The organism is Polaribacter sp. IC073 (assembly GCF_007997075.1).
Taxonomy (GTDB): domain Bacteria; phylum Bacteroidota; class Bacteroidia; order Flavobacteriales; family Flavobacteriaceae; genus Polaribacter.
This window is the reverse complement of record NZ_VORS01000001.1, coordinates 346,029-403,181: the sequence shown is the minus strand read 5'-3', so window position 1 is coordinate 403,181 and position 57,153 is coordinate 346,029. Positions and strand designations below refer to the sequence as shown.

Below are 57,153 nucleotides of genomic sequence, written 5' to 3'. Positions count from 1 at the left end.
ATTAGAAAAAGCGATAAAAAACGGTGTAACAATTTTACAAGATTCAGTAATAAATGTAGATTTCGAAAATGATATTTTTTCGGTTGAAACGAAGGAAAATCAAAATTTTACAACCAAAGTAACCATTGGTGCTTTTGGAAAACGTTCTTTATTAGATGTGAAAATGGAACGGAATTTTATCCAAAAAAAATCACCTTATTTAGGTGTTAAAATCCATGTAAAAGGAAATTTTCCAGATGATTTAGTGGCGCTTCATAATTTTAAAGGGGGTTATTGTGGAGTTTCTAAAGTAGAAAATAATGCGATTAATTTGTGTTATATCACTAGTTTTTCATCCTTTAAGAAGTATAAAAACATTAACGATTTTCAAGAGCAAGTTGTTTTTAAGAATCAATTTTTAAAAGAAATATTCAAGAACTCCGAAGCAGTTTTTGAAAAGCCTTTAACGATTAGTCAGATTTCTTTTGAAACAAAAAAACCAGTAGAAAACCATATTTTAATGTGTGGAGATTCTGCGGGAATGATTCATCCACTTTGTGGAAACGGAATGAGTATGGCAATTCAATCTGCACAAATAGCATCTAAACTCATTCTAAATTACTTGAATGGTGAAATCGCATCTAGAAACGAGTTTGAAAAGCAATATCTTAGGCAGTGGAATAAAAAGTTTAGTTTGCGTTTAAAAGCGGGACATTTTATTGCAATGTTATTTCGAAAAGATAGAATTGCATCGATTTTACTTCAAATTTTAAAGAAACTGCCTTTTTTATTACCCATAATTATCAAACAAACCCACGGTAAACCAATGAAAATTTAATGGACTTCTTCATCAGTACAAAAAATAGAACAGACAAAGAAGAACTAATGGACGATTTTTCTATTGGTGGCGATTTATTGCGAGATACGTTAGATAAATTAGAAAATATCAATCGTTATTTAGGCGGAAATTTAGTAACTTTAAATTCGCTGAAAAAAGTATTAAAAAACCACCCAAAAGAACAGGAATTTACCATTGTAGATATTGGTTGTGGTCATGGAGATATTTTACGAGATGTTGCTAAATTCGGAAGAAAAAATGGTTATAGATTCAAGCTGATTGGCATGGATGCAAACCCAACAGCCATTGAATATGCAAACGAATTATCAACTGAATTCCCTGAATTAAGCTTTAAAACAGAAGATATTTTTTTTAATGAATTTAAAAACCGCCAGTTTGATGTTGTTTTAGCAACCTTATTCTTGCATCATTTTAAAGAAGAACAATTAGTATCTTTTCTAGGAAACACCTTAAAACAAACAAAAATAGCAATTGTAGTAAATGATTTACATCGACATAAATTGGCGTATTATTTATTTATGTTGTTGTCTCTTTTTATTAAAAATAAAATGATTATTGAAGACGGATTAACGTCTGTTTTAAGAGGGTTCAAAAGAAATGATTTAGAAAGGATCTCTCAAAAATTAAACGTAAAACCACAAATAACTTGGAAATGGGCATTTCGTTTTCAATGGATTATAGAGCGTAAAAAAGTCAAAGGTTTTAAAGTTGAAAATTAGGGTAACAAACATCACAAGTATCTGTGAAACACGTGTCAAAAAAGATATTTAAAAAAATCTCCGAGAACCTCTGTGTAAAAGCTCTGTGAATCTCTATGTAACAATAAATTATGAAAGTAAAAATAACATCGGTTGCAAAACAACTTCCAAAATATCACAGAGAAACAAAAGATATTATTCCGTTTGTAAAATTGTGGATGCAAGACCAAGACGAAAGATTTCAAAGAAAAGTTACCAAACTTTTTGAAGGAGCAGGAGTAGACAAACGCTATTCTATCATGGATCCATCAGCAGTTTTTGTGGCAACTTCTTTCGAGGAGAAGAATGAAATTTATGCAAGAGAAGTTGTAAAACTAGCAGAACAATCTTTACAAAAATCATTAGATAAAGCAAGTTTAAAACCCACAGATATCGATTATATAATTACGGTAAGCTGTACCGGAATTATGATTCCGTCTATGGATGCTTATTTGATTAATTCGCTGCAAATGAAACAAGATATTGTGCGTTTACCAGTTACAGAAATGGGCTGTGCAGCAGGAGTTTCTGGTATTATTTATGCAAAGAATTTCTTGAAGGCAAATCCGAATAAAAGAGCAGTCGTAATTGCCGTTGAAGCACCAACAGCAACGTTTCAGCTAGAAGATTATTCGATGACAAATATTGTAAGTGCTGCTATTTTTGGTGATGGTGCTTCTGCAGTAATTTTGTCTTCTTATGAAGAAGACAAAGGGCCAGAAATTATAGATGAAGCCATGTATCATTTTTATGATGCGACTTCTATGATGGGTTTTAAATTGGTGAATACAGGTTTACAAATGATTTTAGACAAGGAAGTTCCACAAAAAATATCGGATCATTTTCCGGCAATTGTACATCCGTTTTTAGAACGAAATAATTTGACGATTGATGATGTAGACCACTTAATTTTTCATCCTGGAGGAAAGAAAATTGTACAAACGGTAGAAGATTTATTCGGCGTTTTAGGCAAAAATATAGACGATACAAAAGAAGTTTTACGTTTGTATGGTAATATGTCTAGCGCCACTGTTTTGTATGTTTTAGAGCGATTTATGGATAGAAATCCCGCAAAAGGAGAACGCGGTTTAATGTTAAGTTTTGGTCCTGGTTTTTCTGCACAACGAATTTTGTTGGAGTGGTAATTAATATAGACTTCACAGGTTTTTAAAACCTGTGAGGTCTGCTAAAGAAAACAATATGAAATATGAAGTTTTAGAAGAAGACTTTTTTTACCATATTTATAACTGTGGAAACAATAAAGAGAATATTTTTATTGAAGAGCAGAATTATGCTTATTTTCTTCTATTAGTAAAAAAACACCTTTCTAAAACTTCAGAGGTTTTGACGTATTTTTTATTGAAAAATCACTTTTACTTGTTAATAAAGACAAAAGAAGAGGTTACTTCAAAAGAAATATCTCAATCATTTTCAAATTTATTTAATTCTTATTCGAAAAGGATTAATAAAAAATACGGAAGGAGTGGAAGTTTATTTAAAGACCGATTTTCTAGAATCAAGTTAGATAGTGAAGAATATTTAAGAAAGTTGATTTTATATATTCATTTAAACCCAATACATCATCCGTTTGTAGATGATTTTAGAGTTTACGAACATTCATCTTATAATTCGATGTTATCAAATAAACCAACGCGGTTATTGCGAGAATATGTTTTAAACCTTTTTGAAGACAAACAAAATTTTATCGATTCTTATAAAATCAAGGAAATAACTATTTTAGAATCCTTAGCTTTAGAGTAATAAAGAAGCCCTCACAGGTTTTTTAAACTTGTGAGGGCTGTTAAATGTAATAAATGAACCAAATAGAAATCATAAAAAACCTTCCTTATACACATCCATTTTTGTTTGTTGATGAATTGACAGAAATTTCAGAAAATGGAGTGACAGGAAATTATACCTTTAAAGAAAATGCCTTTTTTTATGAAGGCCATTTTAAAGGAAACCCGATTACGCCAGGCGTTATTTTAACGGAAACAATGGCACAAATTGGTGTTGTTTGTTTGGGGATTTATTTATTAAAAGACGAAATTACATCAACAGAAAATAAACCACAAATTGCGTTAACTTCTAATAATATTGATTTCTACTTACCGGTTTTACCAAATGAAAAAGTAACGGTAATTTCAGAGAAAGAATATTTTAGATTTAATAAACTAAAATGTAAAGTAAAAATGCTAAATTCTAAAAATGAATTGGTTTGCAGAGGAACTATTTCTGGAATGATAAAACGTTAATTTTAATAGACCTCACAGGTTTTTAAAACCTGTGAGGTCTAAAATCAATAAAGAAATGAATTCAGCACAAGTAAAAAATAGAGTCGTAATTACTGGTTTAGGAGTTGTTGCACCAAATGGCGTTGGTTTACCAGCATTTACAGATGCTATAAAAGCTGGAACTTCAGGAATTACTTTTCATCAAAATTTAAAAGACAAAGGTTTTTCTTGCTGTATTGGTGGAATTCCGAATGTTTCCGAAGAAAAAAAGGCAGCATACCTAACACCTTTACAATTACGTGGCTTTAATAGTACGTCGATTTTATACGGTTGTATGGCAGGAATTGATGCTTGGAAAGATGCTGGTTTTTCTGTAGATGAAAATTCTAAATTAGACTATGCTTCTGGTTTAATTTTTGGAACAGGGACCTCTGGAATTGAAAAGTTTAGAGAAGCAATTTATAAAATTGACGATCAAAATGTAAGACGTTTAGGAAGTACTTCTGTGGTGCAAACTATGGCAAGCGGAATTTCGGCTTATTTAGGTGGAATTCTAGGTTTAGGAAATCAAGTAACCACAAATTCATCTGCTTGTACAACAGGTACAGAAGCCTTGTTATTAGGTTTTGAACGTATTAAAAATGGAAAAGCAACACGAATGTTGGTTGGGAGTTCTAGCGACAGTAGTTTGTATACTTGGGGCGGATTTGATGCCATGAGAGTAATGTCTTATAAGCACAATGAAACGCCAGAAAAAGGATCGAGACCCATGAGTGAAACTGCATCTGGGTTTGTTCCTGGAAGTGGTGCAGGAGCCTTGGTCTTAGAATCTTTAGAAAGTGCTTTAGAGAGAAATGCAACAATTTATGCAGAGGTTTTAGGAGGGAATATAAATTCTGGCGGACAAAGAAATGGAGGAACGTTAACTGCGCCAAATGCAGAAGCGGTTCAGAAATGTATTACGGACGCACTTTTAGATGCTGGTATTTCTGCAGAAGAAATTGATGTAATAAACGGCCATTTAACAGCAACCTCTAAAGACAGTTTAGAAATAGAAAATTGGACCAAAGCATTGCAAAGAAAAGGGACTGATTTTCCGTATATTAACTCTTTAAAATCGATGGTTGGGCATTGTTTGGCTGCTTCTGGTGCGATTGAATCTGTGGCTTCTGTTATACAAATTAAAGAACAATTTGTGTTTCCGAATATTAATTGTGAAGATGTACATTCAGAAATTACAGCATTAATTTCTTTGGATAAAATTCCGATAAAAATGATGGAGAAAAACATTACTATTTTAGCAAAAGCAAGTTTTGGTTTTGGTGATGTTAATGCGTGTGTTATCTTTAAAAAGTATAAATTTTAGCTAATTTAAGTTAAAGACAGACCTCACAGGTTTTTAAAACCAGTGAGGTCTAAAACAATAAATAAAAAATGACGAAAGAAGAAATTATATCAAAGTTAACAAGCATTGTAAAACCCTATGTACAAAATGAAGAGGGTTTTAAAAACTTAAATGAAAAAACAGATTTTATCAACGATTTAGAAATAAATTCTGCAAATTTAGTAGATATTATTTTAGATGTAGAAGACGAATTTAAAATAGAAATAGACAACGATTCTATGGAGAAAATGCTTTCTGTAAAAGCAACTGTTGCCGTAATTCAATCTAAAATGAATGCATAATATTGGCAATGACATTGTTGATTTAAACCTAGCAGAAACCGAAAGTAATTGGCAGCGAAAAGGTTTCTTAGAAAAGCAATTTACAAAAAAAGAGCAACAAGAAATTTGTGAGGCTGATACTTCATTTTTAACAGTTTGGTTGTTTTGGAGTATGAAAGAAGCAGCTTATAAATGCTATACTCAAAAAGTAAAAAAACGTTTTTTTGCACCTTTGAAATTTGAATGCCGCTTAATTTCTAATAATGAAGGAGTTGTGCTTTATGAAGGAAATAAATACCATACAATTACAAGCTTCAACTCATTTTATATTCATACAATTGCTAAAGAAACGGATGATGAAATAAATTTTTTTTTAAATATTGATTCTTCAGAAACAATACATAGTGATTTTAAAAAGCAATTAGCAGTTCAAACAGGAATTTTATCCGAAGAAATAGAAAAAAGGAAATCGGTTATTGGTGCTCCGCTTTTTTATCATCAACAAAAATTATTAACCAAATCTTGCTCAATTTCTCATCATGGAAATTATGGCGCATTTGTATTTATTTTAAATAATGAATCTTAAAAAAGAACTATATAAATTTTGCGAAGAATTTGTAAACAAGCGTTTGCAAACGGTTGAGGAGGTAATTTTGTCTAATCAGAAAGCATTGCAGTCTGAAACGAAGAGTTCTGCTGGTGATAAGCACGAAACAGGGCGCGCTATGTTGCAGTTAGAAATGGAAAAAGCGAGTCAGCAATTAGAGGGAATTACACAAATGAAAGAAACTCTAGCGAAAGTTAATATTTTAAAATCCGCTGAAAATATATGCTTAGGAAGTGTAGTTTTTACAGAAAAAGTAAATTATTTTTTAAGCATTTCTGCAGGACAACTAGTAATTGCAGACACTACTTATTATGCTGTTTCGGTTTCTTCACCAATTGGTAAGTTGTTGCTAGGAAAGAAAATAAATGATGAATTTATTTTTAACAAGAAAAAAATCATGATAACAGAAATAAATTAAAAGTTGTATTTTAGAGGTCTAAATATTTAATAATAGAACGATTAAGGTCACGTGAAAAATAATTATCTAAAAACTCATAATTTCCATAAGCTTCAAAAAGCCAATTTTGATATTGTGAATTTTCAAGATTTAGTAAAATTTGAGAATGAAGATAGCCTTAGAAAAAACCACAAGGTTAATTTTTACGCATTAATGTTTATAACAAAAAATAATGGTAAACACTCCATCGATTTTACAGATTATGAGTATTGCAAAGGAACTATTCTTGCTATTAGAAAAGATCAAATGCATCGGTTTTATTTAAATAGTGAGACAGAAGGTTTTTTGTTGTGTTTTAAAGAAGAATTTTTAAATAGTTATTTGAATGAATTAGAAGTAGCTAATGCCATACAGATGTTTAATGAGTTGCTTGTATCTCCAAAAACACAATTAGAAAATAATGATTTTAGTGGTGTTTTTCAATTAGTAAAAGGGATAGAAAAAGAGGTGTTACTTATAAATGATATTTATTCTTTTAAACTGATACGAAGTTTATTACATCTTTTAATTACATTAATTTTCAGAATAAAATCTAAAGAATATAACAACAATCAACAAAGTAAATATTTAAAAGAGTTTATAAAGTTTCAAAATATTTTAGAAGAAGACTACTCTAAAACCAAAAAAGTGTATGACTACGCTAATAAGTTGGGTTTTTCAGCAAAAAAGCTAAATACTGTTGTTAAGTTTATTGCAAATAAATCTGCTAAAGAGTTTATAGATGATACTGTTATTATTAAAGTGAAAAGATTGCTTTTACAATATGACCTTTCTATAAAAGAGATTGCTTTTAAAGTAGGTTTTAAAGAGCCAACCAACTTATTTAAATACTTTAAAAAGCATACTAAATTTACCCCAGAACAATTTAGAAAACAATTTATAAACTAAACGGCATTGTTTCTATATTTCCCCTTTTTACAGTCAAAAGGCAAATTATTACCTTTTGTCTCCTGTAATTTCAGTTTATATTTGCTAACAGATCTCTTTTGAGGTCAAAAATTATTTCCCCCAACTTTTCATAGGATTTAACAATTCAATTAAAAAATGAAAAAGTTTATAATTTAATCATCTTAATTATTTAATTAAGATGATTTTTTTTGATTTCAATCATAACTTTAGTTCCCGCTTTTAAATCTGAAGAATGATTTAAAAATACCACTTGATTTTCAAATTTAGCCTCAACTAACCAATAAGCACCTTTAAAATATGAATTGGAGACTGTTGCTTGTAAATTAGAGCTTTCAACAATTTTTATTTGATTCGGATATAATAGTACGGTTTTGTCGTTAAAAACAACCTCATTTACATCGTCAAACAAAGCTGCTACGTATTTTTCTTCCGGATTGTTATAAATCTTTTTTGGTGAATCTGTTATTAAGATCTTATTGTTGCGAATAATTAGTAGTTTATCTGCAAAAGAAAGGGCGTCATTCTTGTCATGTGTAGCCACAATACATGCAATGTTTTTTTCTTTTAAATAAGCAAAAAGCTTTCTTCTTAGAGAGTTTTTTTTGAAGTTGTCTATTTGCCCGAAAGGTTCATCTAGTAACAATAATTCGGGTTCATTTGCCAAAGCTCTGGCAATTGCCACCCGTTGTTTTTGTCCGCCACTTAGGTTTTTTACTTTTGTTTTTTCAAAAGCTTTCATTTCTATAACTTCTAATAATTCTTGCGTTCGTTTTTCACTTTCTTCTGGATAAAACCGAGACAAAAATTTCTTAATATTTTCTGAAACAGAAATATAAGGCATCAAATCGAAATCTTGTGCAACATATTTAAAGAAATCCATCCCCGGAACTAGATGGTGTTCTGGTCCTAAAACCTGATTTTCTTTCCAAAATATTTCTCCTTTTTTTAAATCTAATAAGCCGTAAATTGCTTTTAAAAGTGTCGATTTTCCACAACCACTTTCGCCCATAATACATAAATGTTCGCCTTCTTTTAAGGTGAAATTAAAATTACTTAAAACAATTTTTCTTTTAGAATACCCAAATGAAATTTTATTTACTTTTAACATATTGTAAAAATAAGGATTAATGATTTAAAAAGTTATCAATACAATTTTTTTCCTACGTCTCTTTTTATAAAGCAGGTGAGATTTCACCTAGCGCCCAGTTTTGTTTTTCTTCTTTAGGAAAAATCACATAAAGCTAATTAATTGCTCAATTTTTATTTCCTGACTTTGAACCTTTTCCTATGGTTGAAGTTTCCCATTTGTGTGGTTTTATTCCTATTGTGTTTACGCAGCGTTTTGTCTTTTCTAGACTGGCAGCGTTAGCGATTGAAACGACATCCTTTTTGCTTTTTCTGCAAAAAGATATAGTGTAAAGCGCGACCCTTTAGGGAACGCCCAAATAAAAAAAAACCGACACTTTCGCATCGGTTTTAATTTTAATATATAATTTTCACAAAGAGCATCCTACAAAAAAGGTCTGCGACCTTACCAGATTCTTACTCTATCTTCTGGTTTTAAATACATTTTATCACCTTCTTTAACATTGAACGCTTTATAGAAAGCATCTACGTTTTTAAGAGGCATATATGCTCTGTACATACCAGGAGCGTGTGTGTTTGTCATGATTAAGTTTTTAAGAGCTTCGTCTCTCATTTTTGTTCTCCAGATGGTTCCCCAAGAAAGGAAGAAACGTTGTTCTGGTGTGTAACCGTCTATTTTTTCTGGTCTATCACTTTTCTTTAAGAAGATTTGTAAACCTTCGTAAGCTGCTTGTACACCACCTAAATCTCCAATGTTTTCTCCTAAAGTATATTCACCATTTAAATGCATAGAATCTATGGCAATAATGTCTGAATATTGTTTTACTAATTGTTTACCAATTACTGCAAATTTCTCTGAATCTGTGTCTGTCCACCAGTTTTTAAGGTTTCCATCGCCATCGAAACGAGCGCCAGAATCATCAAAACTATGAGAAATTTCATGACCAATAACAGCTCCAATACCACCATAATTTACAGCTTCATCTGCTTTATAATCATAAAAAGGAGGTTGTAAGATTGCTGCTGGAAAAACGATTTCATTATTTACAGGATTAAAGTAAGCGTTTACAGTTTGCGGAGACATTCCCCATTCTGTTCTGTCTACTTTCTTTCCTAATTTTGCCATGTTTTTGTTGTAGTTCCATTTTGTAACGTTAATTGCGTTTTCAAAATAAGAACCACCATTATCTAACCCTTTTACTTGTAATTCAGAATAATCTTTCCAAACATCTGGATATGCAATTTTAACAGTCAATTTATGTAACTTTTCTAATGCTTTTTCTTTAGTTTCTTCGCTCATCCATTCTAAACCAGCAATTCTTACTTCGAAACCTAACATTACATTGTCTATCATTTCTTTTGCCTTTGCTTTTGCTTCTGGCGGAAATTTCTCATCTACATATAACTTCCCTAAAGCTTCACCAACAGCACCATTTAAGCTTCCTAAAGCACGTTCGTCTCTTGCACGTTGTTTTTTAGCACCACGCATTTCTTTGCTATAAAACTCCCAATTTGCAGTTTCTAAATCTGTAGATAAAGAACCTAAAGAATTGTTGATAGTGTTCCAACGTAATAATAATTTTATATCGTCTACAGAACGTTTTGTAAAAACTTCACTCATGGCTTTAAAATAACCAGGATCTGTTACAATAACTTTGTCTAAATCTGTAACACCAATACCGTCTAAATGTGCTTTCCAATCTATTGCAGGCGCTAATGCTGTTAATTCTGCTATAGACATTGGGTTGTACATTTTACGAGTATCTCTACGCTCTTCTTTGGTCATCATTGGTGCTGCTAAACTAGTTTCAAAAGCAACAATGGTAGCTGCATTTTTCTTAGCTGTAACTTCATCGTCTCCAAATTCTTGAAACATTTTAGCAACAAATTCTTGATATTTAGCTAATTTATCTGCAACTTTTGCGTCTACGTAGTAATCTCTAGACAAACCTAAAGACCCACCACTCATATAGCCGGCATATTCACTACTGTTTTTTAAGTCATTGTAAACACCAAAACCGTAAAAACCACCACCGCCATAAGGCGCCATGTTTGTAATGTAGTTTTCTACATCTTTTTTAGTTTTAATTTCATCTATTTTTGCTAAAAACGGCATCACAGGTGCTTTACCTTGTTGGTTTCTAGCAACAGTATCCATTATTGTTTGATAATAGTTTACAGCTTTTTCTTGATCTGAATCTATTTCATTTCCTTGTGCGTCTTTTACCTTCGGAAAATCTTTTTGTTCTATTGCATTGTTTAAAATAGCTAAAACGTCTGCATCTGTTTTCTTACGCAGCTCGTTAAAACCACCCCAAGACGTTTGATCATCAGGAATTGCTGTACTATCAATCCAAGTACCGTTTACGTGTCTAAAAAAATCTTCTGATGGTGCTACAGAAGTGTCCATATTTTCAATGATAATTCCTGCAGATTTCTCTTCGGATTTTTCTTCTTTACAAGAAACAAAAGCAAACGATGCAATTGCAGTTGTAAACAAAACTCTTTTTATTGTTTTCATGAGTTAATTATTAGATTGTTTGAATGATTAGTAGGTTTGTATACTTTTATGTTACACTTTTTAACAGTAAGATTTTATTTCACCTTTATGGAGTTTAGCAGTATATTAAATATACATTTCAAAGATAAGTAAATTTCTAATTGCTAGGTTTTTATATTTTTATAGAAATTTATTAGGAACTATTTAAACAACTAAAGAATAGACCTTTTTAAAAACAGTAGTTTTGTAGTTACAAAACAATACATGAAGGATTATATAATTATTGGTGCTGGTCAATCTGGTTTAGCAATTGCGTATTATTTAAATAAACAAAATGCAAATTATTTAATAGTTGATGCCAATTCTGAAGTTGGTGCGCCTTGGTTAAAAAGGTGGGATTCTTTAAAATTATTTACACCTTCGGAATTTAACAGTCTACCAGGTTTAGAATTTCCGTATAAGAAAGGACATTATGCGAATAAATATGAAGTTGCAGGGTATTTAAAAGGATACGTTTCTAATTTTAAGATTCCGGTTGAGTTTAATCATAAAATTACTTCGTTAAAGAAAGAGAATGGTGTTTTTAAATTAGAAAGCAACCTTAAAACTTTTGAAGCAAAAAATGTAATTGTTGCAACGGGTCCGTTTCATAAACCTTTTACACCTAGTTGTAACACAAAAATATCGGAAGACATATTACAAATTCATAGTGAGCATTATAAAAGTCCAAATCAACTAAAAGAAGGCGCAACATTGGTTGTTGGCGCTGGAGATTCTGGTGTGCAGATTTTAAATGAAATTTCAAAGATGAATACACCTGTTTATTTTTCAGGAAATACAGACATTGTATCACTTCCGCAGGAAATATTAGGAAAAACATTGTGGTGGTGGTTTAGCAAAGTAGGTTTTTTAACAGCCCATAAATATTCTTGGATCGGTAAAAAACTAAGTAAAACCGGTCAGCCAGTTATTGGTACAGATGTAAAAACATTGTTTAAAAAACAAAATGTTACGTGTGTGGGTAGAACATTAGATGCAAATGAAAAAACCATCACATTTGAAAAACAAAAAGTAAACGATATTAAGAATATTGTTTGGGCAACCGGTTTTAAACCAAATTTTAATTGGATTGATGGCATTGAGTTAGATGAAAATCACTATCCTAAAAATTACAGAGGTGTAAGTAAAACGATTGACGGATTGTACTTTTTAGGACTTCCGTGGTTGTACACAAGAGGTTCTGCCACTTTAGGAGGTGTTAAGAATGATGCAGAATATTTAAATGAATATCTTATAAACAAAGTTTCTAAATAAGAAGCTTTCTTTTAATAGAAACCAAACTATATAAAAAAAGACAGCTATAATTAGCTGTCTTTTTTTTGTTCTTTAAGAAGTAAAAACTAAGGCTTTATTTTAGCGGATTTGGCAATTCCTGAAACCCCATATTAAATAACGTAAAACCAAAAATGTCTGCATATTGTTCAATGGTTTTTGCAACTGGAGTTCCGGCACCATGACCAGCATTGGTTTCTATTCTTATTAAAACAGGACTTTCTCCTGCTTGTTTTTCTTGCAATTCTGCAGCAAATTTAAAACTATGTGCAGGTACAACCCGATCATCATGATCTCCGGTAGTTATTAAAGTTGCCGGATAATTCACGCCTTTTTTTACATTATGAACAGGTGAATATCCTTTTAAATAAGTAAACATTTTTTTGTTGTCATCTGCCGTTCCGTAATCATACGCCCAACCAGCACCCGCTGTAAAAGTATGATAACGCAACATGTCTAAAACGCCAACTGCCGGTAGCACTACTTTAGCTAACTCGGGTCTTTGCGTCATTGTTGCCCCTACTAATAAACCTCCGTTAGAGCCTCCACGAATTGCTAAAAACGCTGAAGAAGTATATTTTTCTGCAATTAAATATTCTGCAGCAGCAATAAAATCATCAAAAACATTTTGCTTTTTTAATTGCGTTCCTGCATCGTGCCATTTTTTACCAAGTTCGCCACCACCACGTAAATTAGGAACCGCATACACACCGCCTTGTTCCATCCAAATTGCATTAAAAATACTAAAAGCTGGCGTTAAACTTACATTGAAACCTCCATAACCATATAAAATAGTAGGATTTTTCCCATTTAATTCTATGTCTTTTCTGTGCGTAATAAGCATCGGAATTTTTGTATCATCTTTCGATGCATAAAAAACCTGTGTACTTGTATAGTTTTCTGAATTAAAATCAATTGCCGATTTTCTGTATAAAATATAATTCCCGTCTTTTGGTGAAAACTTGTAGATTACACCAGGTGTGTTGTAATTTGTAAAAGAAAAATAAAGTTCTTCTAACTCCGTTTTCCCCCCGAAACCACTAACTGCGCCAATTCCTGGTAAATTTACTTCTCGAATAAGGTTTCCATCAAAATCATATTGTAAAACTTTAGAAACCGCATTTACCATATAATTTGCAAAGAAATAACCAGCGCCAGTAGTAGGTTGCAATACATTTTCTGTTTCCGGAATAAAATCTACCCAATTTTCTTGCATCGGATTTTCTGCATCAACCGTTACAATTTTCTGATTTGGTGCATTCAAATTCGTCTGTAGGTATAGTTTACTTCCTCTGTTATCTAGTACTTGTGTATCGCTATTTGTAGTTGTAATAATTGATTTTAATTCGCTGTTTTCTTCGGATAAATTTTTGATAAATAACTTGTTTCCAGAAGTAGAAACAGCCGCTGAAATAATTAAATAAGTATTGTCTTCTGTTAAATAACCACCAACATACCTGTGTTTTTCAGCAGCTTTATTACCAAAAATAACGAGATCTTCTTTTTGTGAAGTCCCTAATTTGTGATAATATAATTTATGATGATCTGTTTTTGCAGACAATTCACTTCCGGTAGGTTTGGTATAACTAGAATAATAAAAACCTTCGTTTTTGTACCAAGAAATTCCAGAGAACTTTACATCAACAAGTGCATCTTCTTTAATGTTTTTACTTTCTACATCTAAAATGATAATTTTTCGCCAATCAGAACCACCTTCAGAAATCGAATAGGCCGCTGTTTTTCCGTCTTTAGAAAAACTCAAACCTCCTAAAGAAGTTGTGCCATCTTCTGAAAACGTATTCGGATCTAAAAAAACTTCTTCAGTGGCATTTTCTCCTTTTTTTCGATAGATAACAGCCTGATTTTGCAAACCGTTATTTTTAGAAAAATAAGTGTAATCTCCTTCTTTAAACGGAGACCCTTCTTTTTCATAATTCCATATTTTTGTTAACCTCTCTTTTAACTGATTTCTGTACGGAATTTTACGCAAGTAATCGAAAGTAACTTCATTTTCTGCTTTTACCCAAGCCTCTGTCTCTGTACTGCGATCATCTTCTAGCCATCTATAATTATCTGTTACTTTTATACCAAAGTGCTCTTCGATTACTGGTTTCTTAGTCGTTGTTGGGTATTTCAAATTTTTATTTTTTTGTTGATTGTATGCTCATCAAAATTAAATGTTAGCAATTACATTTAAGATGTTTTAACAATTTTTAACTTTTAGAATTTGTGAACACTGTCATTTTGTAATATTTTGTAGTTTTTTACGACTAACATTGAAGTGAAACAACGTATAATTATCTCAATTTTGTTGAGAAAAATAGACTATTATGACAGAAAATTTAACAAAAGAAGCATTTTTAGAGAAAGTATTTAATTTTGAAGAAAATAAAGAATGGAAATTTGAAGGGAAAAGACCCGTATTAATCGATTTTTATGCAGATTGGTGTGGCCCATGTAAAGCATTGGCACCTGTTTTAGAGCAGCTTTCAGAAGAATACGAAGGAAAAATTGATATCTATAAAGTAGATACCGAAGCAGAACAAGAATTGGCTGCTGCATTTGGTATTAGAAGTATACCATCTATGTTATTTTGCCCTGCAGAAGGAGAACCACAAATGGCAAATGGCGCTCTACCAAAAGGAGATTTAGAGAAAATAATAGCAGATGTTTTAAAGGTAGAAAAGTAAAATATTTAGTTTCATTGCGAGAAGTTTCTGGTAAAAACAGAAAACGACGAAGCAATCTTTTTTTGGAAAAGTAAAAACTTTTTAAAATATAGCAATCCTGAGAATTTAATGTTTTCAGGATTTTTTTATTTTCAACACTTATACATAAGATTCTAATGTATAAGAAAATTATGTATATTTGATTTTTATAGAAGTCATTGCGAGGAAGTATGACGAAGCAATCTATTTTTTAATTATAAGATTGCTTCGTTCCTCGGAATGACAGACTTACAAATAAACAATTACACGATTATACATCCAAAAATGGGAAATCAGAAATTATACAAAGGTTCTTTACAAACCATCATTTTAAAGTTATTAGCAAGTAACGATAAGATGTACGGGTATGAAATTACGCAAAAAGTAAAAGAACTCACCAAAGGCGAATTAAAAATTACAGAAGGTGCTTTGTACCCTGCATTGCACAAATTAGAAGCCGATGGTTTGTTAGATGTTGAGGTTGCAAAAGTGGGAAACCGTCTACGGAAATATTATAAATTAACCGAAAGTGGTGCTAGAGAAACAGCGAATAAGTTAGAAGAGATGCAAGAGTTTTTAAGAACGATGCAGCATTTGGTAAATCCTAAATTTAGTTTGGAGTAAGATGGAAAAGAAATACGAAATAATAGAAAAGCAGTTGGTTTTTCTAAATGGTTTTTTATTACGAAAATATCCAAGTATTTCTGATGAAACTAGAATTGAACTAACAGATCATTTAATTTTAGATTTTGAAGCTACTACAGAAAACGGAAATTTATCTCAGTATTTATCTAATGAACTAGGGTTTATTAGAAAGTTTGTCTTTAATGGAGTTCGTAAAGTAAAGAAAACTTATAGAATGGAAACTTGGAGTCAGTTTTTCAGTTTTTTTACTGATTTTAAACTTTTACCAATTACTATTTTTATCAGTTTGCTATTTTATTTTTTAAATGAAAACTTAAATAATAAAATTGCATGTTTGTCTATATTCATTTTAAGTTCCATTTTGTTTTTAGTTTCTATTCGTAAAGGAATGATAAATAAAAAAGCATTAAAACACTTGGGTGAAGTTAAATTTTTAGGAACAGAAATTTGGCTTCCTTTTTTCTTAGTACAATTACTTGCAGAAAAACATATTGGAGAATTTATAACATCTAATAGTTACCTTTTTACAGTATATTCTACATTTATAATAATGTATGGATTAGCCGCACTCCTTATTTTGAGAAAACACAAAAAAATTATTTTAGAAAAATACAAACACTTGTTAAACTAATGCTATGGAATTAACAAAAGAACAACAACGCTTGGTAGAACAATATTTAGAAAGTAAGAACTTCGACTTTTTAGATTTAAAACCAGAAATTCTAGATCATATAGTTTCTGATATTGAACATTTAATGAGTGAAAGTCACATTTTTGAAAACGCTTTTAAAATGACGCTTTTAAAATGGGAAAAGCATTTTAAAGAAACATCTAGTTTCTTTTTTGGAATGTTATATTCAGAATCTAAAATTGTGGTAAATAAAGCAATTAAATTATTTAAGCCCTTCTACTTTTTGTACTTGGGAGCTTATTTTTTACCGATACTCTTTTTAAAATTAGTACCTGTTCATTTCTCTGAAACGATAATGGATTTTACAAATGGTTTTCTGTTTTTATTTTCTTCTTTACTATTGGTTTACATGGTTTTTATCATCATAAAAACAATACAGTCTAAAGTAAAAACCACCTATCGTTTTATTTTGAAGACGCAGTATTTTGGTCTTATTTTATTAATTATGGGTTTAGCAGTTGGTGTTTTTAAAGAAAACGGAGAAATGAATCCTGTTTTTACAGGTTTTATTTGCGCAGGTTTTTCTGTTGTTTTTATTTGTCATCATTTCTACAAAAAACATAAAGAAGCAATTAGAAAATATAAAATTTCATAAGTATGGAATTAACAAAAGAACAAATACAATTTATAGACCATCGTTTAGAGAACGAGGGTATAGAATATTGGGAGATTAGAATAGAAATGTTAGATCATGTAGTTTCTAATGTTGAGCAAAATTTGACTCCAGAAAATTCTGAATACGAGTTTAAAGAAAAAGTACAGACTGCATTTGTTACTTTAGGCTGGAAAGAGAATTTTAATGGAAGTAATTTTCCAAATACTGATACAGATGCTTGGAAAAATGTAAATAAAGAATACAGAAAAATGTATTCTCTAGGTTTTGTAGCATTTTTTAAGTCTTTTAAAAACATAGGTTTTCTTATTTGTTATTTCTTGATTTTTTTTACAATTTCTAATAATGTAAGTTTGAAGCTATTTAAAAATATAAGTTTAGTTTTATTTATCTTACCAATAGTTATTTTCCTTTGCTATTCAGTAAAAATTTGGATGAAAAAATATGGAAAATCAATTCACTTAAATTATGGTAGTTTCTATTTTTCATTTGCTTTTTTAATGATGAATTTACCAATTATGTTTTTAAAACATACTACACAAAGTAATCAAAAAATAGGTTTAATTATTATAACATCTATCTATTTTATTGCAACTTACTCTGGTTACCAAGTTTATAAAAAAGCAACTTCTAGAGTCGAAAAAATGCGTAAAGAATTATCAGCATGAAACTAACCAACACTCACATAGAAGAACTCTACAAATTCACAAGACAACATTACGTATATCATTACGATGTACAAAGTGAATTGGTAGATCATTTGGCAAATGATATTGAAGAAATTTCAGAAGCATCTCCTAAATTATCCTTTGAAGATGCACGAGACAAGTCATTTAAGAAATTTGGTGTTTTTGGTTTTACGGATGTTGTTGAAAAAAAGAAATCCCAAATGACAAAAAAGTATTTTAAAATAATTTTTAGATTTGTGAAAGAGTGGTTTCGCCTACCTAAAATAATTTTAACTTTTTTATTATTTGTCAGTTTTTATAAATTACAAATAGTACAGAATGCTTATTATGTATATGTTTCCATTTACGGGTTTGTATTGTTTTTAGAGGTTTTTATTATCATAAAAAATAAGAAAAGATCAGCAAAAAAATTTAAAGAAACTGGTAAAAAATGGATGTTTAAAGAAATTATTTTGATAAACGGAATCTTAAATTCTGCATTTTTACTGTTTTATATATTCCTTTATTTTATGCCAAATAATGCTACAGAATTTTTATTAATGGGTAATTTTAGACGTGTTTTTTCAGCGATATTTATTACTACTATTTTAATTTTAGGATATATTACTTTAGTGGTGATCCCCAAAAAAGGCGAAGAACTGTTGCAAGAAACCTATCCAGAATATAAACTTGTTTAATTTTTTAAATTGATGAAGTTATCAGAATTACAAATAGAAGAACTCTACAAATTCACAAGACAACACTACGTATATCATTACGATGTACAAAGTGAGTTGGTAGATCATTTGGCTAATGATATTGAAGAAATTTCAGAAGCAACTCCTAAATTATCCTTTGAAGATGCACGAGACAAGTCATTTAAGAAATTCGGAATTTTTGGTTTTACAGATGTTGTTGAAGCTAAGCAAAAACAGATGAATAAACGTTACCGTAAAATTCTGTGGCGTTTTTTTAAAGAATGGTTTACAGTTCCTAAAATTATTATTACTACAACTATTTTTCTATCATTATTTTTCTTTTTTAAAATTCAATATTCTGAATATCTTCTCTTAGGAGCCCTATTTATTTTAACAGGTTTCGATTTGTTTAATCAAATAAAAGCAAGAAGAACTCAAAAAAAGAAGGTAGAAAAAAAGGACAAAGTTTTTTTATTAGAAGATATGATTGGGCAAACAAGAGGTGTTTTCTCTTGGCTTGTTTTTGTTAATATTTTCAACACTATTAATGCTTTTAAAATTTCCTTTAGTTCAATGGAAAACCACTGGTTACTACTTGTTTCTTTTTCTGCTACATTAATAATTTTGTTGTTTTATGTTACGGCTTATTTAATACCACAAAAAGCCGAAGAATTGCTAATTGAAACGTATCCAGAATACAAACTTGTAAAAAGTTTGTAACAAATTGTAGTTTTAAACTACTTATTACCAATCAAACTAATTTACTAAACTTATGACTGTACGCTTTTTAAAATTAGAATGGAAGCAATTTTTTCGTTCGGCATCTTTTGGAAAAGGCATTGCTTTAAAAATAATTATGGCTTTTTTAGCTCTTTATTTTATAGTTTCCTTTTTAGCAATTGGTGTTGGTGGTTATTATATTCTAAAGAAAGAATTTCCAGAATCAGACCCGCTACAACTTGTAAATGGGTATTTACTCTATGCAGTTTTAGGAGATTTAATTTTTAGATATCTCATGCAGAAATTGCCCGTAATGAATATTAAACCATTATTAATGCTACCAATTAAGAGAAGTAAGTTGGTGCATTATATTTTGGCAAAATCTTCGTTTTCTTTCTTCAATTTTTTAGGATTGTTTTTCTACATTCCTTTTGCAATTGTTTTAATTAAAGAAGGTTATGACGTAGCGGGTGTTTTAGGTTGGTTGTTTACTATTATTTTAATGATTCAAGCTGTGAATTTCTTAAATTTTTTAATCAATAAAAATAATATTGCTTTAGGTGCAATTGTGGTTATTTTAGTTTCGTTAATTGGTTTGCAAAAGTTTGGCATTTATGATGTAAGTGCATTTGGTGGGCAAGTCTTTGACGCTGTATATGCAAATCCTATGTTTTCTTTAATTGGCGTTGCCATTTTAGCAATCTTATATAATTTAAACTATAAACAATTAAGAAATCTTGTTTATTTAGATGAAGCCGTTTCTCAAAAAGTAGAAGAAGCAACTTCGGCAGATTTATCTTTTGCCGATAAATTAGGAGATGTAGCGCCATTTATAAAAAACGACATGCGTTTAATTTGGAGAAACAAAAGAACAAAAACGGTCTTTTTAATGTCGTTCTTATTTCTTTTTTATGGGTTGATTTTCTTCACTCAGAAATCGCTTAATGAAGTACCAGCAATGTTAATGTTTGCGTCGTTATTTATTACGGGTGGTTTTGCGTTAAATTATGGTCAGTTTATTCCTGCCTGGGACAGCGCACACTATAAGATGTTAATGAGTCAGAGTTTTAAATACAGAAAGTTCTTAGAGTCTAAATGGATTTTAATGGTGGTGATGACTTCCTTTTTATATTTATTAAGTTTCCCTTATTTATATTTCGGATTAGATATTTTCTTAATGATTACTGCTGGCGCAATATTTAACATCGGCTTTAATTCACTTTTCTTATTATACGCAGGTTCGTTTAATAGAAAAAGAATCGACTTAAATAAAAGTGGATTTGGAAACACACAAGGTACAAGTGCCACACAATTTCTAATTATTATTCCTCTAATGCTTTTGCCAATGTTACTTTTTTGGGTTTTCGACAAGTTTGTTGGCGGAAATTCTGGGTATATTGTTGTTGCAGCAATTGGTGTTATCGGCTTGCTTTGTAAAAAATATGCGCTCAATTTTATAGAGAAAAAGTATATAAAAAATAAATACGTTATGATTAACGCTTTTGGAAAAGAAGCATAGTTTCAACTTAAAAGAAAATACAATGATTACAATAGATACAATTTCAAAAAAATACGGGAAAACAGAAGTTTTAAATGTAGAAAAAGTAGCCATACCAACAGGCCAAAGTTTTGGTTTGGTAGGAAATAATGGTGCAGGAAAAACAACATTATTTAACATACTTTTAGATCTAATTAGACCAACAACAGGTTCGGTTACGAACAACAATATTGTAGTTAGCCAAAGTGAAGATTGGAAAAATTTTACAGGTTCTTTTATTGATGAATCTTTTCTGATAACCTATTTAACACCAGAAGAATATTTTGATTTTATAGGTGATTTAAGAGGAATGAACACAGCAGATGTTGCTAGTTTTATTGCTCAGTTTGAAGATTTCTTTAACGGAGAAATTATTGGAAAGAAGAAATATTTAAGAGATTTAAGTAAAGGAAATCAGAAAAAAGCAGGAATTGTGGCTGCTATGATGGGAAATCCGAAAGTTGTAATCTTAGATGAACCTTTTGCAAATCTAGACCCAACAACTCAAATTAGATTAAAACAAATCATTAAAAAACTAACAGAAAATAAAGAAGTTACTGTTTTAGTTTCGAGTCACGATTTAACACACGTAACCGAAGTTTGCGAGCGTATTGTGGTTTTAGATAAAGGGATTGTTGTAAAAGACATAAAAACATCCGAAGAAACTTTAAAAGAATTAGAAAGCTATTTTGCGTTGTAGGTAAATAATTGCCATTGGCAGGAACAAAGCAATCTCTCTATTAATTAGCGGTTGCCTTGTTTCTAGTAATGAACAAAGGTTTCATTTTAAAATAATAAGAGATAAAAAACACAATTATCACTCACTTTTCTCTCTATTCTTATTTTATCACTATTTTTACATGCTTACTTATACTATTTTCATAAGAAATTAGTTTGATATAAGAGTTTTTTAATTTATGAAACACATCAAAAAAATACTTCTTTTTACTGTTATTCTCTTAACAGCCTATGCTTGTAGCACCAAAAAAGATACTGTTCTTAGTAGAAATTACCATGCATTAACATCGCATTTTAATATTTTATTTAACGGTGAAGAAGCTTTTGAAAAAGGAATTGAAGCTATTAATCAAGGTTATAAAGACGATTGGTTTCAGCAATTACCCATAGAACCAATTGTCTTTGATGATCGTAAAATTGTGGCACCCACTTTTAAAAATAATGGTCCTGGAGCAGGTTTTGGAGGAGATGAAAACGAAGAAGCTACAAATAAACCATCTGGTCCTTTTGAAAAAGCAGAAGAAAAAGCAGTAAAAGCAATTCAGAGACATGGCATGAACATTAATGGTTTAGAGAGAAACCGTCAAATAGATGATGCTTATTTGTTGTTAGGAAAAGCACGTTATTATTCACAGCGTTTTGTTCCAGCAGTAGAGGCTTTTAATTACGTAATCGCAAACTACCCAGATGCAAATTTAATTGCAGAAACTAAAATTTGGCGTGCAAAAGCAAACATTAGAATGAATAATGAAGAATTTGCAATTGAAACCTTAAAACTTTTATTAGTAGTAAAAGATACTTTAGAAGTGGATTTACCAGACGAAATAAAGGAGCAAGCAAATACTGCTTTGGCAATGGCTTATATGCAGTCAGACAGTTTACAAAAAGCGAAAAACCACTTAACACGAGCTATTAGAACTCAAAAAAATAAAGCGCAAGCCGCAAGAAATATGTTTGTGCTGGGGCAGTTATATGCCAATGAGAATAAAAAAGATTCTGCAGCAATAGTGTTCAATCAATTAACAGCATTTAGAAAAGCGCCTTATAAATATAAAATTCACGCAAATATAGAATTGGCAAAAAATGCAGCGAATGATTCGCTTTCATCTAGTGTTTTAAAGAAATTATTAAAACTGATTAAAGATAGAGACAACAGACCTTATTTAGATCAATTGTATTATCAGGTTGGTGCTTTGCATGAGAAAAAAGATAGCATTTCACTAGCCTTAGAATATTACAATAAGTCTTTAAGAGCCGAATACGGAGAGGACAAACAAAAGAGTTTTACTTATGAGAACTTAGGTGATTTGTATTTTAAAAACGCAGCATACCAATTTGCAAGTAGTTATTATGACAGTGTTTTAAATGTTTCTAATGATACTTTAAGTTTGCGAGTTAGGCGCGTAAAAAGAAAATATAAAAACTTAGCTTCTTTAATTAAGTTTGAAGAGGTAGTTGCCGTAAATGATAGTATTGTTAGAATTGCATCTTTGTCTAAAACAGCCCAAGAGGCATTTTTTCAAAAGTATATAGAAGACTTAAAAAAGAAGGATGAAGAAGCTGCGCAGTTAAGATTAAATCAGATTTCTTTCGGCAGTACAACAGGTTTTTTACAATCGGCAAATAAAGGGAAATGGTATTTTTACAATACTCAAACGCTCGGTTTTGGTAAAACGGAATTTCAGAAAATTTGGGGAGATAGAAAGTTAGAAGATAATTGGCGTTGGTCTGCAAGTGAAACTTTTGGTGGTGTAGATAAAGATTCTGTAGCAATTGTTGTAAAAGATACCAGGTATGATTTGGCTAGTTATCTAGAAACTATTCCAACAGAAAAACAAAAAATAGATACTTTAAAGATTGATAGAAATCAGGCTTTATATGAATTAGGTTTAATTTATAAAGAGCAGTTTAAGAATCCGGGTTTAGCAATCAAAAGATTAGAAAGAGTAGCCGAATTAAACCCAAGAAAAGAATTAGTGCTTCCAATTAACTGGCATTTATACCAGGTTTATAAAGATTTAGGTGAAATAGAAAAAGCTACTATTTATAAAGATGTAATCCTTACAAAATATGCTACTACAGTTTTCGCTCAAATTATAAAAAATCCTGAGAAAAAATTTGAAGAAGATGAAAAGGTAAATGAGATCGAAGAAAGTTATAAGAAATTATACTATTTATATAAAAAAGGAGCGTACAAAGAAGTTTTAGTAAATATAAATAAAGCGTTACCAACAATTACCAACTCTAAACTAAAACCGAAATTCGAGCTTTTAAAAGCCTATGCAATTGGCAAATATTTAGATAAAGAAATTTATAAAGAAGCATTAGAATTTGTAGCAATTAACTATGGAAATACAGAAGAAGGGGAGAAAGCAAAGGAAATCTTAAAACAATTAAACAGATAGTTATGTTTAAAAATAAGGATAAGAAACAAGAAATGCAAAAAGGAAAACCTAGAACTATGGAAAGAAACGTTATTGCAAAAAACTCAACATTTGTAGGAGATATTACATCAGACGGAGACTTTAGAATTGATGGTGTTTTAGAAGGGATTTTAAAAACTAAAGGTAGAGTTATTATTGGTGTAGAAGGTTTAATTAAAGGGAATGTAGAATGTGCAAACGCAGATATAGAAGGTGCGTTTTCTGGCCAACTTTCTGTAGCAAACACATTAACAATAAAAGCGACTGCAAACATATCTGGAGACGTTGTTATAGGTAAACTATCTATAGAGCCAGGAGCAACATTTAATGCAACCTGTGCAATGAAAGGAGCTTTAAAAGAATTAAACAAAGCACATGAAACAAAAAAATACGCAGAAAAAACCGCTTAATAAAGCGATTCAACTTTCTGGAGCAGGTTTGCAAATGGGGTTGACTATTTATTTAGGTTTTCTATTAGGAGAATGGTTAGATAAAAAATTTACAACTACTTTTTTAACGGCAACAATTACTCTAATTGCTGTTTTCATAGCAACATATGCACTTATTAAACAAGCAAATAAAATAAATGATTAAAAGGGTTTTAAGCATACTTTTAGTTTTTATTGCCTTATATTTTGTTGGCGTGTTTATACATACCGAAATTTTAGAAAATATAGGAATAACTGTTCCTTTTTCCATAAAGAAATTGTACCAATTCCATGCAGGTTTTTCTATACTAGTTTGTATTAATATAGTACTCTTACATACTGTTAATAAGTTGCTAGAGCAACTAGGTTTTATATACTTAGGAACCATGTTAATAAAAATAGTGTTGTTTTCGGCAACCTTTTATCAAGCTATAATTAAAGGGGAAAACTTAGCAACAGCTGCAAAACTATCACTGTTAGTGCCGACATTTATTTTTTTATTAACAGAAGTGTTTTTTGTTGTGAAAATAATGAACAGAAAGCATTAAATTTTATTTTTAAAAAAAAGTTTGTACTTTTGAATTATTGCGTACCTTTGCGGCGAATTTAGAAAGCGTATTTTTACAATGAAGATTGCACAAAAAACAATCAGGTTTCTTACAATAGCAGTAATAGCGGTTATTACAAGTACAACTTTTGCATCAGAAGCAGACAGAAAAGACCATCCCCAAAAAGACGGTGGTCAAGTAAATACTCAAGCAGAAGTAAAGGCTTATATTAAACATCACCTTAAAGACTCTCACGACTTTACGTTTTTCTCGTATTCGACAGATTCAGGAGAAAGAAAGCACTTTGGGTTTTCTTTACCAGTAATTATTTGGTCAAGTGAAGGTTTGGTTGCTTTTATGTCATCAGAATTTCATCATAATGATGATGGTCATGTAATTGTAGAGAAGAAAGGATTAAAATTCGCGAAGATTCATAGCCAGATTTATGAAATAGATAAAGGAGCTACCGTTGTTTCTTTTGACGAAGCGCATCATGCAACAAATGCACACAAAACGCTAGATTTTTCAATTACTAAAAGCGTTGTAGGTATTTTATTTGCAGGTCTTTTAATGTTTTTAGGATTCTCTAGATTAGCAAAACAATACAAAACAAGAGAAGTGCCAAAAGGTTTCGGACGTGTTTTAGAACCTCTAGTTATTTACGTTAGAGACGAAATAGCAAGACCAAATATAGGCGAAAAGAAATATAAAAAGTTCATGAGCTTTTTATTAACGGTGTTTTTCTTTATTTGGATTTTGAACTTATTAGGCTTAACTCCATTAGGTTTTAATGTAACAGGGCAAATAGCAGTAACAGTTTGTTTGGCATTATTTACAATGGTAATTTACTTAACAAATGGTACTAGAGATTTTTGGGCACATACATTATGGATGCCAGGTGTACCTTATATTTTAAGACCAATATTAGCAATAATAGAATTGGCAGGTTTTATTTTAATTAAGCCATTCTCATTATTGGTGCGTTTGTTTGCAAATATTACAGCAGGTCACTTTGTAGTTATGAGTTTAATTGCATTAATGGTAACATTAAAAGAAGCATTCGGTCCCGTAGCATCTACAGGAATATCTTTAGCATTGGCTTTGTTTATCATGGTTATTGAAATTTTAGTAGCCTTTTTACAAGCATTTATTTTTACGATGTTATCATCGTTATTTATTGGGATGGCTGTTGAAGAACACGAGCATCATTAAAATCTTAACGAAAGTTGAGTATAGAAGAGAATTAGAATTTGTTTAATTAATATATTTAAAAATCAATTAGTATGTACAATTTAATTGGAGCAGGATTAATCGTAATCGGAGGAGGAATTGGATTAGGTCAAATCGGTGGTAAAGCAATGGAAAGTATTGCGCGTCAACCTGAAGCAGCTGGTAAAATTCAAACTGCAATGATCATCATTGGTGCCTTATTAGAAGGTTTAGCATTTGGTGCATTAATCTTAGGGAAATAGTAATTTCCTAAAAAAAGAACAAAAACACTTTTCTGTAACGGTTGGTTACAGAAGGTGTTTTTAAATTAAACAAAAAAACAATATAATTAGTTTATAGAATGGAAACTTTATTAAACGATTTTTCACCAGGGTTGTTCTTTATGCAACTTGTTATCTTAATAATTTTATTATTTTTGATGAAAAAATTTGCTTGGAAGCCAATTTTAAATTCATTAGAAGAAAGAGAAACAGGTATTGAAGATGCCTTAAAAGCTGCTGAAAATGCACGTAAAGAAATGCAGAATTTGCAAGCAGATAATGATAGGTTAATCAAAGAAGCTAGAGCAGAAAGAGATGCAATGATGAAGGAAGCTAGAGAAATTAAAGACAGTATAATTTCTGAAGCGAAAGAAGATGCAAAAGAAGTTACTTCTGCTTTAATAGAAAAAGCACAAGCATCTATTCAGCAAGAAAAGCAATCTGCACTGGCCGAAATTAAAAAGAGCGTTGCAGAATTGTCTATTGGTATTGCAGAAACTGTAATTAAGAAAGAATTATCTAATAAGAAAGATCAACTAGAATTAGTTGAAGGAATCTTAAAGGATGTTACTTTAAATTAAGCATAAATGAAAGACGGAAGAGCAGCATTACGTTACGCCAAAGCAATCTTAAATCTTGCAACAGACTCTAAGTCTGAATTTGCAGTTAATGATGATATGTCATTAATAGCTGCTACAATTGCAGAGAATAAAGATTTAGAGGTAATGTTAAGAAGCCCTATTGTTAAAGCAACAGACAAAATTAATGTTCTAAATGCATTGTTTGACGGTAAGGTAAATAACATTACATTAGGCATGTTTCACTTATTAAAAGACAATAAGAGAATTGCAATGTTAAAATCGATTGCTTTAAAATATGCAATTGTTTTTGATCACTTAAAGCACACACAAGTTGCCGTGGTAACTACAGCAGTTGCTTTAACTGAAGAGGTAGAGAAGTTAGTTTTAGATAAAATTGTAACTTTAACAGGTCTAAAAGCAAATTTAGAAAATGTTATAAATCCGGCTATTTTAGGAGGGTTTATTTTACGTGTTGGAGATGTGCAATATGACGCAAGTATCTCTAATTATTTAAACGAATTAAGAAAAGAATTTGACAATAGTCATTTCATTCCAAAAATTTAATTTTACATCAAATCATATAAGATGGCAAGTATTAAACCAGCTGAAGTTTCAGCAATTTTAAAGCAACAGTTAACAAATTTCGAAACGAAAGCTACTTTAAACGAAGTAGGAACTGTTTTACAAGTAGGTGATGGTATCGCACGTGTTTACGGTCTATCTAATGTTCAATATGGTGAGCTAGTACAATTCGAAGACGGATTAGAAGGTATCGTATTAAACTTAGAAGAAGACAACGTAGGTGTTGTATTATTAGGTGCATCAACTGCAATTAGAGAAGGTTCTACGGTAAAACGTACAGAAAGAATTGCTTCTTTAAAAACAGGTGAAGGAATTGTAGGACGTGTTGTAGATACTTTAGGGAATCCTATCGATGGTAAAGGACCGATTGAAGGAACTACTTATGAAATGCCTTTAGAGCGCAGAGCGCCAGGTGTTATCTATAGAGAGCCGGTTACAGAACCATTACAAACTGGTATTAAATCTATTGATGCAATGATTCCTGTTGGTAGAGGTCAACGTGAGTTAATCATTGGAGACAGACAAACAGGTAAATCTACCGTTGCTTTAGATACTATTTTAAATCAAAAAGAATTTTACGATGCTGGTGAAACAGTATATTGTATATATGTAGCTATCGGTCAGAAAGCTTCTACAGTTGCAGCAATTGCAAATATGTTAGAAGAAAAAGGCGCAATGGCGTATACTACAATCGTAGCAGCAAATGCATCAGATCCTGCAGCAATGCAAGTATATGCACCATTTGCTGGAGCTGCAATTGGAGAATTTTTTAGAGATACTGGTAGACCAGCCTTAATTGTTTTTGATGATTTATCTAAACAAGCAGTTGCATACCGTGAAATTTCTTTATTATTAAGAAGACCACCGGGGCGTGAAGCATATCCAGGAGATGTATTTTACTTACACTCAAGATTATTAGAAAGAGCTGCAAAAGTTATTAATGATGACAAGATAGCAAGTGAAATGAACGATTTACCAGATTCTATGAAAGGAATTGTAAAAGGTGGAGGTTCTTTAACTGCATTGCCAATTATTGAAACACAAGCAGGTGATGTATCAGCATACATTCCAACAAACGTAATTTCGATTACAGATGGTCAAATTTTCTTAGATGGAGATTTATTTAACTCTGGTGTTCGTCCAGCAATTAACGTAGGTATTTCTGTATCTCGTGTTGGTGGTAACGCTCAGATTAAAGCAATGAAAAAAGTATCTGGTACTTTAAAATTAGATCAAGCGCAGTATCGTGAACTAGAAGCGTTTGCTAAGTTTGGTTCAGATTTAGATGCTGCAACAATGAGTGTTATTTCTAAAGGACAACGTAATGTTGAAATTTTAAAACAAGCACAAAATGATCCTTTCTCTGTAGAAGATCAAATTGCAATTATCTATGCTGGTTCTAAGAACTTATTAAGAGATGTTCCTGTAAACCAAGTAAAGAAATTCGAAAAAGAATATATCGAATACTTAAACGCAAAACATAGAGATACTTTAGATGTATTGAAATCTGGTAAATTAACACCAGAAACTATTGCTGTCTTAGAAGCAGCAGCTGAAAAAATATCGAAGCATTTTGCTTAACATATAGTTGTGATTCCCGTGAAAGCGGGAATTTCAAAATTCCAATAGCATGGCAAACTTAAAAGAAATACGTAATAGAATTACTTCTATTAAATCAACAATGCAGATTACATCTGCCATGAAAATGGTATCTGCTGCAAAATTGAAAAAAGCACAAGATGCAATTACGGCAATGAGACCATATTCATCTAAACTAACTGAATTGTTGCAAAATTTAAGTGCAACTTCAGAAGGTGATGTTGGTGGAACCTATTCTAAAGAGAGAGAAATTTCTAAGGTTTTATTAGTGGTTATTACTTCTAATAGAGGTTTATGTGGAGGTTTTAATTCTTCTATCACTAAAACAACTGTAAGAACAATCGAAGAAAAATACAGTGATGTTGAAGTAGATTTATTTGCGATCGGTAAGAAAGGTGGTGATGTTTTGTCTAAACAATATAACATTGTTGCAACTAGAAATGATATTTTCGACGATTTAACTTTTGATAATGTAGCAGCAGTTGCAGAAAAGTTAATGGAACTATATGTTGATGGTACTTATGACAAAATAGAACTTGTTTACAATCAATTTAAGAATGCAGCAACACAATTGCCACAAGTAGAGCAATTTTTACCTATTAAACCTATTGAAGGTGGAGATGTAAATGCAGCTAATTCTGATTATATTTTTGAGCCTTCTAAAGAAGAAATTGTGGAAGCTTTGATTCCTAAATCTTTAAAAACTCAATTATATAAAGCATTAAGAGATAGTTTTGCTTCAGAACACGGAGCAAGAATGACTGCAATGCACAAAGCAACAGACAACGCAACCGATTTAAGAGACGATTTATTGTTGACTTATAACAAAGCACGTCAAGCAGCTATTACCAATGAAATTTTAGAAATTGTTGGTGGAGCAGAAGCTTTAAAAAATTAAGTTATATAAAATTTATAATATTTAAAAAGACTGGTTTATTCCAGTCTTTTTTTTTGCATCCATTTTAAAAAAAAAATTGTTGCTTCATTCGTTTTAGCACAAGAACTTATTCTTAACAAAAGAAGCGGGTATTAAAATGTATTCTCCACACTGTACGCTTCGTTTAGAGAAGCTAGGTGTTTAAAAACAACCTATTGTAAAAACAGTAGAATGAAGTTGAATAGCACTGAGCTTAACGGTAATTTTTTATTTGTAAAATTTAAAATAATTCCTCTACTTCCATTAGATTGAAATTTACAAGATGATATTTATAAATTGAATTTAATTCCTTGTTCTAAAGACAACTCATCAGAATAACTAATAGTATTTTTATGTTTCCTAACGTATATGTCAAGCATCAGGTCTAGAATTTACATTCATTACTAGTTTCTTTTTCCAAGGATGTTAAAGCATTGCTTTGGTTAAATGATTCATCCCTTTTGGATACACTTTTTCCAATTCAGACGTTTTCATTTTAATCATATTTACATTTAGTGAAATAGCTGTAAGTGGTGTGTTTGTAGAATCGCGTTGTACATTTATAATGGCAGCTACAATATCCATACCCTTAATTACTTTCCCGAAAATGGTATAATCACCATCTAACCTACTTAAACCTTCTTTATTATGAACAATGTAAAACTGACATCTAGCAGAAAGTTTTTTCGGGTTGTCATCTCTACCAGCACCTACAGCACCATATTCATGAACTAATTTATCATTAAATTCTGGTTCTAATAAATACTCAGGGTCTGTAAAACCTTCAGGTGTATCTGGGCACCCGCCTTGAGCAACGAAATTTGGAATTACACGATTAAATGTATAATTTTCCCAATAGCCATCATTTGCTAATTGTGTAAAACTTGCTTTGTGATTTGGTGTTTCATCATGTAACCAAATTAGAATTTCTCCTTTTGGCGTTATAATCTGACCGACATCGTATGTTTTTTCTGATTTACATGATAACATGCCTAGCATAATAAATAAGTAAATAATTTTTTTCATAAATAATTTATTTTTGTGCACATAAAAATAGACATAATACTTTAATTACCTTCTTCAAACAAAAAAACCACCTCAATTGAGATGGTTTTTATTGTTAAATAATAAGAATCAGTTTACAAATCGAACTTTATTCCTTGTGCTAAAGGCAACTCATCAGAATAATTAATAGTATTTGTTTGTCTTCTCATGTATACTTTCCAAGCATCTGAACCAGATTCACGGCCACCACCAGTTTCTTTTTCACCACCAAAAGCACCACCAATTTCTGCCCCAGAAGTACCAATATTTACATTTGCGATACCACAATCTGAACCAGCATAAGACAAGAACTTCTCAGCTTCTTTTAATTCATTGGTCATAATAGCAGATGATAAACCTTGCGCAACACCATTTTGTTGTTGAATAGCATTTTCTACTTCACCAGAATATTTCATTAAGTATAAAATAGGCGCAAAAGTTTCGTGTTGCACAATTTCAAAATGATTTTCAGCTTCAATAATTGCTGGTTTAACGTAACAACCACTTTCGTAGCCTTTTCCTTCTAGAACACCACCTTCAACTAACACATTTCCACCTTCAGATTTCGCTTTTTCAATAGCAGCTAAATACGTATTTACAGAGTCTTTATCTATTAATGGCCCTACATGGTTGCTTTCGTCTAAAGGGTTTCCAATTTTAATTTGTCCGTAAGCACCAACAATTGCATCTCTTACTTTATCATACACAGATTCGTGAATAATAAGTCTTCTTGTAGAAGTACAACGTTGTCCGCATGTTCCAACAGCACCAAAAACAGCGCCAGGAACCACTACTTTTAAATCTGCAGTTGGCGTAATAATAATAGCGTTATTTCCTCCTAACTCTAACAAAGATTTTCCGAAACGTTGCGCAACAGTTGCACCAACAATTCTACCCATTTTGGTAGAACCCGTTGCAGAAACTAACGGAATACGAGTATCACTCGTCATCATTTCACCAACTTTGTAATCTCCGTTTATAATACTAGAAATTCCTTCTGGTAAGTTGTTTTCTTTTATAACTTCGGCAATAATATTCTGACAAGCAACAGTGCATAAAGGTGCTTTTTCAGAACCTTTCCAAACACACACATCACCACAAATCCATGCTAATGAGGTGTTCCAAGCCCAAACAGCAACAGGAAAATTAAATGCAGAGATAATACCAACCACACCAATCGGGTGCCACTGCTCTCTCATTACATGTCCTGGGCGTTCAGACGGTATTGTTTGGCCGTTTAACTGTCTAGACAAACCAACTGCAAAATCGCAGATGTCTATCATTTCTTGTACTTCACCCAAACCTTCTTGGTAACTTTTGCCCATTTCATAAGAAACCAATTTACCAAGTGCTTCTTTTTTTTCTCTTAATTTATTACCAAACTGACGTACAATTTCTCCTCTTTGTGGAGCAGGCATATCTCTAAATGATAAAAAAGCTTTTGTTGCTGCTTCCATCACTTTTTCATAGTCTTCTTTTGTAGTAGATTTTACTTTTCCAATGAGCTTTCCATCAACAGGAGAGTAACTTTCTAGGACTTCTCCATTAGAAAAATTATTAGAACCTGTAGAAGTTCCGTTATTTATGTCTTTTAAATCGAGTTCTTGTAATGCTTCTTTTATTCCAAAGTCTGTCATTTTGTAGTTCCGTTTAAGTTGTTTAATTTAGAAGTTCGAATTTACGAATTATTTTACATATAAATAAATTAAACAAAAAACATAATTATTGTTTAATTTTAAACACAAAGTTATGAAGCAATTATTTTTAACGACAGTAGTATTATTAATTTTTTTAGGATGTAAAAATGACGTAGCATCCTCTTCCGAAGAAAAAAAAGCACCTACAAAATAAAATGAATTTGCAATTATAATTCATGGAGGCGCAGGAACTATTTTAAAGAAAAACTTATCCGAAGAAAAAGAAAAAGCATACAAAATAAAATTAGAAGAAGCAATTAGAACTGGTTATAGCATTCTTAAAAACGGAGGAACAAGTCAAGAAGCAGTTGTTAAAACGATACAGGTAATGGAAGCATCTCCGTTATTTAATGCAGGAAAAGGCGCTGTTTTTACCCATGAGGAAACCAACGAATTAGATGCTTCTTTTATGGATGGTAAAACTTTAAATGCTGGTGCAGTTGCTGGTGTAAAAAATGTAAAAAGTCCGATTGAATTGGCTGTGAAAATTATGACAGATTCAGATCATGTGATGCTTTCAGGAGAAGGAGCATCTATATTTGCAAAAGAAAAAGGTTTAGAAATTGTTGACCCTAGTTATTTTTATACAGAAAAACGATTTCAATCGCTTCAAAGAATAAAAAATAAAACAACAACGGCATTAGATCACGACGATAAAAAAGCTGCTTTTTATGATGCAGATATTAAGAATGCAAAATTTGGTACCGTTGGTTGTGTTGCCCTAGATAAAGAAGGAAATATTGCTGCAGGAACCTCTACTGGTGGAATGACAAATAAACGTTGGGGAAGAATTGGTGATGCGCCAATTATTGGTTCTGGTACGTATGCAAATAATTTAACTTGCGGAGTTTCCTCTACAGGCTGGGGAGAATATTTTATTAGAAGTCAAGTAGCGTATGATATTTCTGCTCAAATGGAATATCAACAAAAAACGCTAAAGGAGGCTACAAAAGATGTGATTCAGAATAAGTTAACAAAACTTGGTGGTACGGGCGGCGTTGTTGCTTTAGACAAAAACGGAAACATGTCTTTTGAGTTTAATACCGCTGGAATGTACCGAGCTTCTATGAATGATAAGGGTGATTTAGTTGTAAAAATCTACAAAGAATAAGCTAACCATTCTTTAGGGATTGGCTTTAAATCTAAATATTTAACTTCAGATTTTATCTTTTTACTAAAACCTAAGCGAGATATTTTTGGTACAGATAAATGAATATTGTTTTTCTTATTGATGAGTACCAAAGCTTCTCTTATAGTTCTTTTAGAGCATAAGACTAAGCTATTCATCATTGCGTTCGATTCCTCTTTTAGATCGTAGAAATCTACAAAAAAAGAAGGTTTATTATCTTTGTAAATAATCCACTGTGAATTCTTCTTTACCGGAAGCTCTAAAATCTCTTTTGTACCGCTTAAAGTTCTGTAAGTTGTTGCAAGTAGTTCCATTGTTCTTTTTATTTTTATAACGCCTTGTTAACCATAAATCAAAAAGTAAGCCAATTTATACAAAAGCTTTTTTGATCATTCATAAATACGATTAATGGTATTTAGAAATCGTTAATTGGTCATCTTATAAAGATTAGTTCGGTTTAAAATTTATAATTTATTCCTGTATAAATACCAATAAAATAAGGTTTAAATCCGTTTGCATTTTTACTGTACGTATTTAGCTGCGTCTTAAACATTGGGTTTAAATGTAATGCCCAGTTTTTATCTAGTTTATAATTAAAATCGAATCCTAAATTTCCACTAAAATTAAGATTGTTTAAATTATCTGCTTTACCGGTTCTAGAAAGCGCCCCAGCATTTAGGTTTACAGAATTTTTGTTCAGAAAAAGAGAGCTAAATCCTGCTACTATTTCTGTTTTTAACCTTTTACTTTCTAATAAGTTGTATTTTATTTCTACAGGAATTTCTAAATACCCATACTCTTGCGCTAAGTTTCCGTCTAAACTTACTGCGTTTATAGAAAGTTTATTTAAGTCGAAATTTGCAGAAGAAGTACCGTTTAAAGAATAATTGTCTCCAGAATTAAAAACAACATTAGAAGTACTAGAAACAGTAGAAGCAACAGCAATTTGATTATTAGAAAACTGAATTTCTTGTAAGTGAAAACCTGATTGGACAGACCATTTTTTATTGAGTTGATACCCAATTTGTACGCCGTAAGAATAAGAATTATTCCCTTTCGTAGAATTTTTTAAGTCTTTATTTAAGGGAGAAGAGTTAGAAAAAGAATTGGAGCTTAGAACAGCAACAACGGGTGTAACTGTCCATGATTTTTTAGTGCTATTTTCTTTCTCTTCAACATCGTTTTCAACAGCCATTAAAACAGCTTTTTTAGTATTTTTAACCTCCTTATTGTTTTTATTGATAGCAGTTGTTTTCTTGGTTACAACTGTTTTTTCTTGAACAGCAATTATTTCTTTTTTGTTCAATTTTAAGGATTCATCAATTCTTTGATCAGTTAATAAAAAGGTCTTCAGGTCATTTTTACCAGCGGTATCTTTGATTTCTTCTTCGCTATTATTTAGAATTCTGTCTGCAATTACTATTCTTTTTTTCTGAAGAACAGGCTTCTTTTTTGGGACTTTATTTTCTTCAACAATTATAATTTTCTCTTTTGTGACATAAGGAGCTGTTTTTATCGTATTAACATCTTCTGTATTCATTTCTGGAGCTACAATAATTATGGGTTGCTCATTTGTATCGGTTGCAACATTCTCTGAAAAAGGGAATATAAAGAGACCAACAACTAAAATTGCTGCAATTCCGCTAGAAAACCACCATATTGGTAATACCCTACGCTTTTTGGTTTTTAGGTTAGATGCAACATTATTCCACACTTTATCAGTTGGAGTTGCCTCCAAATTTTTAAGTTTTTCTTGAAATAAGTGGTCTATATTTTTATTTTCCATCAGTTATGCATTTTGTTCTTTTTGTTGATGAATTTCTAGTTGATTCTTTAAGATCTTTCTTGCTCTAGATAAGTTAGATTTAGAGGTTCCTTCAGAGATTTTCAATAAAGAAGCAATTTCTTTATGAGCGTAATTATCTAAAACATACAGGTTAAAAACCAAACGATACCTGTCTGGTAATTGTTGAATTAATTGCAGTAAAAAATGGACCTCTAGGTTTTCGTTATCAAAATCTACTTCATCAATGCTGTCTTGGTCTAAAACTTCCTCTACAATTTCTAAACGAGTAGTTGTTCTGTACTTTTGTAATGCAGTATTTATGGTTATTCGTTTTAACCAACCTTCAAAGGAACCCTTATTTTTATACTGTTTAATTTTATCAAAAATTACAATAAAACTGTCTTGTAAGGTGTCTTCTGCGTCTTGGTAGTTTTTAGAATATTTTAAGCAAACAACAAAAAGTTTATCAACATATAATTGATAAACTTTAGATTGTGCTTCCAACTTTTGTTGGCAACATTGCTGTATGAGTTTTTCTAGTTTGATGTTGCTAATTTACAGGAATTATAACTTCGTCAAAAATACTTACGTCATCAGCATCTTTCCCTTTAAAAAACTTAAAAATATAGTCTTCTTTTTGATTTGCTTCTACTACAAAAGAATATTCTTCTTGTTTTGCAACTTCTGCGCAAGCACCATCTAAGGTAACCAATGCGGTAACGGCAACAACTCTTGTCGTGTCTTCTGGTTGGTAATATAAATGATTGAAAGAGTAGCAATCATTTAGCAACGTGTACTTAATTTTAATGGTGTCTTTTTCACCAAAAGTAAAACTATCTGGAGTTTCTGCACTGTCAACTTTTAAAAATTCATATTTATAATTAGGTTCGTCATTGTTTAAACAAGAAGATAATACAAGGATTCCAATTAATAATAATACTATTTTTTTCATAATTTAAGGTTTAATAATTAATGTTTAAGGTTCATTTAATTCGGTAAATTTTCTGATTTTTTTTCAATTTTAGAAATTACTTTTAATAAAGTATATGCTATTGAAGAACTGTCTTGAGGCGGGTTTTCAACTTCTTTTTCAGAAATTAGTAACTCATATTCAAAACCTTCTTCATGCTCAAATCCGATAATAGTGCTGTAAAAGTACTGCCAATCTTGGGTGTCTTTTTCTTTTATAAGGTAGCATTTTTGAGGACCAATACCTTGGCAATCTACTTTTGAAGAAGCCACAACATAGTTTTTTTCTTGTACTAAAAGATCCTCTGAATCTTTACAAGAAGAGACTAAAATAAAAAAGGCAAATAATAAGATATTAAATATTGGTTTCATAATTTATCTTTTAAAAATGTAAGCGATATCGTCAAATGCAATTCCGTAATCTATTTTTAAACCCTCTTCGGTAAAATATATAGTTCCTTTTCTACCATCAACAATTAGAAATTGAGTATTATCTTCTTCAAAAATCTCAAATGAATAAACGCCACCTTGGTTGTTTGTAAAACTAGGAACCGCTAATGTTGTAAATACATCTGAGGTATTTATAATGGTAACTGTGTTATTCTCTGTATCAAACTCCCAAGTAAAATTACCTTTTTCATAGCTTTTAGGTTGAGAGAAACCACCAATTATTTCTGTCACATTCCATATACCTGCAATTGTATCTTTGCTCGAATTATTATTATTTTTACAACTGATAAAAAATATAATGAGTGTAAAAACATAAAAAAGCTTAGAATGAAACTTCATAAACCTGGTTCTTTCTTAGAAGATGCAAAAAGTTTGAAAAGGTTGCGTTAAATAATTCTATTTTTGCAAAAGTATATGGAAAACAATATTTTTAACATACAAAACGAACAAGAATTTACAGAAGTTGCTTTGGCAGTTTTTAAACATCAATTTAAGAACAATAAGGTCTATAGATCTTTTTGCGATTTACTGTATATTCATCCATCAGAAGTAAAAACGATTCAAGAAATTCCGTTTTTACCAATTCAGTTTTTTAAAAGCAGAGAAGTTGTTGCTAGTGTAGATGAAGTTGAAGAAGTTTTTACAAGTTCTGGTACTACGGGAAGCGTAACCAGTAAACATCTTGTAACGGATATTAATCTTTATAAAGAAAGCTACTTAAAAGGATTTGCTCATTTTTACGGAAACATAGAAGCCTATACTGTGTTGGCTTTGTTACCCAATTATTTAGAACGAAAAGGCTCTTCTTTGGTTTATATGGTAGATGATTTAATTCGGAAATCTAACAACATAGAAAGCGGATTTTATCTCGATAATCTTAATGAATTGGCTAAAAAGTTAATAGAATTAGATAAAAATGGACAAAAAACACTCTTAATAGGAGTTTCTTTTGCGTTATTAGATTTGATTGAAATGCAACAATTCAAACTTAAGAACACCATTATCATGGAAACTGGTGGTATGAAAGGAAGAAGAAAAGAATTGGTTAGAGAAGAATTACATACTGTTTTACAAGACGGATTTGGAGTTGCTAAAATTCATTCAGAATACGGGATGACAGAATTATTAAGTCAGGGGTATTCAAAAGGGAACGGTATTTTTAATACACCACCTTGGATGAGAATTTTAACACGAGATACCGAAGATGCGTTAACCATGAATCCTTTAGAAAAAAATGGAGGCATTAATGTAATCGATCTGGCAAATTACAATTCATGTTCTTTTATTGCAACACAAGATTTAGGCAAAGTTCATGAGAACGGTACTTTTGAAATTATTGGGCGTTTTGATAATTCGGATATTAGAGGTTGTAATTTGATGGTCTTATAAATAAAAAATAATGATGAAGTTTAAATTATTTCAGGAGTTTAAAGAGTTTGCTGTAAAAGGAAACATGATCGATATTGCCATTGGGGTAATCATTGGTACTGCATTTAACAAAGTTGTAAATGTATTGGTAAAAGAGGTGTTAATGCCGCCTTTATCTTTTATGACCGATGGCGCTAATTGGGAAAACAAGAAAATTATTTTACGAGAAGCAATTCTAATTGATGGAAAAACGAATCTAGAAGAAATTGCGATTGGCTATGGAAAACTAATAGAAGCGGGTGTCGATTTTTTAGTAATTGCTTTTACTGTCTTTATTGTTGTAAAACTGATGAACTCTATGAAGAAGAAAGCAGACGATCCTAAAAATAAAACAGTTGCTACACCTAAAAACATCGAGTTAATGAACAAAACCAATGAACTTTTAGAAAAGCAAAATGAATATTTAATGAAGGTTTTGGGCGATAAAAAATAGTTTTATTAGTATTTACAAATACAAGAAAAGCTAGTTATTATTTAACTAGCATTTCTGTTTTTTTATATTTTATTAAAGTAATATTTACTTCTTCAAAAAATCTAATAGTAGTTTATTTAACTCTTCTTTGTGCGTTATATTTAAACCATGAGGCGCCTCTTTTATAACTTCTAAAGTGCTTCCTTTTATCCCCTTTACGGCTTGTTTAGCAGAAGTTTCAATAGGAACTGTGCCATCTGCATCACCATGAATTATTAATGTTGGTACGTTTATATTTTTCAATTCTGATCTAAAATCTGTATGCATCCATGCTTTTGCAGTTTCAATAGTTGCTCTAGGCGACGCGTGAGATGCAACAATAAAATCATAATCTAATTGTGCTTGACTTACCCTATCTTTATTTTCTTCATAATTATAAAATCCTTTTGAAAACTCTTTTAAGAAACCAACACGATCATTTTCTAATGCAGCTATAATTCCGTTTAGATCTTTCTCCGGGACACCTTCTGGGTTGTCCTCTTTTTCCTTTACTATAGGAATAATACTACTTATCAAGACCGCTTTTGCGATGTTTTTATTTCCGAAATCTGTAAAATAACGAACTACTTCTCCACCACCCATGGAGAATCCTACTAAAACGGCATCTCTTAGTTCTAATTGTTTTATCAACTGATTCAAATCGCTAGTAAGTGATGAGTAGTCATAGTTGTTCCATGGAGAAGATGAAATTCCGAATCCTCGTCTGTCGTAAGAAATACATCGGTAACCAGCCTCTACAATTTTCCAGACTTGTTGTTCCCAAGATTTTCTACTTAGTGGCCAACCGTGAATTAATATAACAGGTTGCCCAGTTCCGTAATCTTCATAAAAAATATCTACGGGCTCTTTTTGTGTATTGTTTGTTATAAATGCCATCTTTCTTTAATTTTTAAATTCATTTAAAGATACGTTGATTTAAACGCAAGCCTTAACTGATTCCGATGAATGATTGGCTAAAACAAAATATTTTTATTTGTTATTAAAGTCGCTTTTCAAGAATTACTATAAGAGAATGCTTTTAAAGACAAATAGATAAAAAAAGGTTAAACATTTTTTTATTACTAACCGATTGTTTAGTTTTGCACTGTAATTAGAAATAATGGCCAGAAAAAAAGAATATAATGAAGAGGAAGTAGTTGAGAAAGCGATGCAGCTGTTTTGGCGAAATGGCTATGAAGCAACGTCTATGCAAATGCTTGAAAAAGAAATGGGCATTAACAAATTTTCTATCTATGCTAGTTTTGGTAATAAACAGGGGCTTTTTCTAGAAAGCTTAAAATGTTACAAAGCAAGAGTGAATGTTATTCTAGCAAAGTTTAAAAAAGCATCCAGTGGCGTTGAAGATATTAAGCAGTTTTTCTACGATTCTTTGGATATAGATTATAAAGGAAGCGCTCAGAAAGGTTGTTTTGTAACGAATACGTACAATGAATTTTCAGAAAGAGAAGACGTATTAATTAAAGAAGAGATGGCACATTTTATGGATGAACTTAAAAATTTACTCATAGAAAAGTTACAAATGAATACCGCCAAAGATGAAGAAACGATTCTAAAACAAGCCAATTTTCTATTACTTGCAAAACATGGTTTAGCTGCTGCTGCAAGAGTGAATACTCAGAAAGAAATAGAAGATTACATAGAAATGACCTTTCTAAATATATAAACATTTTTTTTACTAAATAACTAAACGATTGTTTAGTTAAAGTGAATCTAAATATTAAATTTAAAAATAAAATGATGACAACTTTAAAAATTTATAATAACGAAACTGCACCAGAAGAAAGTAAAGTATTATTAGATAAATCTCAAAAAGCGTACGGAATGATCCCTGGTTTACATGGTGTTCTTGCCGGTTCTCCTCAACTTTTAGATGCGTACCAAATATTACATGAGTTATTTACAAATACATCTTTTAACGAAGAAGAGCTAACAGTTGTATGGCAAGCAATAAATGTAGAACATGCTTGTCATTATTGTGTGCCTGCACATACGGGTATTGCAAAAATGATGAAAGTAGACGATACTATTACAGAAGCGTTACGTACTGAAGCGCCACTAAAAAATCCAAAATTAGAAGCTTTACGCACCATGGCATTAACAATTGTTCGCAATCGTGGTAACGTGACACAAGACGACTTAAATGCATTTTACGCAGCAGGTTATGAAGAAAAACAAGTCTTAGAGATTATCTTAGGATTGTCTCAAAAAGTGATAAGTAATTATACAAATCATATTGCAAATACACCTGTAGATTCAGCTTTTCAAGCTTTTGCATGGAAAAAATAAGTTGCTTATATTCAATTTGAATAAAAACAAACCTTCCGTTATTCATACGGAAGGTTTATAAAACATATACTGATGATTAAAGTATCCGTAATGTATCCTAACGGTAAAGATGTCCAGTTTGATGTAGCTTATTATAAAAATAGTCATTTACCAATGATTGTAAATGCTTTAGGCGATGCGCTTAAAAATCTAGAATTAGACTTAGGAATTGGAAGTAGAGTTCCAGGGGAATTGGCACCTTATGTTGCCATCGAACATTTAAAATTTGATGATGTTGCTTCTTTTTAAGCCGCATTTGGTCCGCATGCAGAAACATTTGCTGCAGATGTAAAAAATTACACCAATGTACAAGGAGAACTTCAAATTAGTGAATTAATAACATTTTAAAGATGAAAAATAACAGTAAATCCATAGAAACAAGAAGACCTAAAGTTTTATTCTTTGATGTAAACGAAACACTTTTAGACCTCACACCAATGAAAAAAAAAGTTGGTGAAGTTTTAGAAGGGAAAGAAGAACTACTCTCTTTGTGGTTTACAACAATGTTGCATTATTCTTTAGTAACTTCTGCAAGCGGACACTATAAACCTTTCGGACATATTGGTGCTGCTGCTTTGCAAATGGTTGCTGCAAATAATAACATTACAATATCAGAAGAAAAAGCACGTAAGGTTATTGCAGAATCTATGCAAAACTTACCTCCGCACCCAGAAGTAAAAGAAGCCTTAACGCAATTAAGAAAAGAAGGCTATAAATTAGTTGCGTTTACCAATTCATCAAACGAAGGGTTAAAAAAACAATTTGAAAATGCAGAATTAACAACTTATTTTGAGGAAAGATTAAGTGTGGAAGATGCTGGTAAATTTAAACCTTTTACAGATACGTATGCTTGGGGAGCACGTAAAATGGGCGTTAAATTAGAAGAATGTATGTTAATTGCAGCACATGGTTGGGATGTTGCAGGCGCACTTTGGGCAGGTTGGAGAGCTGCTTTTGTAAGCAGACCTGGACAACAAATTTTTCCGTTAGCACCAAAAACAGAAATTGTGGCAACAGATTTGAAAAAAGTAGCAAAGATTCTTATTAGCTATAAATAACTTTATAAAAACAGAATAATTAAAAAATGAAAGAAAAATTAAAAATAGACATCGTATCAGATGTTGTGTGTCCATGGTGTACCATTGGATATAAACGTTTAGAAAAAGCAATTGTAGAACTTGGCGTAGAAGACCAAGTAGAAATTGAATGGCAACCTTTTGAGTTGAACCCCAATATGCCTGCAGAAGGTCAGAATGTAAATGAACATATTACAGAAAAATATGGATCTACTTTAGAGCAACAAAAGGCATCAAAACAAAATATGACTGAAGTTGGAGAAGAACTTGGTTTTAAATTCGATTATTTCGATGAGATGCGCATGGTAAACACATTCGAAGCGTATGTTTTATTAGAATACGCGAAAGATTTTGGGAAACAAACGGAATTAAAAATGTGTTTTACAACGGCATTTTTTAGTGAACGGAAAGATGTTTCAAAAAGAGATGTTTTAAAACAAGCCTTATTAGCTGTTGGTTTAAATGCTGAAGAGGGTTTGGGAAAGTTAGACAATGAAGAAGCTAGAAACGAAGTAAGAACAAAACAAGATTATTGGAAAAGTTTAGGCGTAAGCTCTGTACCAACCGTTGTTTTTAACAGAAAAAGTGCGGTAACTGGTGTGCAACCTGTAGCTACTTTTAAACAAGTACTTACCGAATTACTTGCGGAATAAAAGCGATATTAGCATAAAATTATAGCAATGCAAAATAAAATGATAGGCATCGTGGGGGGCGTTGGTAGCTACGCAGGAATCGATTTAATAAAGAAGGTATACGATCTTACTGAGGCAAAATCAGACCAAGAACATTTGCCAGTTTCTATGCTGTCTGTGCCACATAAAATACTAGATCGTACGAAATATCTTTTAGGTGAAACAGACGTAAACCCAGGGATTGCGATAGCAGAAATTATAGCTTCGCTAATTGCAAGTGGTTCTAGTATTATTGGTATTCCTTGTAATACAGCACACGCAAGACCAATTTTAAGTTTAATAGAAAAAAGCATACCAGAATCTTGTGTGCTGGTTAACCTTATCGAAGAGGTGGGTTTACATATTTCTACCAAGTACCCAAAAATTACAAAAGTGGGGGTTTTAGGAACTACTGGTACTATTTTAGCGAAGGTGTATCCAGAAGTTTTAGCTAAATATAATATAGAAGTGATACAACCATCAGAAGATATTCAAGATTTATTTGTGCATCCTTCAATTTACGATACAAGTTACGGTATTAAAGCTTTTTCTAATCCGGTAAACGAAAAAGCAAAAGAAAACTTAAGTATGGCGGCAACTTATTTATCTAGAAAAGGAGCGCAAGCTGTAATTTTGGGATGTACAGAGATTCCGCTTGCAATACAGTATGAAAAAATAGAGGATAGCTTAATTATTGATGCGACTACCGTTCTTGCAAGTGCATTAATAAGAGAATCTAAAAAAATGGATGAGGCTCATAGTTAAAAACAGAAAAGTAAATATAGAAACTAAAAGAACATGCTTAACCTTCTAAAGATAAGTAATAGTTTCTTTTATTTTTGATGTTAGAAAGGGCAAATATAAAACGAGTGTTGTGATCTGTAATTTATAAGAAACTTCATCGACCAATGAAAAAACAAACTTGATGAAAAATATATGTATAGTTTTATTTCTAACAATTTCAACAACTTTTTTTGCACAAGACTACAACCTTAAAAAGGGATACGTAGCAGAAGGTTATGATGTTGTTGAATATTTTAATAACAATGCAGAAAATGGAGATGAGGAGTTTAGCATAGCATATGATGGAGTAAAATTTAAATTTATATCCGCAGAAAATTTAGCGAAATTTAAAAAGAATCCAGCAAAATATTCACCTCAATATGGTGGGTTTTGTGCGTATGCAATCGGTAAAGGAGCAGGAAGAGTTTCTATAAACCCTAAAACTTATGAAATTCGTGATGGTAAATTATATCTTTTCTACAATTCTTGGCTTAACAATACTCTAAAAGATTGGAAAGAAGAAAACCCAGAAAAATTACAAAATAAAGCAGATGAAAACTGGCTAAAAATTAAAGACAATTAAAAGCAAGCTTGAGAGCGTTTGTAAATATTGGGGTTATAAAAAAAGAGCTGAATTCATTCAGCTCTTTTTTTATAAAATTCAGTTTTCATTATGCTGTCCCAGAATGTAAAATACAATCCGTAATTATAATTAAATTTTCGGTGATGAAAATCGTGATGCGTAGCACCAATAACTCTTTTTTTAAACCAATCACCCAATTTTCCTGAAGGATAAATTTCTACACCAGCATGATTTATAGTTGCAGAAACCGTCATGATTAACAAGGTAGCTAACAAGGCATAAAAATGGATTGGTAAAATTAAAATAATAATTGGTAAAAATAAGGCTTGTATAATAGTTTCTAAAGGATGGAAAGAAAAAGCAGTAAAGACAGAAGTGTGTATGCTTTTATGATGCACCAAATGAAAATATTTATAGACTTTAGGAAGGTGCATCCATCTATGCGCCCAATAATAATAAGTGTCTTGTGCAAACAGAAAAATAAAAATACTTAAAGGAATATACCAAATGGAGTTTTTTGAAGTTTCAACATAAATAGTAGAATATCCGTTTACGTATAAATAATACATCAGTACACCCACGGCGGCAAAAATAACGCCACTAATGGCAGACCAAAATATTTCTGTTTTAATTTGCTTTTTCTTAGGTTTTCTACGGTTTATGATTCTATTTGTAATTTTATTTTTCAACAAAATGAAAAACAAACTATAATAAACCGTAGAAAAAACTAAATATCTAAAAAAAATGATAACAGTTAATAACAGAAATAATATAATTACAACTGCAATATTACTAAAATCTAAATCTTCAAAAATAGTAAACATTTAAAGTGGGTTATGCTACAACCAATAAATAGTACGTCTTTTTACCACGTTGTAATAACACGTATTTATTAGCAATTAAATCTTCTTTAGAAATGATGTAATCTTCCTTTATTTTTTCTTTATTTACAGAAATTGCATTTTCTTTTAAAGCTCTTCTGGCATCTCCATTAGAACCTAAAAAGTTTGTTTTTGCAGCCAAAGCACCAATCATATCTAAACCTTCTTCTATATCTTTAGTAGAAACGGTAGCTTGTGGTACACCATCAAAAACATCTAAAAATGTTTGTTCATCTAAAGACTTTAAATCTGAAGCTGTAGATTTCCCAAATAAAATAGCAGACGCTTTTAAAGCATTTTCATACGCCTCTTTACCATGTGTTAAAATAGTAACCTCTTCTCCTAGTTTCTTTTGTAACAAGCGTAAATGCGGATTCTCTTTATGTGCTGCAATTAAACTCTCTATAGTTTCTTTGTCTAAAAATGTAAACTTTTTAATAAAGTTTTCTGCATCTTCATCCGAAGAATTCAACCAATATTGGTAATATTTATATGGCGAAGTTCTATCTGTATTTAACCAAACATTTCCTCCTTCTGTTTTTCCAAACTTTGTTCCGTCTGCTTTTGTAACCAAAGGAACCGTAATAGCATAGGCTTTTCCTTGTGCTTTTCTACGAATTAATTCTGTACCCGTGGTAATGTTTCCCCATTGATCTGAGCCCCCCATTTGTAGCATACAATTTTTCTCTTTGTATAAGTGATAAAAATCGTATCCTTGAAATAATTGGTAGGTAAATTCGGTAAAACTCATACCAACGGCAGATTCTGAGTTCAAACGTTTTTTTACAGAATCTTTAGCCATCATGTAGTTTACAGTAATGTGTTTTCCTGTGTCTCTAACAAAATCGATTAATGAAATATCTTTCATCCAATCGTAATTGTTTACCAATTCTGCTTTGTTTTCTGCCGAAGCATCAAAATCTAAAAAACGTTCTAAATTTTCTCTAACACCAGCTACATTTTTAGCCAAAGTTGCTTCGTCTAACAAATTACGTTCTGCAGATTTTCCAGAAGGATCTCCAACCATACCAGTTGCACCACCAATTAAAGCAATAGGATTATGACCTGCATTCTGAAAGTGTTTCAAAATAAAAATTTGCACCAAGCTACCAATATGTAGAGAGTCTGCAGTTGGGTCGAAACCAATATATCCCGCAGTTTTATTTTTTAATAAATACTCTTCTGTATCTGGCATAATATCATGTAATAATCCACGCCAGCGTAATTCTTCAACAAAATTTTTCATTATTAGTCTATAATTAATTCAATTTAAAAGACGAATGTCAAACTGAGCTTGCCGAAGTTTTTTATGCTTTGATAGTATAAATTATCAATTTCAACAAGGGTAATCTGACATCTTACAACAATTAAACAATTGTTATTTTTAGAATACAAAGATAAACTTATCAATGAAAAAATCATAAATTAGCAGTATGATTTTAGTTACTGGAGGAACCGGTTTGGTCGGCGCACATTTATTGTATCATTTATTAAAAAATGATGAAAAAATACGTGCAATTTATCGTTCTAAGGAAAGAATAAATGAAGTAAAAAAAGTATTTTCTTTTTATACGGATGATACTTCGCTAATCTCTAAAATAGAATGGTTTAAAGCAGATATTACCGATGTACCTTCTATGATTCCTGCATTTGTTAATATTGAAAAAGTATACCATTGTGCCGCTTTTATTTCTTTTAATCCGAGAGATTATAGAGAAATGCGAAAAGTAAATATTCATGGTACTGCAATTATTGTGAACCTTTCTATTGATGCAAAAGTTAAAAAATTGTGTTTTGTAGGTTCTATCGCTTCTGTTGGAGATTCTTTAAATGGAGAATTAATTACAGAAGAAAATGAATGGAACAAAGAGCTAGATAATAGTGGGTATTCGATTACCAAATTTGGTGGAGAAATGGAAGTTTGGCGCGCAAGCCAAGAAGATGTAGAAGTAGTAATTGTAAACCCAGGTGTTATCTTAGGAAGCGGATTTTGGTTTGCTGGCTCAGGAAAATTATTCAGTAAGGTTTACAATGGCTTTAAGTATTACACAGAAGGAATTACAGGTTTTGTAGGAGTAAAAGACGTTGTAAAAGTGATGATTTTATTAATGAATTCTGATGTTAAGAACGAACGTTTTATTTTAGTTTCAGAGAATAAAAGTTATAAAGAAATTTTCTTTTTAATTGCAGATGCTTTTGGTAAAAAAAGACCTTCAATAAAGATTAATTCGTGGCAAACCAACATTCTGTGGCGCATTTCTTCGGTACTATCTTTATGTACTAGAAAAGAACCTTTGTTGGGAAAAAATTCTGCAAAGAGTGCACATGAAATTTCTAAATATTCTTCAGAAAAAATTAAAAACACTATTAATTTTCAGTTCGAAGAAATAGAAATGGTTGTTAAAGAAACGTTCACTAATTACGAAGATTAGAAATTTATTCTTCTGCAATTATTTTGTCTATTACTTTTTTACTTAACTTTATAGAATCTAATTTTATACTGTCTAATTTTTTCTGAATACTTCTTGCTTGATCTACAGAGTCTTTTCTAATTGAATCTAATCTCGATTGCATTTCCTTAAAAACCTCATTTCTTGACTCTAAACTTGTTTTAGCGTCTTCTAAAATTTTGTGATACACATCTATTTTAGACATATAATAATAGTTACTAGTTTCAAAACGAGTACTATCAATTTTAAATTGATCGTAGACAAAAGGCATGTAGTTAATGTTCTTTTGCTGATTCTTGTTTTTTATGAATTTTGCACTAGAAGCAATCATCATTTCTTGTAACAAAAGGCTCATTGTATCTCTAGGAATTAAGTCTTTCGGTTTTTCAAAAATGGTATTACTTGTACAAGAAGCAATAACGATAAAAATAAATAAGCAGCTAATTTTCTTCATTTTATCTATTAAAAGTGATTCTTTTTCCTTTTATTTCATCATTAAAAACACCATTATTATACATTAAATTTCCATTTACAAACGTGTGTGTTATGGTAGATGAAAAAGTGGTGCCTTCAAAAGGAGACCAACCACATTTGTATAAAATATTGTCTTTAGAAACAGTTTGCGGTTTGTTGGTATCAATTAAAACCAAATCTGCAAAATAACCTTCTTTTATAAATCCGCGTTTTTCAATTTGAAATAATTTTGCCGGATTATGACTCATTTTTTCAACTGCTTTTTCAATAGGAATTACACCTTCTTTAACCTTTTCTAAGAGCGCTAAAATAGCATGTTGTACTAAAGGTCCGCCACTTGGTGCGTTTAAATAGTTATTATTTTTTTCTTCTAAAGTGTGCGGTGCATGGTCTGTTGCTAAAACATCTATTCTATCATCTAACAAAGCCTCCCACAAACCTTGTCTATCTGCTTCCGTTTTTACAGCAGGATTCCATTTAATATGCGTTCCTTTTTCTTCATAATCTTTGTCTGAAAACCATAAATGATGAATGCAAACTTCTGCCGTAATTTGTTTTTCCTCTAAAGGAATGTCATTTCTAAAAAGTGTGGTTTCTTTAGCAGTTGACACGTGAAAAATATGCAATCTAGCACCTGTTTTTTTCGCTAATTCAATTGCTTTAGAAGACGATAAATAACACGCTTCTTCACTTCTAATAATTGGGTGGTATTTTAAAGGAATATCATCACCATATTTTGCTTTAAATTCTTCGGTATTTTTTCTAATTGTTGCTTCGTCTTCACAATGAACAGAAATAATCATTTTTGTTGATGAGAAAATTTTCTCTAAAATTTCTTCATTATCCACCAACATATTTCCGGTAGAAGAACCTAGAAATAATTTAATTCCGGCTACTTTTTTAGGATCTGTTTTTAATAATTCCTCTAAATTATCATTCGTTCCCCCAAACATAAAAGAATAGTTTGCGTAAGAATCATTTGCAGCAATTTTAAACTTATCTTCTAATAAGTCTTGTGTTGTAGCTTGCGGCACTGTGTTTGGCATTTCAATAAAAGTAGTAATTCCACCAGCTATTGCAGCTCTACTTTCAGTTGCAATGTTTGCTTTGTGCGTTAAACCAGGTTCTCTAAAATGCACTTGATCATCTATAAAACCAGGAATTAGAAATTTACCTTCAGCGTCTATAACTTCAACATTTTCAGTTGCTTTTATTTCTGATGAAATAGCTGTTATTATTTCGTTCTCAATAAGAACATCACCTCTAAAGATGCTGTTTTCATTTACTATTGTTGCATTTTTTATTAAAGTTGCTTTTTTCATTTTCTTCTTAAATATCAATTTTCATATTCACTAGACTTTTTGTAAAACCAAAACGCTCATAAGATTTTAGGGCGCTTAAATTATTACTGTAAACATCTAGTCTTAATTCTTTTATGTTTTTATCTCTTGCCCATTCTTTTAGAGATTCTAAAACGATATTGCTAATTCTTTTACCTCTAAAAGAAGGTTTTACAAAGATAAAACCAATATAACCGTGTTTTGGGTTTTTATGATATTGTTTAGATTCTATGGTTCTAATATAGCCAGAACCAACTAATTCATCCTTTGAGACAGCAACTATTAGATGAGTATTTTCTGCAGTAATTAATTCTGGTATGTTGTAATAAGACAACTCGCCATCAGCCAGAAAAGGATCTAAAGGCCTTTCTGCTGCTACAACTCCTTGCTCAAACTCTAAAAGCGTTTCTAAATCGTTTAAATTTGCTGTTCTAATTGAAATAGTACTCATGGTATAAACTATTTTGGCAATCCTTTTAATTTCATTTTTATGACTCCAAAAAGTGCTTCAGAAATAATATTTCCACTCATTTTAGAGGTTCCTAAATCTCTGTCTGTAAAAACGACAGATACTTCTTTTATACTGAATTTGTGTTTCCAAGCTTTAAACTTCATTTCAATTTGAAAAGCATATCCTATAAACTTAATCTTATCTAAATTTATGGTTTCTAAAACATTACGTTTCCAGCAGACAAAACCAGCGGTAGTGTCAAAGACCGGAATTCTAGTAATGATACGCACATATTTTGATGCAAAATAAGAAAGTAGTAATCGTTTCATATCCCAATTTACTACGTTTACTTGGTTGTTTACGTACCTAGATCCTACAGAAACATCTCCGCCCTCAAGCGCACAAGCATTGTATAAACGAATTAGATCTTTAGGGTTGTGGGAAAAATCGGCATCCATTTCTACGATATACTCATATTTCCTAGCCAAAGCCCATTTAAAACCATGAATGTATGCAGTACCTAAGCCGCTTTTGCCTGTTCTTTTTTCAATAAAAAGCCGGTTAGGAAAAGCTACTATTAACTTTTCTACAATTATTGAAGTTCCATCAGGAGAAGTATCATCAACTACTAAAATATCAAATATTTTTTCTTCTTTAAAAACAGCTCTAATAATAGCTTCTATGTTCTCTTTTTCGTTATAAGTAGGAATGATAACTAAAGTATCTGACATAAATGAAATTTCATGTGGTAAGAATACAAATATACATTTTTTAATTACTAATTTTGTTTTAATCTTATTAATGGGTAAAAAGTGCAGGCACTAGAAAAAATAGCGGTTAATACAAATTGGATTCCTATTGTTTTGGTGTTCCTATTTGCCATTATTGCTGTTTTAAAAGTACTAGATGCAGAAAAATTAAAAGGATATGTTTTTGCGCTGTTTAATCGGGGTTTTATAGAAGATGAGGTAGAAGAAGATACTTCTTTTTTTAGTTTCTTTTATAGTTTACTTTTTGTTTTTTCATCAACAGTTTTAGCACTTTGCCTTAGTTTACTTATTTCAGAAAAGAAAGCAGATTATTCGCTTGACTTTTCTTCTTTTTCAACCATTTTAGGAGTCGTTTTTGGTTACTTTATTGTCAAAAGTTTACTCGAAGTAGCGCTTATGAAACTTTTTTTGATAAAAAAACAAGTCCGTTTTTATATCGTTTCTAAATTTAGCTACCTATATTCCATTAGTTTTTTTCTTTTAATTTTCTTTGTCATTTTTCAGTTTAGTCCTTTAAACGCTTCAACTTTTAGATACATAGCTTTCGGTTTATTTTTCTTAAGATTCGTCTTTCACTTAGGTAATAACAAAAACCTGATTTTTAGCGAGTTGTTTTATTTTATATTGTACATTTGCGCCTTCGAAATAGCACCGCTTATAACACTGTTTAAATTGATGCTTTAAATTTAAAAACGAAGGCGTATGAAAGTGAAAACAATTTTGGTATCGCAACCAGCACCAAAGACAGAAACTTCCCCTTATTTTGATTTGTCTGATAAACAAAAAGTAAAAATTGACTTTAGATCTTTTATTCATGTAGAAGGTATCCCTGTAAAAGAAATTAGAAATCAAAAGATAGATTTCAAAGATTTTTCTGCTATTATTTTAACAAGTAGAAATGCTGTAGATTACTTCTTTAAAATAGCTGAAGAAATGCGTTTTAAAGTGCCAGATGATATGAAATACTTCTGTCAGTCTGAAGCTGTAGCTTTTTATTTGCAAAAATATGTAGTGTATAGAAAACGTAAGATTTATGTTGGTACTAGAACATTTCCAGATTTAATAAAATTAATTAAGAAGCATAAAACAGAAAATTTCTTGTTACCTTCTTCAGATAAGTTAAAACCTTTAGTTCCAGAAGAATTAGATAAATTAGGAATTAATTGGACGCGTTTAGACTTATACAGAACCGTGGTAAGTGATTTATCTGATTTAGAAAATGTTACTTATGATATTTTAGTATTTTTCAGTCCTTCAGGAATAGAATCATTGTTTCAAAATTTCCCAGAATTTAAACAAGACAACACTAGAATTGCTGCTTTTGGTAACTCTACGGTAAAAGCTGTAACAGACGCTGGTTTAAAGTGTGATATAGAAGCACCTTCACCAGACACACCTTCTATGACCATGGCTTTAGATAAATATATAAAATCTGTAAATAAGAAATAATACCTTATTTTAAGTTTATAAAATTGATGAAAACCGAGCAGAAATGTTCGGTTTTTTTTTAGTTTAAATTTAGGAATAGAATTATTTAAGCAGAGATATTTATATTCTGCACAAATATAGGTTGATAATATTATTTAAATTTTATGACTACAGTTTATTTTATTCAAGACATTATTGTTAATTTTGTATTAGGATTTTAATATAAAACATAAAATATGAAAACATTCAAATTATCAGTTCTATTCATCCTTTTATTTACTATTATAAGTTGTGGAGGAAAAGGGGAAAAAAAGGAAGTACCAAGTAGTAAAAAGACAACAGAAACTCCAAAAGAAACAAAACCTAAAGTAGATTTGTACAGCGATATTGAGGCGTCTAACGACATCATTTTAACCTCTAATGATGCTATGAAATTTAGCAAAGAAATATTAAAGGTTGAAGGAGGTAAAAAAGTAAAAATCACTTTTAAACATACGGGTAAAATGGATAAAAAAGTGATGGGGCATAATTTTGTTTTGCTTAAAAAAGGTGTTAGTATGTCTTCATTTGGCAATAAGGCAGCAAGCGCTTCTTCAAATGAATACATACCAGAAAATACAGAAGACGTTATTGTACACACCAAATTAATTGGTGGAGGTGAAGAAACAACTATAGAATTTGATGCACCAGCGGCAGGAACTTACAGGTTTATCTGTAGTTTTCCTGGGCATTATGCAGTTATGAATGGGAAATTTATTGTGATTTAAAGATTAAATCATAGTATTTTAAATGTTCATACTTAAAATTGTTAGCGAGAAATTTAATAATTTCTCGCTTTTTTTTTTATCAGATTTATTATTAGAAATAAGACTTAAAAGGTTCAGTTAGGCAAACAAAGTAGCAAAAGCTTCTTCTATTTTACCAACTAAAACCAATTTAATTCCATGGTTTTTAGAAGTTATTTTATTGTATTTTGATGCAACAAGTGTTTTATAACCTAGTTTTTCTGCCTCTAAAATACGTTGATCTATTTTAGAAACTGGTCTAATTTCTCCTGCCAACCCAACTTCTGCAGCAAAACATACATTTGGGTTTATGGCCACATCCTGGTTAGAGGATAAAATAGCTGCAACAACTGCTAAATCAATCGCAGGATCATCTACATTTATTCCTCCTGTAATATTTAAAAAGACATCTTTAGCACCTAATTTAAAACCAGCTCTTTTTTCTAGAACCGCTAAAATCATGTTTAATCTTTTTAAATTATAACCCGTTGTAGAACGTTGCGGTGTCCCGTAAACAGCCGTAGAAACCAACGCTTGTATTTCTATCATTAGAGGTCTAATTCCTTCTAAAGTAGATGCAATTGCGGTTCCGCTTAAATCTGCATCTTTCTTTGAGATTAGAATTTCAGACGGATTTGATATTTCTCTTAACCCGTTAGAAAGCATTTCATAAATTCCTAATTCGGAAGTAGAACCAAACCTATTTTTTTGACTTCTTAATATTCTGTAGGTATGGTTTCTGTCTCCCTCAAACTGTAAAACAACATCTACCATGTGTTCTAAAATTTTTGGTCCAGCAATGTTTCCGTCTTTATTTATATGCCCAATTAATAAAACTGGTGTTGCCGTTTCTTTGGCATATTTTATTAATTCTGCAGCAGTTTCTCTGATTTGAGAAATACTACCAGGAGATGCTTCTATAGCACTTGTATGAAGTGTTTGTATAGAATCTATTACTAAAACTTCTGGTGCTGTTTCTTCGATGTTTTTGAAGATTTGTTGTGTGTTGGTTTCTGTAAGAATTAAACAATTAGAATTGTTTGCTTCTAATCTTTCTGCTCTCATTTTTATTTGAGACTGACTTTCTTCTCCGGAAACATACAGTACTTTCTGGCGAATGTTTAATGCGACTTGTAATAATAAAGTCGATTTTCCAATACCTGGTTCTCCACCTAAAAGTGTTACAGAACCTTTTACCAAGCCGCCACCTAAAACCGTGTCTAATTCGTTATTATTAGTTACAATCCTTTCTTCTGGATTTAGGACAATATCAGCTATTTTTAAAGGCTTATTTACAGTCTGTTTTGCGGTTGTAGATTGTTTCCAAACGCGTTTTTCTTCTTTCTGAATTACTTCTTCTACAATGGTATTCCATTCTTTACAAGCACCACACTGCCCAACCCATTTTGCATGTTGAGTACCACAATTCTGACAGAAAAAAGTTGTTTTTGTTTTAGCCATTAGTTTTAGTTATAAAATTTTGAAGTATCAAAGTTACAAGTTTCTACAATCTCATAAAATAAAGTTAAGATCTTTTATTATAAATAAATAGACCTTACAGGTTTTTAAAACCTGTGAGGTCTTGTCAATTATTAAGCTATTAATTTACAAAGAAAGCATTTTCTTGTTTCTTGTGTTCATAAAAATTGCTTTTAACCAAAGATAGTATTTTTAAAAAATATTTTGTATTGAAGGTTTTCTAAAAGTTAGCAAATACTTGCGTTAGCGATTGAAGTGGCATCCTTTTTTTTGGAGATTGGTCGTTGCGAGGCACGAAGCAATCTCTTTTTAGAAGGAAGATTGCTATAGAAAGTAAAAAACTTTCTTTATGATGACAATATGAAAAAAAGATACAACGTAAAGCGCGACCTTTTGGGAACGCCCAGAAAAATTACTTATTCTTGTTGTAAATAGGAAGTAATAGGAATGCCAAACCACCAAAAACAACAATCATTGCTGTTTGTGCTGTCCACATAATCCAACCAAAAGCAGTTGCTGGTTCTGTAGGAATATCAAACAAAGCCAATGCACCGGCTACCGCCAAAGGATACAAGCCAATGCCGCCATTAGTTGCGGCAATAGAGAATCCGCCAGCAATAAAACCGATTAAAATACCACCAAAAGGAACGTCTAATCCGTTAATTGCAGGAATTGTTGCCCAAAACATAGCTACGTACATTGCCCAAATAAAAACGGTATGAAAAATAAAAGCCCATTTATTTTTCATTTTGAAGATGCTTGTTACCCCTTCTATTAAACCAGAAACAAAGGTTTTAATTTTTAATAAAAAGCCTGATTTGGCTTTTTTTACAAAGGAAGTAAATATGTAAAATAAGACACTTAAAATGGCTAAACCAACACTAATTTTTATTGGATCGAAGTTTTTGGTTAGTAAATTGTAAATAAAATCGAACTGCACAAAAAGTGTTATCGCAACAATGGTAAGCATCATTATTAAATCTGCAATTCTTTCTGCGACAATAGTTCCAAATCCTTTTTCAAACGGAATGTCTTCATAATTTGCCATTACCGAGGCTCTAGAGATTTCTCCCGCTCTTGGTAAGGCGAGATTTACTAAATAGCCTACCAAAACGGCTAAAACACTGTTTATAAATTTAGGTTTAAAGCCTAAAGGTGCTAGCATAAATTTCCATCTGTAAGCCCTAGAAAGATGACTTAAGATTCCGAAGAAAAGTCCGAGAATAATCCAACCATAATTGGCCTCTTTAAAATATGTACCTAACGTCTCTAAAGAAATATCCGATAGAGAATACCAAACCAAAAAACCACCCAAAGCGAGTGGTAATATAACTTTTAATATCTTTTTAATATCCAAATTACGTAAGGGTGTTATCTTTTTCGTTAGGAAAAACTAAGGCAGGTTTAAACTTCTTAGCCTCTTCTAGTTCTAAAAATCCGTAGACAATTAAAATTAAAATATCGCCTTTTGCTACTTTTCTTGCAGCAGCGCCATTTAATGTGATTTCTCCACTTCCGCGAGGTCCCGGAATTGCGTATGTTTCTAAACGCTCGCCATTATTGTTATTCACAATTTGAACACGTTCTCCTTCAATAATATTGGCAGCATCCATTAAATCTTCATCTATGGTGATGCTTCCTATATAATTTAAATCTGCACCTGTAACTTTTACACGGTGGATTTTAGATTTTACAACTTGTACTAACATATGGCAAAAATAGGAATTTTTTAATTATTAATGTTTTAAACGAATGTTATCTATCAATCTAATTTCTCCTGCAAAAACAGCAATAAAAGCTCTATATTTTTTATTGGGTTCTTTGGTTTTTGCTGTTTCTAATGCTTTCTCATCTGCAATTGTAAAATATTCTAGCGTTAATAAAGGTTGTTTTTTAAATTGATTTTCTAACCATTTATTAATTTCAGAAATACTTTTATGACTAAATTTCTTTTTCACCTTTTTAAGTGTCTTATAAACAAAAGGTGCAATTTCTCGATGCTCTTTAGACAGTCTTATGTTTCTAGAGCTCATGGCTAAACCATCTTGTTCTCTAAAAATAGGACATCCTTTAATCTTTACGTTTAAATGATTTTTCTTCACCATTTTTTTGATGATTTGCAATTGCTGAAAATCTTTTTGACCAAAATAAGCTTTATCGGGTGCTACAATTTTAAAAAGTGTTTTTACTACTGTGCCAACACCATTAAAATGACCATCTCTAAATTTCCCCTCCATTTGATGCTCTAAACCATCGAAATCAAATTTTTCTGAAGTGATGTTTTCTGAATAAATTTCTTCCACCTTAGGTGAAAACAAAATATCACAAGAAGCAGCGCTTAGTAATTTGATATCGTTTTCTATTGTTTTTGGATACTTTTTTAAATCCTCTACATTGTCAAATTGTGTCGGATTTACAAAAATACTAACCACCACAATGTCGTTTTTTTCGGATGCTTTTTCGATTAAAGACAAATGTCCGTCGTGTAACGCCCCCATAGTTGGTACAAAACCAATGGTTTTTTTGTTACTTTTATGCTCTAAAAGACAGTCTCTTAAGTCTTTTTTATTGTTGAATATTTTCATTCTAAAAATGTTGCTAAAGTGTGCAAACTTACCATTTTAACACGATATTAGCATAAAAATTTGTATTTTTGGCAATCTCATAAAAGAGTTTGATTTAATGAAGGACAAGAGAATTTTATTTGTTTCGTCTGAAGTGGTACCATATTT

At 31.2% G+C, this 57,153-nt stretch carries 66 protein-coding genes and 1 pseudogene (2 of these 67 running past the window's edge); 45 read left to right on the top strand and 22 right to left on the bottom strand.

Annotated elements, in window-relative coordinates; genetic code table 11:
* The 10 genes from ES045_RS01790 to ES045_RS01745 form a co-directional block, all read left to right on the top strand.
* A protein-coding gene (locus ES045_RS01790; protein ID WP_147111443.1) for an NAD(P)/FAD-dependent oxidoreductase crosses the window boundary here: on the top strand, positions 1-817 show its 3' portion. It extends 350 nt beyond the left edge of the window; the window shows 817 of its 1,167 coding nt (coding positions 351-1,167); its start codon lies off the left edge, out of view; its stop codon occupies positions 815-817.
* Entirely contained in the window at positions 817-1,557 is a 741-nt protein-coding gene (locus ES045_RS01785; RefSeq protein WP_147111440.1) for a methyltransferase domain-containing protein, read from the top strand. The genes ES045_RS01790 and ES045_RS01785 overlap by 1 nt, the downstream gene beginning before the upstream one ends.
* 110 nt (positions 1,558-1,667) lie before the next feature.
* Positions 1,668-2,720 (top strand): type III polyketide synthase, encoded by a 1,053-nt coding sequence (locus ES045_RS01780; protein WP_147111435.1) that lies wholly within the window; start codon positions 1,668-1,670, stop codon positions 2,718-2,720.
* 55 nt (positions 2,721-2,775) lie between these two features.
* The gene (locus ES045_RS01775) at positions 2,776-3,336 is read left to right on the top strand and encodes a transposase (RefSeq protein WP_147111430.1); all 561 of its coding nucleotides are present in this window, start codon (positions 2,776-2,778) and stop codon (positions 3,334-3,336) included.
* 53 nt (positions 3,337-3,389) lie between these two features.
* Positions 3,390-3,830, top strand: coding sequence for a 3-hydroxyacyl-ACP dehydratase FabZ family protein (locus tag ES045_RS01770; RefSeq protein WP_147111427.1), 441 nt, complete (start codon positions 3,390-3,392; stop codon positions 3,828-3,830).
* 55 nt (positions 3,831-3,885) lie between these two features.
* A complete protein-coding gene (locus ES045_RS01765; RefSeq protein WP_147111424.1) occupies positions 3,886-5,175 on the top strand; it encodes a beta-ketoacyl-[acyl-carrier-protein] synthase family protein in 1,290 nt (429 codons plus the stop codon).
* A gap of 68 nt (positions 5,176-5,243) precedes the next feature.
* Complete coding sequence (locus ES045_RS01760; protein WP_147111421.1) at positions 5,244-5,495, top strand: acyl carrier protein; 252 nt, start codon at positions 5,244-5,246, stop codon at positions 5,493-5,495.
* Positions 5,488-6,060 carry a 4'-phosphopantetheinyl transferase superfamily protein gene (locus tag ES045_RS01755; RefSeq protein WP_147111419.1) on the top strand — a complete coding sequence of 191 codons (573 nt, stop codon included), beginning with the start codon at positions 5,488-5,490 and terminating at the stop codon, positions 6,058-6,060. The genes ES045_RS01760 and ES045_RS01755 overlap by 8 nt, the downstream gene beginning before the upstream one ends.
* Positions 6,050-6,499 carry a GreA/GreB family elongation factor gene (locus ES045_RS01750; RefSeq protein WP_147111416.1) on the top strand — a complete coding sequence of 150 codons (450 nt, stop codon included), beginning with the start codon at positions 6,050-6,052 and terminating at the stop codon, positions 6,497-6,499. The genes ES045_RS01755 and ES045_RS01750 overlap by 11 nt, the downstream gene beginning before the upstream one ends.
* A 51-nt stretch (positions 6,500-6,550) precedes the next feature.
* The gene (locus ES045_RS01745) at positions 6,551-7,426 is read left to right on the top strand and encodes an AraC family transcriptional regulator (RefSeq protein WP_410524634.1); all 876 of its coding nucleotides are present in this window, start codon (positions 6,551-6,553) and stop codon (positions 7,424-7,426) included.
* Positions 7,427-7,616: 190 nt separating this feature from the next.
* On the opposite strand, the gene ES045_RS01740 is transcribed toward ES045_RS01745, so the two are convergent.
* Positions 7,617-8,555, bottom strand: a complete 939-nt coding sequence (locus tag ES045_RS01740) for an ABC transporter ATP-binding protein (RefSeq protein ID WP_147111410.1) — start codon at positions 8,553-8,555, stop codon at positions 7,617-7,619.
* Between the two features lie 423 nt (positions 8,556-8,978).
* Complete coding sequence (locus ES045_RS01735; RefSeq protein WP_147111407.1) at positions 8,979-11,054, bottom strand: M13 family metallopeptidase; 2,076 nt, start codon at positions 11,052-11,054, stop codon at positions 8,979-8,981.
* Between the two features lie 243 nt (positions 11,055-11,297).
* Here ES045_RS01735 and ES045_RS01730 point away from each other — a divergent pair, with 243 nt between their 5' ends.
* The gene (locus tag ES045_RS01730; RefSeq protein WP_147111404.1) at positions 11,298-12,347 is read left to right on the top strand and encodes a flavin-containing monooxygenase; all 1,050 of its coding nucleotides are present in this window, start codon (positions 11,298-11,300) and stop codon (positions 12,345-12,347) included.
* Between the two features lie 94 nt (positions 12,348-12,441).
* Here the strand turns inward: ES045_RS01730 and ES045_RS01725 are convergent, their stop codons facing one another.
* Positions 12,442-14,502: a prolyl oligopeptidase family serine peptidase gene (locus ES045_RS01725; RefSeq protein WP_147111399.1), complete on the bottom strand. Its 2,061-nt coding sequence runs from the start codon at positions 14,500-14,502 to the stop codon at positions 12,442-12,444.
* 193 nt (positions 14,503-14,695) lie between these two features.
* On the opposite strand from ES045_RS01725, the gene trxA reads away from it, so the two are divergent.
* The 19 genes from trxA (at position 14,696) to atpG (ending at position 29,932) form a co-directional block, all read left to right on the top strand.
* Complete coding sequence (gene trxA, locus ES045_RS01720; RefSeq protein ID WP_147111397.1) at positions 14,696-15,055, top strand: thioredoxin; 360 nt, start codon at positions 14,696-14,698, stop codon at positions 15,053-15,055.
* Positions 15,056-15,358: 303 nt separating this feature from the next.
* Positions 15,359-15,697: a PadR family transcriptional regulator gene (locus ES045_RS01715; RefSeq protein ID WP_147112104.1), complete on the top strand. Its 339-nt coding sequence runs from the start codon at positions 15,359-15,361 to the stop codon at positions 15,695-15,697.
* Between the two features lies 1 nt (position 15,698).
* On the top strand, positions 15,699-16,349 hold the full coding sequence (locus ES045_RS01710) for a hypothetical protein (RefSeq protein WP_147111394.1): 651 nt from the start codon (positions 15,699-15,701) through the stop codon (positions 16,347-16,349).
* Between the two features lie 4 nt (positions 16,350-16,353).
* Complete coding sequence (locus tag ES045_RS01705; protein ID WP_147111391.1) at positions 16,354-17,004, top strand: hypothetical protein; 651 nt, start codon at positions 16,354-16,356, stop codon at positions 17,002-17,004.
* A 2-nt stretch (positions 17,005-17,006) separates the two neighbouring features.
* The gene (locus ES045_RS01700; RefSeq protein ID WP_147111388.1) at positions 17,007-17,690 is read left to right on the top strand and encodes a hypothetical protein; all 684 of its coding nucleotides are present in this window, start codon (positions 17,007-17,009) and stop codon (positions 17,688-17,690) included.
* On the top strand, positions 17,687-18,388 hold the full coding sequence (locus tag ES045_RS01695) for a hypothetical protein (RefSeq protein ID WP_147111386.1): 702 nt from the start codon (positions 17,687-17,689) through the stop codon (positions 18,386-18,388). Before ES045_RS01700 ends, ES045_RS01695 begins: the two co-directional genes overlap by 4 nt.
* A gap of 12 nt (positions 18,389-18,400) precedes the next feature.
* Positions 18,401-19,108 (top strand): hypothetical protein, encoded by a 708-nt coding sequence (locus ES045_RS01690; protein WP_147111383.1) that lies wholly within the window; start codon positions 18,401-18,403, stop codon positions 19,106-19,108.
* 52 nt (positions 19,109-19,160) lie between these two features.
* On the top strand, positions 19,161-20,627 hold the full coding sequence (locus ES045_RS01685; protein ID WP_147111380.1) for a DUF5687 family protein: 1,467 nt from the start codon (positions 19,161-19,163) through the stop codon (positions 20,625-20,627).
* 22 nt (positions 20,628-20,649) lie between these two features.
* On the top strand, positions 20,650-21,345 hold the full coding sequence (locus tag ES045_RS01680) for an ABC transporter ATP-binding protein (protein WP_147111377.1): 696 nt from the start codon (positions 20,650-20,652) through the stop codon (positions 21,343-21,345).
* 217 nt (positions 21,346-21,562) lie between these two features.
* Positions 21,563-23,788, top strand: a complete 2,226-nt coding sequence (locus ES045_RS01675; protein ID WP_147111374.1) for a tetratricopeptide repeat protein — start codon at positions 21,563-21,565, stop codon at positions 23,786-23,788.
* A gap of 2 nt (positions 23,789-23,790) precedes the next feature.
* The gene (locus ES045_RS01670; RefSeq protein ID WP_147111371.1) at positions 23,791-24,216 is read left to right on the top strand and encodes a polymer-forming cytoskeletal protein; all 426 of its coding nucleotides are present in this window, start codon (positions 23,791-23,793) and stop codon (positions 24,214-24,216) included.
* The gene (locus tag ES045_RS01665; RefSeq protein ID WP_100946807.1) at positions 24,182-24,400 is read left to right on the top strand and encodes an AtpZ/AtpI family protein; all 219 of its coding nucleotides are present in this window, start codon (positions 24,182-24,184) and stop codon (positions 24,398-24,400) included. Before ES045_RS01670 ends, ES045_RS01665 begins: the two co-directional genes overlap by 35 nt.
* A complete protein-coding gene (locus ES045_RS01660) occupies positions 24,393-24,782 on the top strand; it encodes a DUF6168 family protein (RefSeq protein WP_147111366.1) in 390 nt (129 codons plus the stop codon). Before ES045_RS01665 ends, ES045_RS01660 begins: the two co-directional genes overlap by 8 nt.
* 78 nt (positions 24,783-24,860) lie before the next feature.
* Positions 24,861-25,994: a F0F1 ATP synthase subunit A gene (gene atpB, locus ES045_RS01655; protein ID WP_147111363.1), complete on the top strand. Its 1,134-nt coding sequence runs from the start codon at positions 24,861-24,863 to the stop codon at positions 25,992-25,994.
* 71 nt (positions 25,995-26,065) lie between these two features.
* Positions 26,066-26,254, top strand: a complete 189-nt coding sequence (gene atpE, locus ES045_RS01650; protein WP_054727931.1) for an ATP synthase F0 subunit C — start codon at positions 26,066-26,068, stop codon at positions 26,252-26,254.
* A 98-nt stretch (positions 26,255-26,352) separates the two neighbouring features.
* Positions 26,353-26,853: a F0F1 ATP synthase subunit B gene (locus ES045_RS01645; RefSeq protein ID WP_147111361.1), complete on the top strand. Its 501-nt coding sequence runs from the start codon at positions 26,353-26,355 to the stop codon at positions 26,851-26,853.
* Positions 26,854-26,859: 6 nt separating this feature from the next.
* Complete coding sequence (gene atpH, locus ES045_RS01640) at positions 26,860-27,417, top strand: ATP synthase F1 subunit delta (RefSeq protein ID WP_147111358.1); 558 nt, start codon at positions 26,860-26,862, stop codon at positions 27,415-27,417.
* Positions 27,418-27,438: 21 nt separating this feature from the next.
* On the top strand, positions 27,439-29,016 hold the full coding sequence (gene atpA, locus ES045_RS01635) for a F0F1 ATP synthase subunit alpha (protein ID WP_147111356.1): 1,578 nt from the start codon (positions 27,439-27,441) through the stop codon (positions 29,014-29,016).
* 49 nt (positions 29,017-29,065) lie between these two features.
* Positions 29,066-29,932: an ATP synthase F1 subunit gamma gene (atpG, locus tag ES045_RS01630; RefSeq protein ID WP_147111353.1), complete on the top strand. Its 867-nt coding sequence runs from the start codon at positions 29,066-29,068 to the stop codon at positions 29,930-29,932.
* 444 nt (positions 29,933-30,376) lie between these two features.
* On the opposite strand, the gene ES045_RS01625 is transcribed toward atpG, so the two are convergent.
* Positions 30,377-30,976, bottom strand: a complete 600-nt coding sequence (locus ES045_RS01625) for a peptidylprolyl isomerase (protein WP_147111350.1) — start codon at positions 30,974-30,976, stop codon at positions 30,377-30,379.
* Between the two features lie 113 nt (positions 30,977-31,089).
* The gene (locus ES045_RS01620; RefSeq protein WP_147111347.1) at positions 31,090-32,631 is read right to left on the bottom strand and encodes an aldehyde dehydrogenase family protein; all 1,542 of its coding nucleotides are present in this window, start codon (positions 32,629-32,631) and stop codon (positions 31,090-31,092) included.
* A gap of 112 nt (positions 32,632-32,743) precedes the next feature.
* On the opposite strand from ES045_RS01620, the pseudogene ES045_RS01615 reads away from it, so the two are divergent.
* Positions 32,744-33,802, top strand: a pseudogene (locus ES045_RS01615) (isoaspartyl peptidase/L-asparaginase family protein).
* Here the strand turns inward: ES045_RS01615 and ES045_RS01610 are convergent.
* The 6 genes from ES045_RS01610 to ES045_RS01585 all read right to left on the bottom strand — a co-directional run bounded on the left by ES045_RS01610 (position 33,790) and on the right by ES045_RS01585 (position 37,364).
* Positions 33,790-34,134, bottom strand: coding sequence for a hypothetical protein (locus tag ES045_RS01610; RefSeq protein ID WP_147111344.1), 345 nt, complete (start codon positions 34,132-34,134; stop codon positions 33,790-33,792). The pseudogene ES045_RS01615 and the gene ES045_RS01610 sit on opposite strands and share 13 nt — an antisense overlap.
* A gap of 143 nt (positions 34,135-34,277) precedes the next feature.
* Entirely contained in the window at positions 34,278-35,606 is a 1,329-nt protein-coding gene (locus ES045_RS01605; protein WP_147111341.1) for an outer membrane beta-barrel protein, read from the bottom strand.
* A gap of 3 nt (positions 35,607-35,609) precedes the next feature.
* Positions 35,610-36,134: an RNA polymerase sigma factor gene (locus tag ES045_RS01600; protein ID WP_317131295.1), complete on the bottom strand. Its 525-nt coding sequence runs from the start codon at positions 36,132-36,134 to the stop codon at positions 35,610-35,612.
* Positions 36,135-36,156: 22 nt separating this feature from the next.
* Positions 36,157-36,558 (bottom strand): hypothetical protein, encoded by a 402-nt coding sequence (locus ES045_RS01595; RefSeq protein ID WP_147111335.1) that lies wholly within the window; start codon positions 36,556-36,558, stop codon positions 36,157-36,159.
* Between the two features lie 35 nt (positions 36,559-36,593).
* Positions 36,594-36,947: a DUF4377 domain-containing protein gene (locus ES045_RS01590; RefSeq protein ID WP_147111332.1), complete on the bottom strand. Its 354-nt coding sequence runs from the start codon at positions 36,945-36,947 to the stop codon at positions 36,594-36,596.
* Between the two features lie 3 nt (positions 36,948-36,950).
* Positions 36,951-37,364 (bottom strand): hypothetical protein, encoded by a 414-nt coding sequence (locus ES045_RS01585; protein ID WP_147111329.1) that lies wholly within the window; start codon positions 37,362-37,364, stop codon positions 36,951-36,953.
* 75 nt (positions 37,365-37,439) lie between these two features.
* Between ES045_RS01585 and ES045_RS01580 the strand changes: the two genes are divergently transcribed.
* Entirely contained in the window at positions 37,440-38,414 is a 975-nt protein-coding gene (locus ES045_RS01580; protein WP_147111327.1) for an acyl transferase, read from the top strand.
* A 13-nt stretch (positions 38,415-38,427) separates the two neighbouring features.
* Complete coding sequence (gene mscL, locus ES045_RS01575) at positions 38,428-38,886, top strand: large conductance mechanosensitive channel protein MscL (RefSeq protein WP_147112101.1); 459 nt, start codon at positions 38,428-38,430, stop codon at positions 38,884-38,886.
* 84 nt (positions 38,887-38,970) lie between these two features.
* Here mscL and ES045_RS01570 read toward each other — a convergent pair whose 3' ends face one another.
* On the bottom strand, positions 38,971-39,801 hold the full coding sequence (locus tag ES045_RS01570; RefSeq protein WP_147111324.1) for an alpha/beta fold hydrolase: 831 nt from the start codon (positions 39,799-39,801) through the stop codon (positions 38,971-38,973).
* Positions 39,802-40,024: 223 nt separating this feature from the next.
* Here ES045_RS01570 and ES045_RS01565 point away from each other — a divergent pair, with 223 nt between their 5' ends.
* The 7 genes from ES045_RS01565 (at position 40,025) to ES045_RS01535 (ending at position 44,363) form a co-directional block, all read left to right on the top strand.
* Entirely contained in the window at positions 40,025-40,588 is a 564-nt protein-coding gene (locus ES045_RS01565; RefSeq protein ID WP_147111321.1) for a TetR/AcrR family transcriptional regulator, read from the top strand.
* Between the two features lie 74 nt (positions 40,589-40,662).
* Entirely contained in the window at positions 40,663-41,211 is a 549-nt protein-coding gene (locus tag ES045_RS01560; protein WP_147111319.1) for a carboxymuconolactone decarboxylase family protein, read from the top strand.
* Positions 41,212-41,283: 72 nt separating this feature from the next.
* Positions 41,284-41,499 (top strand): EthD family reductase, encoded by a 216-nt coding sequence (locus tag ES045_RS01555; RefSeq protein WP_317131292.1) that lies wholly within the window; start codon positions 41,284-41,286, stop codon positions 41,497-41,499.
* 101 nt (positions 41,500-41,600) lie between these two features.
* Positions 41,601-42,308: a haloacid dehalogenase type II gene (locus tag ES045_RS01550; protein WP_147111316.1), complete on the top strand. Its 708-nt coding sequence runs from the start codon at positions 41,601-41,603 to the stop codon at positions 42,306-42,308.
* A 26-nt stretch (positions 42,309-42,334) separates the two neighbouring features.
* Positions 42,335-42,979: a DsbA family protein gene (locus tag ES045_RS01545; protein WP_147111313.1), complete on the top strand. Its 645-nt coding sequence runs from the start codon at positions 42,335-42,337 to the stop codon at positions 42,977-42,979.
* Between the two features lie 27 nt (positions 42,980-43,006).
* Positions 43,007-43,762 (top strand): aspartate/glutamate racemase family protein, encoded by a 756-nt coding sequence (locus tag ES045_RS01540; RefSeq protein WP_147111310.1) that lies wholly within the window; start codon positions 43,007-43,009, stop codon positions 43,760-43,762.
* A 160-nt stretch (positions 43,763-43,922) separates the two neighbouring features.
* Positions 43,923-44,363, top strand: coding sequence for a YHS domain-containing (seleno)protein (locus ES045_RS01535; RefSeq protein WP_147111307.1), 441 nt, complete (start codon positions 43,923-43,925; stop codon positions 44,361-44,363).
* A gap of 53 nt (positions 44,364-44,416) precedes the next feature.
* On the opposite strand, the gene ES045_RS01530 is transcribed toward ES045_RS01535, so the two are convergent.
* Together ES045_RS01530 and tyrS are read right to left on the bottom strand one after the other, a co-directional pair.
* Entirely contained in the window at positions 44,417-45,187 is a 771-nt protein-coding gene (locus tag ES045_RS01530; protein WP_147111304.1) for a sterol desaturase family protein, read from the bottom strand.
* Positions 45,188-45,197: 10 nt separating this feature from the next.
* Positions 45,198-46,490, bottom strand: coding sequence for a tyrosine--tRNA ligase (gene tyrS, locus ES045_RS01525; RefSeq protein WP_147111301.1), 1,293 nt, complete (start codon positions 46,488-46,490; stop codon positions 45,198-45,200).
* 187 nt (positions 46,491-46,677) lie between these two features.
* Between tyrS and ES045_RS01520 the strand changes: the two genes are divergently transcribed.
* The gene (locus ES045_RS01520) at positions 46,678-47,676 is read left to right on the top strand and encodes an NAD-dependent epimerase/dehydratase family protein (protein WP_147111298.1); all 999 of its coding nucleotides are present in this window, start codon (positions 46,678-46,680) and stop codon (positions 47,674-47,676) included.
* Positions 47,677-47,680: 4 nt separating this feature from the next.
* Here ES045_RS01520 and ES045_RS01515 read toward each other — a convergent pair whose 3' ends face one another.
* From ES045_RS01515 to ES045_RS01500, 4 genes are read right to left on the bottom strand one after another with little or no spacing between them, the layout of a single operon-like run.
* Entirely contained in the window at positions 47,681-48,148 is a 468-nt protein-coding gene (locus ES045_RS01515) for a DUF4296 domain-containing protein (RefSeq protein ID WP_147111295.1), read from the bottom strand.
* A gap of 1 nt (position 48,149) precedes the next feature.
* The gene (locus ES045_RS01510) at positions 48,150-49,490 is read right to left on the bottom strand and encodes a dihydroorotase (protein ID WP_147111292.1); all 1,341 of its coding nucleotides are present in this window, start codon (positions 49,488-49,490) and stop codon (positions 48,150-48,152) included.
* A gap of 7 nt (positions 49,491-49,497) precedes the next feature.
* A complete protein-coding gene (locus ES045_RS01505; protein ID WP_147111288.1) occupies positions 49,498-49,959 on the bottom strand; it encodes a GNAT family N-acetyltransferase in 462 nt (153 codons plus the stop codon).
* An 8-nt stretch (positions 49,960-49,967) separates the two neighbouring features.
* A complete protein-coding gene (locus ES045_RS01500) occupies positions 49,968-50,690 on the bottom strand; it encodes a polyprenol monophosphomannose synthase (protein ID WP_147111285.1) in 723 nt (240 codons plus the stop codon).
* Between the two features lie 81 nt (positions 50,691-50,771).
* Here ES045_RS01500 and ES045_RS01495 point away from each other — a divergent pair, with 81 nt between their 5' ends.
* The 3 genes from ES045_RS01495 (at position 50,772) to azu (ending at position 52,924) form a co-directional block, all read left to right on the top strand.
* A complete protein-coding gene (locus ES045_RS01495) occupies positions 50,772-51,413 on the top strand; it encodes a DUF4271 domain-containing protein (protein WP_147111282.1) in 642 nt (213 codons plus the stop codon).
* 18 nt (positions 51,414-51,431) lie between these two features.
* Positions 51,432-52,178, top strand: coding sequence for a uroporphyrinogen-III synthase (locus ES045_RS01490; RefSeq protein WP_147111279.1), 747 nt, complete (start codon positions 51,432-51,434; stop codon positions 52,176-52,178).
* A gap of 215 nt (positions 52,179-52,393) precedes the next feature.
* Positions 52,394-52,924, top strand: coding sequence for an azurin (azu, locus tag ES045_RS01485; RefSeq protein ID WP_147111276.1), 531 nt, complete (start codon positions 52,394-52,396; stop codon positions 52,922-52,924).
* A gap of 117 nt (positions 52,925-53,041) precedes the next feature.
* On the opposite strand, the gene radA is transcribed toward azu, so the two are convergent.
* The 4 genes from radA to panC form a co-directional block, all read right to left on the bottom strand.
* Positions 53,042-54,403, bottom strand: coding sequence for a DNA repair protein RadA (gene radA / locus ES045_RS01480; RefSeq protein ID WP_147111273.1), 1,362 nt, complete (start codon positions 54,401-54,403; stop codon positions 53,042-53,044).
* A gap of 430 nt (positions 54,404-54,833) precedes the next feature.
* The gene (locus tag ES045_RS01475) at positions 54,834-55,778 is read right to left on the bottom strand and encodes a YbhN family protein (protein ID WP_147111271.1); all 945 of its coding nucleotides are present in this window, start codon (positions 55,776-55,778) and stop codon (positions 54,834-54,836) included.
* A gap of 1 nt (position 55,779) precedes the next feature.
* Positions 55,780-56,130 (bottom strand): aspartate 1-decarboxylase, encoded by a 351-nt coding sequence (gene panD, locus ES045_RS01470; protein WP_147111268.1) that lies wholly within the window; start codon positions 56,128-56,130, stop codon positions 55,780-55,782.
* Positions 56,131-56,157: 27 nt separating this feature from the next.
* Complete coding sequence (panC, locus tag ES045_RS01465) at positions 56,158-57,006, bottom strand: pantoate--beta-alanine ligase (RefSeq protein ID WP_147111265.1); 849 nt, start codon at positions 57,004-57,006, stop codon at positions 56,158-56,160.
* A gap of 97 nt (positions 57,007-57,103) precedes the next feature.
* Here panC and ES045_RS01460 point away from each other — a divergent pair, with 97 nt between their 5' ends.
* Positions 57,104-57,153: the 5' portion of a glycogen/starch synthase gene (locus ES045_RS01460; protein ID WP_147111262.1), read on the top strand. It continues 760 nt past the right edge of the window; the window shows 50 of its 810 coding nt (coding positions 1-50); it begins with the start codon at positions 57,104-57,106; its stop codon lies beyond the right edge, outside the window.

Coding starts and splice junctions, on each gene's coding strand:
- ES045_RS01605 (WP_147111341.1), bottom strand. CDS start 35,606: ATGGAAAATAAAAATATAGACCACTTATTTCAAGAAAAACTTAAAAAT.
- ES045_RS01735 (WP_147111407.1), bottom strand. CDS start 11,054: ATGAAAACAATAAAAAGAGTTTTGTTTACAACTGCAATTGCATCGTTT.
- tyrS (WP_147111301.1), bottom strand. CDS start 46,490: ATGAAAAATTTTGTTGAAGAATTACGCTGGCGTGGATTATTACATGAT.
- ES045_RS01580 (WP_147111327.1), top strand. CDS start 37,440: ATGGAAAACAATATTTTTAACATACAAAACGAACAAGAATTTACAGAA.
- atpG (WP_147111353.1), top strand. CDS start 29,066: ATGGCAAACTTAAAAGAAATACGTAATAGAATTACTTCTATTAAATCA.
- ES045_RS01550 (WP_147111316.1), top strand. CDS start 41,601: ATGAAAAATAACAGTAAATCCATAGAAACAAGAAGACCTAAAGTTTTA.
- ES045_RS01675 (WP_147111374.1), top strand. CDS start 21,563: ATGAAACACATCAAAAAAATACTTCTTTTTACTGTTATTCTCTTAACA.
- ES045_RS01645 (WP_147111361.1), top strand. CDS start 26,353: ATGGAAACTTTATTAAACGATTTTTCACCAGGGTTGTTCTTTATGCAA.
- ES045_RS01540 (WP_147111310.1), top strand. CDS start 43,007: ATGCAAAATAAAATGATAGGCATCGTGGGGGGCGTTGGTAGCTACGCA.
- ES045_RS01670 (WP_147111371.1), top strand. CDS start 23,791: ATGTTTAAAAATAAGGATAAGAAACAAGAAATGCAAAAAGGAAAACCT.
- ES045_RS01755 (WP_147111419.1), top strand. CDS start 5,488: ATGCATAATATTGGCAATGACATTGTTGATTTAAACCTAGCAGAAACC.
- panC (WP_147111265.1), bottom strand. CDS start 57,006: ATGAAAATATTCAACAATAAAAAAGACTTAAGAGACTGTCTTTTAGAG.
- panD (WP_147111268.1), bottom strand. CDS start 56,130: ATGTTAGTACAAGTTGTAAAATCTAAAATCCACCGTGTAAAAGTTACA.
- ES045_RS01505 (WP_147111288.1), bottom strand. CDS start 49,959: ATGAGTACTATTTCAATTAGAACAGCAAATTTAAACGATTTAGAAACG.
- atpA (WP_147111356.1), top strand. CDS start 27,439: ATGGCAAGTATTAAACCAGCTGAAGTTTCAGCAATTTTAAAGCAACAG.
- ES045_RS01510 (WP_147111292.1), bottom strand. CDS start 49,490: ATGAAAAAAGCAACTTTAATAAAAAATGCAACAATAGTAAATGAAAAC.
- ES045_RS01660 (WP_147111366.1), top strand. CDS start 24,393: ATGATTAAAAGGGTTTTAAGCATACTTTTAGTTTTTATTGCCTTATAT.
- atpE (WP_054727931.1), top strand. CDS start 26,066: ATGTACAATTTAATTGGAGCAGGATTAATCGTAATCGGAGGAGGAATT.
- ES045_RS01690 (WP_147111383.1), top strand. CDS start 18,401: ATGAAGTTATCAGAATTACAAATAGAAGAACTCTACAAATTCACAAGA.
- ES045_RS01780 (WP_147111435.1), top strand. CDS start 1,668: ATGAAAGTAAAAATAACATCGGTTGCAAAACAACTTCCAAAATATCAC.
- ES045_RS01760 (WP_147111421.1), top strand. CDS start 5,244: ATGACGAAAGAAGAAATTATATCAAAGTTAACAAGCATTGTAAAACCC.
- trxA (WP_147111397.1), top strand. CDS start 14,696: ATGACAGAAAATTTAACAAAAGAAGCATTTTTAGAGAAAGTATTTAAT.
- ES045_RS01715 (WP_147112104.1), top strand. CDS start 15,359: ATGGGAAATCAGAAATTATACAAAGGTTCTTTACAAACCATCATTTTA.
- ES045_RS01585 (WP_147111329.1), bottom strand. CDS start 37,364: ATGAAGTTTCATTCTAAGCTTTTTTATGTTTTTACACTCATTATATTT.
- ES045_RS01555 (WP_317131292.1), top strand. CDS start 41,284: ATGATTAAAGTATCCGTAATGTATCCTAACGGTAAAGATGTCCAGTTT.
- ES045_RS01700 (WP_147111388.1), top strand. CDS start 17,007: ATGGAATTAACAAAAGAACAAATACAATTTATAGACCATCGTTTAGAG.
- ES045_RS01625 (WP_147111350.1), bottom strand. CDS start 30,976: ATGAAAAAAATTATTTACTTATTTATTATGCTAGGCATGTTATCATGT.
- ES045_RS01595 (WP_147111335.1), bottom strand. CDS start 36,558: ATGAAAAAAATAGTATTATTATTAATTGGAATCCTTGTATTATCTTCT.
- ES045_RS01535 (WP_147111307.1), top strand. CDS start 43,923: ATGAAAAATATATGTATAGTTTTATTTCTAACAATTTCAACAACTTTT.
- ES045_RS01750 (WP_147111416.1), top strand. CDS start 6,050: ATGAATCTTAAAAAAGAACTATATAAATTTTGCGAAGAATTTGTAAAC.
- ES045_RS01775 (WP_147111430.1), top strand. CDS start 2,776: ATGAAATATGAAGTTTTAGAAGAAGACTTTTTTTACCATATTTATAAC.
- ES045_RS01740 (WP_147111410.1), bottom strand. CDS start 8,555: ATGTTAAAAGTAAATAAAATTTCATTTGGGTATTCTAAAAGAAAAATT.
- ES045_RS01590 (WP_147111332.1), bottom strand. CDS start 36,947: ATGAAACCAATATTTAATATCTTATTATTTGCCTTTTTTATTTTAGTC.
- atpB (WP_147111363.1), top strand. CDS start 24,861: ATGAAGATTGCACAAAAAACAATCAGGTTTCTTACAATAGCAGTAATA.
- ES045_RS01620 (WP_147111347.1), bottom strand. CDS start 32,631: ATGACAGACTTTGGAATAAAAGAAGCATTACAAGAACTCGATTTAAAA.
- ES045_RS01490 (WP_147111279.1), top strand. CDS start 51,432: ATGAAAGTGAAAACAATTTTGGTATCGCAACCAGCACCAAAGACAGAA.
- ES045_RS01565 (WP_147111321.1), top strand. CDS start 40,025: ATGGCCAGAAAAAAAGAATATAATGAAGAGGAAGTAGTTGAGAAAGCG.
- ES045_RS01515 (WP_147111295.1), bottom strand. CDS start 48,148: ATGAAGAAAATTAGCTGCTTATTTATTTTTATCGTTATTGCTTCTTGT.
- atpH (WP_147111358.1), top strand. CDS start 26,860: ATGAAAGACGGAAGAGCAGCATTACGTTACGCCAAAGCAATCTTAAAT.
- ES045_RS01730 (WP_147111404.1), top strand. CDS start 11,298: ATGAAGGATTATATAATTATTGGTGCTGGTCAATCTGGTTTAGCAATT.
- ES045_RS01530 (WP_147111304.1), bottom strand. CDS start 45,187: ATGTTTACTATTTTTGAAGATTTAGATTTTAGTAATATTGCAGTTGTA.
- mscL (WP_147112101.1), top strand. CDS start 38,428: ATGAAGTTTAAATTATTTCAGGAGTTTAAAGAGTTTGCTGTAAAAGGA.
- ES045_RS01785 (WP_147111440.1), top strand. CDS start 817: ATGGACTTCTTCATCAGTACAAAAAATAGAACAGACAAAGAAGAACTA.
- ES045_RS01665 (WP_100946807.1), top strand. CDS start 24,182: ATGAAACAAAAAAATACGCAGAAAAAACCGCTTAATAAAGCGATTCAA.
- ES045_RS01545 (WP_147111313.1), top strand. CDS start 42,335: ATGAAAGAAAAATTAAAAATAGACATCGTATCAGATGTTGTGTGTCCA.
- ES045_RS01500 (WP_147111285.1), bottom strand. CDS start 50,690: ATGTCAGATACTTTAGTTATCATTCCTACTTATAACGAAAAAGAGAAC.
- ES045_RS01685 (WP_147111380.1), top strand. CDS start 19,161: ATGACTGTACGCTTTTTAAAATTAGAATGGAAGCAATTTTTTCGTTCG.
- ES045_RS01570 (WP_147111324.1), bottom strand. CDS start 39,801: ATGGCATTTATAACAAACAATACACAAAAAGAGCCCGTAGATATTTTT.
- azu (WP_147111276.1), top strand. CDS start 52,394: ATGAAAACATTCAAATTATCAGTTCTATTCATCCTTTTATTTACTATT.
- ES045_RS01560 (WP_147111319.1), top strand. CDS start 40,663: ATGACAACTTTAAAAATTTATAATAACGAAACTGCACCAGAAGAAAGT.
- ES045_RS01705 (WP_147111391.1), top strand. CDS start 16,354: ATGGAATTAACAAAAGAACAACAACGCTTGGTAGAACAATATTTAGAA.
- ES045_RS01680 (WP_147111377.1), top strand. CDS start 20,650: ATGATTACAATAGATACAATTTCAAAAAAATACGGGAAAACAGAAGTT.
- radA (WP_147111273.1), bottom strand. CDS start 54,403: ATGGCTAAAACAAAAACAACTTTTTTCTGTCAGAATTGTGGTACTCAA.
- ES045_RS01710 (WP_147111394.1), top strand. CDS start 15,699: ATGGAAAAGAAATACGAAATAATAGAAAAGCAGTTGGTTTTTCTAAAT.
- ES045_RS01520 (WP_147111298.1), top strand. CDS start 46,678: ATGATTTTAGTTACTGGAGGAACCGGTTTGGTCGGCGCACATTTATTG.
- ES045_RS01610 (WP_147111344.1), bottom strand. CDS start 34,134: ATGGAACTACTTGCAACAACTTACAGAACTTTAAGCGGTACAAAAGAG.
- ES045_RS01695 (WP_147111386.1), top strand. CDS start 17,687: ATGAAACTAACCAACACTCACATAGAAGAACTCTACAAATTCACAAGA.
- ES045_RS01765 (WP_147111424.1), top strand. CDS start 3,886: ATGAATTCAGCACAAGTAAAAAATAGAGTCGTAATTACTGGTTTAGGA.
- ES045_RS01770 (WP_147111427.1), top strand. CDS start 3,390: ATGAACCAAATAGAAATCATAAAAAACCTTCCTTATACACATCCATTT.